The organism is Streptomyces sp. NPDC046197 (assembly GCF_040646295.1).
Lineage (GTDB): Bacteria > Actinomycetota > Actinomycetes > Streptomycetales > Streptomycetaceae > Streptomyces.
The window spans coordinates 190653-248323 of sequence record NZ_JBEYZY010000004.1 but is presented as its reverse complement, the minus strand read 5'-3'; the positions used below and the strand labels follow the sequence as shown (position 1 = coordinate 248323).

Genomic DNA, 57671 nt, shown 5'->3' with positions numbered 1-57671 from the left:
ATACGTTCGCAACAGGACTTGGTCCTTCCTTCACAGTGCTCTCAGCCCCTCGATCACCTCTCGCAGAATCCGCTCGTCGGGTAGCTGCGCGGGCGGCACCGGACGGCTGACGGTGACGCAGCCGAGCTCCAGGAGGTCTCCGAGGAGCACCCTGACCACTCCGACGGGCAGGTCGGCGTCCGTGGCGAGTTCGGCGACGGACTGCGTCTCCGCACGGCACAGGTCGATGAGGTTCCGGTGCTCCGGTCCGAGCGCGGAGTCGTCCTTTGCGTGGGGGGCGCGTGGGTCGAACGTGACGAGGGCGATGAGGTCGAAACGGACGCCGGTGGGGCCGGGCGTGGTGCGTCCCCCTGTCATGGCGTACGGGCGGACGAGGGGGCCGGCCTCGCCGTCGTACCACTGGCTGCCCGGCTGGTGCGGAGCGCCACCGAAATCATCAGTCATCTGCGCGGACCGCCCTCTCGCTTCATCCGGTGGTGGGCGGCCGCGCCGTGACGCGGGGCGGCGCGTAGAGGTGCTCACCCACCCGCTTGACCAGGCGTGCCATTTCGTACGCCACCAGGCCGATGTCGGCCGTGACGGCGGTGAGGACGGAGAGGCAGGAGCCGTCGCCCGCGGCAGCCACGAAGAGGAAGCCGTCGTCCATCTCCACCATCGTCTGGCGCACGCCACCGGCCCCGAAATGACGGCCCGCCCCCTTGGCCAGACTGTGGAACCCGGACGCCACGGCGGCCAGATGCTCGGCGTCGTCACGCTTGAGGTCGGACGACGCGCCGACGGCGAGCCCGTCGTTCGACAGTACGACCGCATGCCGCACCTCACGCACGCGCAGCACCAAGTCGTCCAGCAACCAGTCGAGTTCACCGGACCGCTGGGCGGCCCTCATGCGGGGGTCCTGGATCATGCGGGGTCCCTATGAATGTCGGCGGTCCGCGAGGACCGGGGGTGGCTGATGCGTGGATGCCGTTGACGGCTCATGCGCACTGATCATCGAGCCTCTCCTTCACTGATGTCGCTGCCTGCTGCCGGCTCCGGTGCGCCACCGCGGCCGGGCTGCCGACCGCCGCCGCGGGCCCAGCCGTCGCGGTATGCGGCCATGCGGTCCCTTACGAGCTCGGGTGTGCGCCGGTCGTCGTCGCGGGAAGCGCGGGGGTGCGCAGGATCCCCGGTGCGCCGTTCGCGCAGCTGCGGGGCCAGGCTCGCCTGCCGCATGCGCCGGGGGAGCTTGTCGGAGCCGTCGGGGTTCTCCGGGGGACGCTGCATGCGCAAGGTGGTGACTCCAGGGAGCGGGGTGTCGGTCGCGGTCTCGGGGGCGGCCTGCACGGCGGGGGCCAGTGCGGGGCGGTCGGCCGGTGCGGAGACGGAGTCCTGGTGCCGCCGGGTACCCGGCACACGCGCGTACCCGTGTTCCGCGCCCTGTTCCTGATCCGCCGTGGAACGGGGGGAACGTTCCTCCGCGCTGCTGTGCAACAGGGCCGTGGGCAGCAGAACGACCGCGGTGGTACCGCCGTAGGGCGAGGTCCGCAGGTGCACCTTGATGTCGTGGCGGGCGGCCAGCCTGCTGACCACGAAGAGGCCGAGCCGGTCGCTGTCGAACAGGTCGAGCGCCTCGGACTGCGTGATGCGGCGATTGGCGTCGGCGAGGGTTTCCTTTCCCATGCCCAGGCCTCGGTCCTCGACCTCGATGGCGTAGCCGTTGCCGACGGGCTCGCCGGTGACACGCACGCGCGTGTGCGGCGGTGAGAACTGGGCGGCGTTCTCCACGATCTCGGCGAGCAGGTGGGTGAGGTCGGCGACGGCCGCTCCAATGACGGAGGCGTCAGGGAGCTGTCGTACCTCCACGCGCGCGTAGTCCTCCACTTCGGAGACAGCCGCGCGGACCACGTTCGTCAGGGACACCGGCATCCGCCAGGCCCGGCCGGGTGCGGCTCCGGAGAGGATGATCAAGCTCTCCGCGTGACGCCGCATGCGGGTGGTGAGGTGGTCGAGCCGGAAGAGGTCACTCAGCTCGTTGGGGTCCTCCGACCGCCGTTCCATGCTGTCCAGCAGGCTCAGTTGGCGGTGCACGAGGACCTGGCTGCGTCGGGCGAGGTTGACGAAGACCCCGGAGATGCCGCCGGCGAGTTCGGCGCGTTCCGCGGCGGCTCGCAGTGCGGCGCGGTGGACGGTGCCGAGGGCCTCGGCGACCTGGCCGGTCTCGTCCTGAGCGGGCGGCCCGCTCGGGGCTTCGGCCCGGATGTCGATCTCCTCGCCCGCCCGCAGTCTGCGCATGGCCTCGGGGAGTTTGCGGTGGGCGATCTCCAGGGCGCTGTTGCGCAGACTCACCAGTTCGACGACGAGGCCGCGTCCGATGCGGACGGAGATGAGGAGGGAGGCGCAGACGGCGGCGAGGCCGAGGAGCACCGCGGCACCGGCCGGGGTGAGCAGACCGCGCGTGAATGGGTCGGCTCCGTTCGTGACGCTGCGGCCGGCGTCCGTCTCGATCGTGCGCATGCCGTCCTGCACGCGCGCGTGCACCCTGGCCCAGGTGGCTTCCGGCGCCGCGGCGATCGCCCGGTGGCCCTGACCGGTGGACAGCACCCTGTCCTCGACGGCGCCCAAGGTGACGTAGTCGCCGCTGTCGGCGAGGCGCTGCCACACGGCACGTCCGGAGCCACGCAGGTCGGCGACGGCGGTGCCGGTGAGGGCACGGCGTGTGTCGACGGCGCCGGTGAACAGGCGCAGCCGCTCTCCCTCCAGTCCGCCGGCCAGGCGAGCACCGGCCAGCACGACGTGTTCCTGGGCCAACGCCTCACCCGCGCGGGAGAACTCCAGCAGGACGCGTGCGTCGGATCCGAGGTCGGCGTCCTGGACACCGGTGAGCGCGCCGTCCACACCGAACGCCGCCGAGATCGCGTTCGTGTACTGTCCATACACCTCATCCCAGCCCACGCGCCGGTCCAGCACCGCTGTGCGCAGGGAGCGGAGATTCCCGGCGCCGGTCACGAACGCCCGGAGGCGCAGGGCGACCCCGGTGGGCAGTTCACCGCTGTCGGCAATGGTGTCGTGGTCGCCGAGCCGGAGCCGGGCCACGGCCCGGTCCATGCGTGCGGCGCGGTCCTTCAGGTCCTCGCTCCCCCCGGCCCCCGGGGCGAGGGCACAGCGCAGTGCGGCCTCCCGCTCGTCCTGCAGCGCGGCGACGGCATCGGCGACCGGGGCCCGCACCTCGGAGTCCACGCGCTGCAACTGTCGTAGCCGCGAGACGTCCTGGGCGGTGCTGACCGTGGCGTACGCCCACAGTGCCAGCAAAGAGACGACGGGCACCATGAGCAGACAGACGATCTTGGCCCGGATGGTGCGGGGACGCATCGCCCGGCGCCCCGCGCGCGTGGGCGCATCGTGCGGCGAGCCAGTGAAGGGCTTTTCGGATCCTTCGTCTGCGGGCGGTCCGGCGTGCGCCCGGCGGCCGCGTACCGGCGGCGGGGCCGACGTCTCGGCTGTGGGGGTCCTGCGGGGTGTTCGCATGGCTCCTCGCTCGGAAGGGTTCGGGGGCGTTCCGTCCACGCCGGGGCGGCCGTCCTTCTAGGGGACGGCGCTCTCGACCGGCCGCTGGGCCGAGGCGGACGCCTCGCGCTCCCGCGCCGTGGGCGACAGCGCGACGAAGGCCGAGGTCAGGAAGAGGTAGGACCCGAGGCCGACGGCGAGGGGGAAGATGAACTGCATCGCCGTGGCCCCGGGCAGGGCAGCGTCGGAGGGCGCGACGTGCACGCGCACCGCGAACATTCCGGTGTAGTGCATGCTGCTGACCGCCGCTCCCATGACGAGCGAGGCGACGGTGACAGCGACCGGTGACTTGATGTTGAGGCCGGCCCACAGGGCGGCGGTGGCCGCGACGACGGCTATGACCACGGAGAGGGCGACGAGCACGGGGTCGTAGCTCACGTCGCCGTGCAGACGTACTGCCGCCATGCCCAGGTAGTGCATGCTCGCCACACCCAGTCCGGTGGTGAGTCCGCCGAGGATGAGCGCGCGCCGACGGTCGCGGCCGTAGCCGACGGCAAAGACGCCCGCGCACACGACGACCACGGCGACCAGCAGGCTGAGGACGGTCAGGGGCACGTCATAGCGGATCTCGGTGCCGCTGACGCCGAAGCCGAGCATGGCCACGAAGTGCATGGTCCAGATCCCCGTGCCGATTGCCGACGCCGCGGTGACGAGCCAGTTCCGGCGCGAGCGGCCGGTGGCGCCGAGCGCGCGCACCGTGCAGCGCAGCCCCAGCGCCGCACCGATGCACGCCATCACGTACGACAGCAGGGGCGTCAGCCACCCGAAGGTTGCGTGGTCCAGGTGTCCCATGGCCCCGAAACGCTAGGGGGCACGGGTGCACCGAGGGGGCGCGTTTCGAAAGGTGTTGGAATATGACTCGGAGAGGTACCTGAGCGATCGCGCAGCGCCCGAGCGTGTGCGCAGGAGCGTTCATCCACGCCGGTAAGGAATCATGCGGAACATGAGCGACGACCACACACACGTACAGGAGTTCTTCACCGCTCGCGCGGCACACTGGGACAGCCGCTTTCCCGACGACGGCCCCGCCTACGCGGCCGCGGTCGCCGAGCTCGGCCTGCACGAGGGCGATCGCGTGCTGGACGCGGGCTGCGGCACCGGGCGGGCCCTCCCGGCGCTCCGTGCCGCCGTCGGGCCCTCGGGAGTGGTCGTCGGGGCCGACCTGACCCCGGCCATGCTGCAGGCCGCCGTACGGGCCGGCCGGGACCGCGACGGGCGGCTGCTGCTCGCCGACGTCGCTGCGCTGCCCCTCAAGTCGGAGTCGCTCGACGCCGTCTTTGCCGCCGGTCTCATCGCGCACCTGCCCCACCCCACCGAGAACCTGCGCGAGGTGGCGCGCGTGGTCCGCCCCGGCGGCACGCTGGCGCTCTTCCACCCGATCGGCCGGGCCGCGCTGGCCGCACGTCAAGGGCGCCGGATCACGGCGGACGACCTCCGCGCGGAGGGCAATCTGCGTTCGCTGCTGGCCGGTTCCGGGTGGCGCATGACGTCGTACGTCGACGAGGACGCCCGCTTCCTGGCGCTGGCCGTTCGGGGAGCCTGACCGGTACGGGCGCGGACGGAAGGCTGACGTGGTACCGACCCGGCCGGTCGGCAAGACCGCTGCGTCAGACCCGTCCGGCGACGGCCGCGGCGAACACGTCCGGGTTGTCGAACATGACGTTGTGACATCACCGACGAGAACCGCTGGTTCACCGTGCTCGCCTTCCTCAGGCACCTGGACGATCCCGGCGCCCAGGCAGCCGTGCTGCGACGCCGACTGGCCTTCCTGGAGACGCCCACGAGCTTCTTCTACGAACGTGACAGCCCGGTGCGTGCCGAGGAGGTCGACGATCCCTTCCGGCGCGGCATCCTCACCATCGCGCGCGCCACGTCGCAGGCCGAACTCGGCTGGCTGCGCACCACGATCGAGTCACTCGACGGGTCCGACCGCTGAGGTACCCGTGTGCCGCACAGGGCAGCCTCGGAGGCCGGGGACCGGCCGGGTGCCGAGGTCGGCCAGACGGTAGCCCTTCGGATAACTCTTGATCTCCCAGTTCTGCCGCGCGAAGTGCGGGGCCCGCCGCGGCGGCAGCAGGCGCGTGACGCGACCTCGGGTGCGGACCGCACGGCGCACGAGCGCTCGGGTGAGGGCGGCCGGGGGCTCGTAGCGGAAGGCACGCAGCAGAGGTTCGTCGAGCAGGGCGAGGGTCGCGGTACGCAGAAGAGGCGCGAGGGGGCGTGGGTACCAGGAGGCCATCAGGCCGAGCGTGGCGTCGGAAACCCGCCGGGCCTGCTCGTCCCAGCCGAAGTGGGCCTCCTCGTAGGCGTCGAGGTGGGCCTCGAAGTCCTCGTAGGACTCGGGGATGTCCGGGATGCCCATGTGCCGGCCGAATGTGCGGTAGTGGACGGCGGACGCGACGACCTCGTGCCGGGAGAGGCGGCGCCAGCCGTAGGCGTCGATCCACCGCCGAGGCACGACGACGAACGTACAGAGCACGTACCGCATGTCGTCGTCGCTGATGTCGTAGCTGCGGTGCATCTGGTTGATGCGACGGATCGCGGTGCGACCCTGCTCGCTACCGAAACCGTGTTCGACGACGGCGTCGAGGAGCAGCGAGGTGTCGTCGTAGCGCTTCTGCGTACGGTCCGTGAGCTCCGCGGTTTCGGCGAGCAGCCGGCCGATGCTCGGGACCGCGTACGTGCGGTACAGCGCCAGTTCCAAGGCGCGGGTGAGGTCCCATGGGAACTCGTACGCCGCGGTGAGCCGGTAGATCTTCGACGCGTCCGCCACCGGGTCCATCCGGCGGATCTGTTCCAGCCGCTCGAAACGCTTCACAGCGCCGTCCCCCTTCTGCCGCAAGAACTCCAACTCTACGTTGAGTAGCAGCAAATGAACGATCGGTGCCGGAAACCACAGGGGGAAGGTGGACCACATGTTCGGCTGGCTCCGCAAGTCCGTCGCCAGATTCGTCGTCTCCTTGCGTGCGGGAACGAGCAGCGGCCGGGACACCCGTGGGCACAACCTCTTCGAAGCCGCTGCCGTCTACGTGTCCGCCTGCGCGGAGGACGATCAGGAACGGATCGACGAGGCCACGACCTGGGTCTCGCCGGAGGCGCTGTCGTTCGGTGTGAGTGAACTGGCGTGCCGGGCCGTGATCGCCCTGGCCCGGGAGCGGGACGAGTCGCCGCAGACGGTGGCGCGGGCGCTGCTCGGGCTCCCGGCCGCCTGAAAGATGCGGCGGCCCGAAGGTCGTTTCGCCCCCGTCCAGGCGGAAAACTGCAGGTCCGAGTGCACACAGGAGTCGTGACAACCGCCTTCCACTCGCACTAGGGTGCGCGCCGTTGGACCAAACGATGGGGAGGCTGGGATGGCCGGGACGGATGAGGACGCCGTCGCCGCCGCGGACGATGCGCTCTACGTGCTCACGGCGGTACTGCTGACGCCGGCGCAGTTCCCGAGTGTGCTGGGCGACGACTATCCGGAGGCCTGCGCGGCGCTCGGGCTCGCGCCGCGCGCCGACGGATACGGTCTGGTGCTCGGTCAGGACGGTGACGGGGCACGATGGACGGTCGCCATCGACGACGTGTCGCTGGTGGCCGTCGCCATCGCGTCCTGGGACTGCGGCATGGAGTACGACCTGTCGCCCGACGAGCGCTCCGTCGTCACCGCCCTGCCGGGCTGGCCCCTCGCGGTCGCCGTCGCGGCCCCCGGCGTGCCCGCACCGCACGACCCGGGCCCGGAGGTCTCGGACGGGCCGCCGCTGTCGCCACCCGACACCAGCACCTGGGGTCCCGCACAGCGGCGCCTGGGCGCCGACGAGATCGCCCTGCAGTGGGCCGTCTGGCGAGAGCAGATCGACGACGACACCTTCTCGACGCCCGGCAAGGGGGCCGACGCGACCGACCGCTCTCCGGACGATGCCGACAGGGACACCGCACCGGGCCACGGCGGCATTCGGCGGGTGCTGGCGGAGGCTCGCGCGTATGTGGACTCGCCGCCGCCGCTCGGCCGCGTCAGGTCGTCCTTCGCCCCGGGCGACGCGCGAACCCTGCGGGCCGACGGTCCCGGCTGGTCGATGGTGGCGCGCACCGACGACATCGCCTTCGTGCTCCTCGACGAAGAACCCGGTGAAGTCCTGCCCGTCGGCCGCGGCCCCGAACTGCCCGGCCTGCTCCAGGCTCTCGACAAGCTGGCGGTACGCCCGAGCTGAATTCCGGGGCGTGTGCGAGGTGGCGGTCGTCGGCTGTCGGCTGTCGGCTGTCGGCTGTCGGCTGTCGGCTGTCGGCTGTCGGCTGTCGGCTGTCGGCTGTCGGCTGTCGGCTGCACCCGTATCCCATCCGAGCGGGGCGGGCGACACACCCAGCTCGGCGACAGGCGGTGCGCAGATCCTTGCTGGGCAAGGGACTTCACCTCCCTCACGTGTTGCGGCTCCCCATGCGGGATCGCCACTCGGTGTGGCGCCAAGCCATGGATGACGCGAAGGCGGGACCGCACGATGAGGCAGCTCCCGGGTCCACTACCCGTGCTGCTCCGCTTCCCCTCACGCCTGGAGGCCGTCGTGCGTCTGTACCGAGGTGTCCCGCTGCTCGCCGCCACGCTGGTGACGGCTGCTCTCACCTGGCCGCCTCCGGCCCGGGCCACGGCGGATGGCGACGGCCACTGCGCGCGCCAGGAGCTTGTGCGGGTGCCGGGCGCAGCGTTCCAGCAGAGCGCGTGTCTCACGGACCTGACCACTACGGGGCTGGCCGGAACCCCGTTCACCGACACGGCAGACCAGGCGGGGCTCACGGCTCGCGGGACCCCCGCTCCGTCCGGCGTGCCCGGCATGCAGATCGACGGCTACTTCCCGGACTCCTCGCACTTCAACACCACCCATGGCCGCCGGCACGACGCCCAGTTCGTGATCCGGCTGCCCGACCACTGGAACGGCGGGCTCGTGGTGACCGGAGCACCCGGCACCCGCAAGCAGTACGCCACGGACAGGGCGATCTCGGACCAGGCAGTGGCCCAGGGCTACGCCTACGCCGCCACCGACAAGGGGAACAACGGAGTCGACTTCTACCGCGACGGCACCCGGCCCGGTGATGCCGTGGCCGAGTGGAACACGCGGACGACCCAGCTCACGCGGGCCGCCAAACGTGCCGTCGCCCAGCGCTACGGCCGCGCCCCGCGCCGCACGTACATGACTGGCATCTCCAACGGCGGCTACCTCACGCGCTGGCAGCTGGAGAACCATCCGGAGCTGTACGACGGAGGCGTCGACTGGGAGGGTGCCCTGTGGACGCCCGATGGTCCCGGTCTTCTGACCTCGCTGCCCACGGCGGTCGCGCGGACTCTTGGGTCGGCGAGTGACGAGGACATGTACGCGGTCGGCTTCCCCCGCGGCTCGGAGTTTCTGTGGCCGTACCACGAGCAGGCCTACTGGGGCGTCACACAGAAGATCTACCGTGCCGAGTTCGACCCCGGATACGACCCGGGTTGTCCTGGGCCGTCCGCGGGGAGCACACCGGAGCAGATCCTGGCACCGTGTGCCTCCGACGCGGCCTACGACTACGCGTCCCGTCCGGCCTCCGTACGCCGTGCCGTGGCCCGTGTGGGGCTGACCGGTCGGATCGGCAGGCCCCTCATCACGCTGCACGGCGACGTGGACGCGCTGCTGCCGAAGGCCGCGGACTCGGACGTGTACGCACGCATGGTCGACGCGAGCGGGCGCGGCGGGCTGCACCGCTACTACACGATCCAGGGCGGCACCCACGTCGACGGGCTGTACGACACCTATCCGGACCGGCTGCGTCCGATCCTGCCGTGCTACCGGTCGGCTTTCGACGCGCTGGTGAGGTGGGTGGAGCGCGGCATCCAGCCGCCCGCGGACCGTACCGTCGGCAGGCCCGTGGGCGGCGATGTCACCGGCTCCTGCGCGCTGGGCGCTGACGCGCGGCAGCGGTAGTGCCTCAGCGGCCCAGCTCCTTGCGGGTGACGCGGCGCAGCCTGCGGCGCTGCGAGGGGTCGAGCGTGAGGTACGCGGCGGCCGGGACTCCCAGGACTACCAGGAGCGCGGCCCACCAGGGCAGCCAGATCAGCAGGATGAGCCCGACCACCACACCTCCTGCGGCGATCTTCGCGTTCTTCGACATCTGTCGCCTCCTTCGCGGCCACTGCCGCTCTCTGTCGTGAAAACGGGCTCGTGCTTCCGGCGGTTCCTGACCGCGACCCTGAGGCGTCCCTGAGCCGGGCCCCCTACTGGTCGTGCCGGGTCCGGCCTCCGTCCGCGTCCGGGCGGGGTGTCCCGGCCGGTCGGCGGGGCATCCCGGCTAGTCCATCCTGAGGGGCTGCCCGACTTCGTGCATGTGCCGCAGTGCCTGCTGGTAGGAGTCGAGGAGACCTGTCTCGGCATACGGAATGCCCAGGTCCCGGCAGTGCGCACGGACCAGGGGCTGGGCGAGCCGCAGATGGGGGCGGGGCATGCTGGGGAACAGGTGGTGCTCGATCTGGTAGTTGAGGCCGCCCAGGAACCAGTCCGTCAGGGCTCCGCCGTGAACGTTGCGTGAGGTCAGCACCTGGCGGCGCAGGTGTCCCCAGCGCTCGCCGTGCGGATCGGGCATCTCCATACCCTTGTGGTTGGGTGCGAAGGCCAGCCCCAGGTGCAGTCCGAACAGTGCCTGGTGGAGGGCGGCGAACGCCAGCGCCCTGCCGGGCGACAGGCAGGTGAGCAGCAGCGTCGTGTAGGCCGCGACATGGCCGATCAGCAGTGCCGCTTCCAGCGTCCTCTCCTTGGGAGGCCGTCGGCGCAGGTCCTGGAAGCTGTGCACCTTGAGGGCGATCGCCTCCAGGAGGGTGAGGGGGAAGAACAGCCAGGCCTGGTTTCGGGTGAGCCTGCGCCGGAAGCCCGTGCGGCTCCTGGCCTGCTCGCTCGTGAAGACCAGGACGTCCGCGGCGACGTCCGGGTCCTTGTCGATGTGATTGGGGTTGGCGTGGTGACGGTTGTGCTTGGCGTTCCACCACCCGTAGCTGAGGCCGAGCAGCAGATTGCCGTGCACCAGGCCGATCATCCGGCCGACGTCCTTGTTCCCGGTGATCTGGGCATGGCCCGCATCGTGACCTATGAATGCCGTGCGCGCGGAGAGCACGGCGAGCAGGGGGGCCAGGCAGAGCGTCCACCACGAGTTGCCGATCGCGACGACCCCGGTGACCGTGCCGGCCAGGGCGAGGGCGTTGAGGGCGATGCCCCGCGCGTACCAGGCGTTCCGCCGCTCCAGGAGTCCGTGGTCCTTGACCGAGTGCAGCAGGGGGGCGAATTCACTTCCGGCGGGTGAGGCGCCCGGGGGCTCGGGGATGCGCGCGGCAACGGGTGCGATGGGCAGGGGCATGGCTGGTCTCCGGCTCTCTGGGCAGCATCCTGACCTGAGGAAACGTACGAATCAGCGGACCGCGGCGGCCATGGCGCCATCCCCCGACTGCAGCCGGGGGTCACCCGGGGTATCGGCCGGGGGTTGACGACACCCCCGGGCGAACTGCCCAGGCCGGCCCACCTGCGACTGTCGCGCACCGTCTGACGGCAGGTCACGGCAGAGAGCCGTCCTCCAGGGACGGAATCAGCGATTCGAGGTCGCCGGGGATCCCGGTCGGCAGACTGCTCGGGAAGCCTGGGGGCAAGGACGGCAACTTGCTGGGGAGCCTGCTCGGCAGCCCGGTCGGGATGCTCAAGGAGGGGCGGGGCGAGCCGCTCGTCCGGGGACTGGCCTCGATGGGCGGCTTCCTGCCGGGTGAGCCGCCCCTCGAGGACGCCATCATCAACACGACGGCGACGGCACCGGCGGCCACGATCACGGTCATGAGGACCAGCAGCGGGGTGCTGCGCCTGTGCGACCCGGACGGAAGGCGGTCTCCGTACGCCGGCGGAAGATGTTCTCCGAGAGGTGGTCCGAAGCCACCGCCCGAAGGCGGCGTGCCATCCGGAGGTCCGGGCGGCCGAGGCGGTACGGGCGGGGCTGCCATACCGCTCAGCGTCACCGCGAAGAGGCCGGAACGCGACCCTCGCGCGAACGTTGACACGGACCCATGTCATGGACCGCATGATTCCGGAGCATTTCGCACGGGGTCCCTGCACACGCACGCGTCGGTCTCAGCCGGGCATGACACGTGGGCGCCAGTCACGCGCGCCCCATGGGCGCCTTCTCAGCCACGTGCGGCCCGTGGGCGCCTTCTCAGCCACGTGCGGCCCGTGCGTGCTTTTAAGCCGCGCGCGGCACGGAGACATCCTTTCTCAGCCGCGCGTGCCCAGCAGGTGGTCCATCGCCAGCTGGTCGAGGCGCTCGAAGGCCATCCCGCGCGCGGCAGCCGCCTCCACGTCGAAGTCCTCGAAGGCCGAGCGGTCCGCGAGCAGCGCCTGCAGGCCGTCCGCGGCGGTGGGCCGGGCCAGCTGGTCCAGCCGGGAGGCGCGCAGGGCGTCCTGCACCTGCGGGTCGGTGCGGAAGGCGGCCGAACGCTCCTTGAGGATGAGGTAGTTGCGCATGCAGCCCGCCGCCGACGCCCACACACCGTCCAGGTCCTCGGTCCGCGGCGGCTTGAAGTCGAAGTGGCGCGGCCCGTCGTAGCCGGCGCTCTCCAGCAGGTCGACCAGCCAGAAGGCGGCGCGCAGGTCACCGGCGCCGAAGCGCAGGTCCTGGTCGTACTTGATGCCGGACTGACCGTTGAGGTCGATGTGGAAGAGCTTGCCGGCCCACAGGGCCTGTGCGATGCCGTGCGGGAAATTGAGCCCGGCCATCTGCTCGTGGCCCACCTCGGGATTGACGCCGTACAGCTCCGGGCGCTCCAGGCGCTCGATGAACGCCAGCGCGTGGCCGACAGTGGGCAGCAGGATGTCGCCGCGGGGCTCGTTCGGCTTCGGCTCGATGGCGAAGCGCAGGTCGTAGCCCTGGGAGGTGACGTACTCGCCGAGAAGGTCGAACGCCTCCTTCATGCGGTCGAGGGCGGCCCCCACGTCCTTGGCGGCGCCCGACTCCGCCCCCTCCCGGCCGCCCCAGGCCACGTACGTCCTGGCGCCCAGCTCGACCGCCAGGTCGATGTTGCGGATCGTCTTGCGCAGCGCGTATCGGCGGACGTCGCGGTCGTTTGCGGTGAACGCGCCGTCCTTGAAGACGGGGTGCGTGAAGAGGTTGGTGGTGGCCATCGGAACGGTCATGCCGGTCGCGTCGAGTGCCTGGCGGAAGCGCTTGATGTGCGACTCGCGTTCGGTGTCGGAGGACCCGAAGGGGATCAGGTCGTCGTCGTGGAAGGTCACGCCGTGGGCACCGAGTTCGGCCAGACGCTGCACCGTTTCGACCGGGTCGAGGGCGCGACGCGTGGCGTCGCCGAACGGGTCCCGTCCCTGCCAGCCGACGGTCCACAGGCCGAAGGTGAACCTGTCCTCGGGGGTGGGCTGGTAGCTCATGCCGCGGCTCCTTGCTCGCTTGCGACTATTTCGTCATGGCGGTTTACAAATTAGTATGCGAACACATCCCTGGGAAGGGACAAGGTGGCCGCGACGGGCGCGGCATCCGCGTCGCCGCGCCCAGAACACCGTGAAAACACCAGGTCAGATCCCACGAGCCGCGGAAGAGGGAGAGCCCGATGTCAGCAGCCGAGGGTCCGCTTGTGGTCGGTGTGGACTCGTCCACCCAGTCCACCAAGGTGCTCGTCGTCGACGCGGCCACCGGGCAGGTCGTGGCGAGCGGCCAGGCACCGCACACCGTCTCCGCCGGGGCCGGGCGGGAGAGCGACCCGCGCCAGTGGTGGGACGCCCTGTGCGCGGCGCTCGACCAGTGCGGGGACGCGGCGCACGAGGCCGCCGCCGTGTCGATCGCCGGCCAGCAGCACGGACTCGTCACCCTGGACGGCCGGGGCGAACCGGTGCGGCCCGCCCTGCTGTGGAACGACGTGCGCTCGGCCGCGCAGGCACGCCGTCTCGTCGAGGAACTCGGCGGCCCGAAGGCATGGGCGGAGCGCACGGGCAGTGTGCCCGGCGCCTCCTTCACGATCGCGAAGTGGGCGTGGCTGGCCGAGAACGAACCGGACGCGGTCCGGGCGACGAGAGCCGTGCGTCTCCCTCACGACTACCTGACCGGACACCTGACGGGGCTGGGCACCACCGACCGCGGGGACGCCTCGGGAACGGGTTGGTGGGCGTCCGTGACGGAGGCGTACGACGAGGAGATCCTCGCCCATGTGGGGCTCGACCCGGCACTGCTGCCCCGCGTGGTGCGGCCCGGCGAGGTGGTGGGAACCGTACGCGACAGTCACGACCTGCCGTTCTCCAAGGGCACCCTGGTCGCGCCCGGAACCGGGGACAACGCCGCCGCCGCGCTCGGCCTCGGTCTGCGCTCGGGCACGCCGGTCCTGAGCCTCGGCACGTCGGGCACGGTGTACGCGGTGTCGCAGCACCGGCCCGGCGACCCGACCGGTACGGTGGCGGGCTTCGCCGATGCGCGCGGGGACTGGTTGCCACTGGCCTGCACCCTGAACTGCACGCTCGCCGTGGACCGCGTCGCAGGGCTGCTCGGCCTGGACCGGGAGGCCGTCGAACCCGGCACCACGGTCACCCTGCTCCCCTACCTCGACGGCGAACGCACCCCGAATCTGCCGAACGCCTCCGGGCTGCTGCACGGACTGCGTCACGACACGACCGCGGGGCAGCTGCTGCAGGCCGCGTACGACGGCGCCGTCCACGCACTGCTCGGGGCGCTCGATCTGGTCCTCGACCAGGACGCCGACCGCACCGCGCCCCTGCTGCTGATCGGCGGCGGAGCCCGGGGCAGAGCCTGGCAGCAGACGGTACGCCGGTTGTCGGGGCGGCCGGTCCAGGTGCCCGAGGCGAAGGAGCTGGTCGCTCTCGGCGCCGCGGCCCAGGCAGCGGGCGTGCTGACCGGGGAGGATCCGGCCGCGGTGGCGCGGCGCTGGAAGACCGCCGAGGGGCCCGTGCTGGACGCGGTGGAGCGGGACGAGGCGGCGCTGGCCAGGATCACCGGGGTACTCTCCGACGCGGCCCCCCTGCTGGAGCGGGGGACGCAGACCAACTGACATTCCGGCCGGCGCCGCCGACGGGACGTCGACGCGCACCCGGCGGACGGCCACCGACGGGTACCGCTGCAGGACCTGAGGGACGGCCCCCGCCGGCATCCACCGACGGCACCGACCGAGGACGGACGGAGGCATGACCGCACCACTGCACGAGGCCCGCACAGCCGGGTCCGGGCGCTCGCTGCCCGACACCCAGCAGGGCATACGCCGCCGCAACCTCGCCCGGGTCATGCACACCGTCAGTGCCGAGGGGCCGCTGTCCCGGGCCGCGGTCGCCTCGCACATCGGACTCACCCGTGCGGCGGTGTCGACCCTCGTCGACGAGCTCCTGCGCTCGGGGCTGCTGGAGGAACTGGGACCCGCGCGCCCTGGCCGCGTGGGTCGGCCGGGTTCCGCCCTCGCCGTCAGCGGGCACGGCCCGGCCGGAGTGGGCGCGGAGGTCGGCGTGGACCACCTCGCTGCCTGTGTGGTCGATCTGCGGGGTGAGGTCCGGGCCCGGGCCGTCCGCCACGGCACGAACCGGGGCCGCTCGCCCGAAGCGGTGACGGAGGAACTCACCGCGCTGATACGTGAGGTGGTCGCCGAGGCCGGGCAACAGGGCCTGCGTCCGGCGGGACTCGGTGTCGCCGTGCCCGGCCTGATCGCCCGAGACGGCCGTACGGTCGTCCGCGCCCCGAACCTCGACTGGCACGACATCGACCTCAGCGCGCTGCTGCCGCCCGAGTTTCCGCTGACCGTGGACAACGAGGCCAACCTCGGCGGACTCGCCGAGCTCTGGCTCGCCGAGGGCGTGCCGTCGGACTTCCTGCACGTGTCGGCCGAGATCGGCATCGGTGCGGCGGTCGTCGTGGACGGACGGTTGCTGCGTGGCACCCGCGGCTTCGCGGGCGAGCTGGGTCATGTGCCGGTCGAACCGGACGGACCGGCCTGCCCGTGTGGCGGGCGGGGCTGTCTGGAGCAGTACGCCGGCGAGGAGGCAGTGCTGCGCGCGGCCGGTCTGGAGCCGGGCGAGGACCGGGTCGGGCTGCTGGCCGCCCGTGCCGCCGAGGGCGACCGCGCCGTACGACGGGCCCTGCACGACGCCGGAGCGGCGCTCGGTGTCGCAGTGACCGGGGCGGTCAATCTGCTCGACCCCCGGACGGTGGTGCTCGGCGGTGCCCTGGCCGGGCTCGCGCCTTGGCTCCTGCCGTCACTGGAGGCCGAGTTGGCCCGGCGCACCGCCGGGCCCGCCTGCCCGGTGTCCGTCTCCCGGCTGGGCCCCGAGGGCCCGCTGCTGGGCGCCGCACACTCGGTGGTACGCGCGGTCCTCGACGATCCGGCGTCCGTGGCCGAAGGAGCCTGAGCCCGGACCCCGAGCTGCCGGGCTCCGACGCCTCATCTGTCCGACTGCGCCCTCGGCAACCTGCTTGACCGCCACGTCGGCAGCCTGTTTGACCCCCAAGTCGGCCCCTGCCCGACTCCGACGTCACAACCTGCCTGACGCCGGGCCTACTTCACTCGTTCGAGTGGCCGAGTTATCCACAATTCCCTGCGCGTCCACCGAACCTCGCCGCGTTCTTCTGCCCAACCGGCAAGCGCCGTAACGTAATTCCGCGAGCGCACGTCCGAGGCCGCGCCTCGACCTCGACCTCGGCCTCGACGAATCCCCTTCACCGGCCTTCGACAGAGCGGAGCTGTGCAGCGATGAGCGATCCTCAAATCCTGACCGTGCGTCCCGAGCCGGACGAGTACGCCTGGACGTTCGGCGGCGTGCCGCCCGTGGCGCGCATCGCACCGGGCACGGTCCTCGACCTGTACACGGAGGACTGCTTCGGCGGGCGGGTGCGGTCGGAGAAGGACCTGGTGTCGGAGGTATGCGAGTTCCCGTTCCTCAACCCGCAGACGGGTCCCTTCCACGTGGAGGGCGCGGAGCCGGGCGACACGGTCGCGGTGCACTTCGTGTCGATCGAACCGGCCAGCGACTGGGCGGCTTCGACGACCGTGCCCCTGTTCGGCGCGCTCACCTCGACGCACACGACGGCCACGCTGCAGCCTCCGCTGCCGGAGACCGTGTGGATCTGGCAACTGGACCGGACGCGACGTACCGCGCTGTTCCGGGCGCGCGACAGCGACATCGAGGTCGAGCTGCCTGTTGACCCGATGCACGGCACCGTCGGGGTTGCCCCGGCCGGTCTGGAGGTGCGGTCGGCGCTGGTGCCCGACGCCCACGGTGGAAACATGGACACGCCCGAGATGCGCGCCGGCGTCACCTGCTACCTCGGGGTGCACGTCGAGGGTGCGCTGCTGAGCCTGGGCGACGGACACGCCCGGCAGGGCGAGGGCGAGACCTGCGGAGTCGCCGTCGAATGCGCGATGCACACGGTGGTGATCGTCGAGCTGCTCAAGAAAGTGACCACGCCCTGGCCACGCCTCGAATCCGACACCCACATCATCTCCACCGGCTCGGCCCGCCCTCTTGAGGACGCGTTCCGGATATCGCAGCTGGACCTGGTCCAGTGGCTGGTCCGCGACTACGGGTTCAGCGAGCCGGACGCCTACCAGTTCGCGACCCAGGCCGTCGAATCACCGCTGGCCAACGTGTGCGACACCAACTACACGTGCGTGGCCAAGCTCCGCAAGGAGTGGCTGCCCGTGCGCGAGACTCACCGCGGACTGCACGCGCGCCTGTGCGAGACGGCGGCGGCGCTCCGGCGCTGAGTGCGTGCCGTCCGCCCGACGAACAGTCCCCCACACCCAGCCGACAGACCTTCCCCCACAGAAAGGCCACCGCCCATGGACCGGGCAAGACCACTACCCAGCAGAAGACGGCTCTTGAAGGGCGCCGCCCTCGCCGCCGTCCCGTACGCCTTACTCCCCAGCACCCCGGCCAGTGCAGGGTCCCAGGCCGTCGACTACCCGGATGTCGAATGGCGGCCGGCGAGCAGTTCCAACTACACGGCGTCCGACCGGCCCATGGCCTACTCCCTCGACCGTGTGATCATCCACGTCACACAGGAGACGTATGCCAGAACCATTTCGATCTTCCAGAACCCGGAGAAGAAGGTGTCCGCCCACTACGTCGTCCGTTCCGCCGACGGACACGTCGCGCAGTGCGTCAGGGAGGCGGACGTCGCGTGGCACGCGGGTAACTGGGACTACAACACGCACAGCATCGGCATCGAGCACGAAGGCTGGGTCGATCAGCCCGCGTACTTCACCGACGCCCTGTACGAGCAGTCGGCCAAGCTCACCGCGGCGATCTGCGACACCTACGGCATCCCCAAGGACCGCGCGCACATCATTGGGCACTTCGAGGTACCGGGCACGGACCACACCGACCCCGGGCCGAACTGGGACTGGGTCCGCTACATAAGACTGGTCAACTTCGCCTGACGGCAGCGATTCGCCCGGTCCCGGCCCAGCCGTTCGGACGAGCCCGGTCGAAGAGGTTGTCCGCGCGCACACCCGGAGTGACGATGTCCTCAGCCGCATCGCCGTCCGGGAGGCCGAGTTGACCGATCCTTGGGTGGCCCTGGAGCCGGGGGCCGACCCTGCCGAGCGTGTACGGGTGCTGCGCCGCGCACACGAGACCTTCACCGCGGTGGGCACGGTGCCACGCCCCGTACGCCCGGTGGTGGCCGACTCGTGGCGGCGTTCCGCCCGGGCCGGCGTCGGACCGGACGGCACCGCGAGTGTCGAACTGTCGGACGGTGACCTCGGCGCGTACCGGGCGGAGCATCCACTGGCACCGGTGATGCCGCTGTTCCGGGAGCTCCTCGGCACGTTCGCCGCGGACGGGGAGCATCTGCTCGCGGTGTGCGACGCGCACGGCAGACTGCTGTGGGTCGAGGGCCATCGGGCGACACGGCAGAAGGCCGGCCGGATGAACTTCGTTCCGGGCGCACGGTGGGCCGAGTCCGCCGTGGGTACCAACGCACCGGGCACGGCGGTCGCCGTCGACCGGCCGGTGCAGGTATTCGCGGCGGAGCACTTCATCCGGCGGGTCCAGCCGTGGACGTGCGCGGCGGCCCCGGTGCACGATCCGCGCACCGGGCGGGTGCTCGGCGCGGTGGACATCACCGGCGGGGACGGTCTGGCGCATCCGCACAGCCTCGGCTTCGTGCAGGCGGTGGCGCGGGCCGCCGAGACGCAGCTGGCGCTGCTCCCACCCCGTCGGCCCGCCGCCGACACACCCGAGCTGACGGCTCTGGGACGCGACGAGGCGCATCTGGTGGTCGGCGACCGCAGGATCAGGCTCAGCCGCCGGCACAGCGAGATCATGGTGCTGCTGGCCCGCCATCCGGAGGGGTTGACCGGCGACGAGCTGCTGTGCGCGCTGTACGAGGACGAGTCGGTCACGCCGGTGACCCTGCGGGCCGAACTGGCCCGGCTGCGCAGGCTGCTCGGTCCGGGCCTGCTGGCGTCGCGGCCGTACCGGCTCACCGGACCCGTCGCGTCGGACGTGGCCGTCGTGGAGCGGCGACTGCAGACGGGCGCGGTAGCGGCTGCCGCTGCGGCGTACGCGGGGCCGCTGCTGCCCGCTTCCCAGGCCCCGTCGGTGGTGCGGCTCCGGCAGCGCCTGGCCGACGGGCTGCGCAGCGCGCTGATCGCCCGTCGCGACCCCGACCTCCTGGCCGACTGGGCGCACGCGCCCTGGGGTGACGACGACCTCGAGGTCTGGCGGGCCCTCGCCGCCGTACGGCCGACGGCGTCGGTCCGGGCACGTCTGGCCGCGCTGGAGGCGGAACTCGCCGCGCCGGCCCCATGGTCCCGTCCCGCAGCCCGCTGACCGTGCCCGGCCGACTCACCCGCGCCCCGTCCGCGCAACGTCGTTGCAACGTGGCCCTCCCTAGCTTCATGCCGAGGGCTGCCCAACGGCGGGCAGTGCCACCGAGGGAGGCAGACCAGGATGACCCGTTACGCGGCGCCCGGCACCGAGGGCGCGATCGTCTCCTACCAGGCGCGCTACGACCACTTCATCGGCGGCGAGTACGTGCCACCGGCCCGAGGGCAGTACTTCGAGAACCCGTCGCCGGTGAACGGGCAGCCGTTCACGGAGATCGCGCGCGGCACGGCGGAGGACGTGGAGCGAGCGCTGGACGCGGCGCACGCGGCCGCTCCGGGCTGGGGCCGGACCTCGGTGACCGAGCGCTCCGACATCCTGCTGAAGATCGCCGATCGCATGCAGGAGCACCTGGAGCCGCTGGCGGTCGCCGAGAGCTGGGAGAACGGCAAGCCGGTCCGCGAGACGCTGGCCGCCGACATTCCGCTGGCCATCGACCACTTCCGCTACTTCGCGGGCGCGATCCGGGCGCAGGAGGGTTCGCTCGGCGAGATCGACGACGACACGGTGGCGTACCACTTCCACGAGCCGCTCGGGGTGGTCGCGCACATCATCCCCTGGAACTTCCCGATCCTCATGGCGACGTGGAAGCTGGCGCCGGCGCTCGCCGCGGGCAACGCGGTGGTCATCAAGCCGGCCGAGCAGACCCCGGCCTCCATCCACTACTGGATGAGCCTGATCGCGGACCTGCTGCCGCCGGGAGTGGTGAACATCGTCAACGGCTTCGGTGTGGAGGCGGGCAAGCCGCTGGCCTCCAGCCCGCGGGTGGCCAAGGTGGCGTTCACGGGCGAGACGACGACGGGGCGGCTGATCATGCAGTACGCCTCGGAGAACATCAAGCCGGTCACGCTGGAGCTTGGCGGCAAGTCGCCGAACATCTTCTTCGACGACGTCTCGGCGCACCGCGACGACTTCCTCGACAAGGCGCTCGAGGGCTTCACCATGTTCGCGCTCAACCAGGGCGAGGTGTGCACCTGTCCGTCCCGGGCGCTGGTCCAGCGCGGCCACTACGGGGAGTTCCTGGAGGCGGCGGTCGCCCGGACCGAGCTGATCAAGCCGGGACACCCGCTCGACACCGACACGATGATCGGCGCCCAGGCCTCCAACGACCAGCTGGAGAAGATCCTTTCCTATCTCGACATCGGCCGGCAGGAGGGCGCACGGGTCCTCACCGGCGGCGAACGGATCGAGCACGACGGTGAGTTGAAGGGCGGCTACTACGTCCAGCCGACCATCTTCGAGGGCGACAACCGCATGCGGATCTTCCAGGAGGAGATCTTCGGACCGGTGGTGTCGGTGACGTCCTTCGACGGCTTCGAGGACGCCGTCGAGATCGCCAACGACACGCTCTACGGGCTGGGCGCCGGTGTGTGGACCCGAGACATCAACACCGCCTACCGTGCGGGCCGCGCCATCCAGGCGGGCCGCGTCTGGACGAACTGCTACCACGCCTATCCGGCCCACGCCGCCTTCGGCGGCTACAAGCAGTCCGGGATCGGACGCGAAACCCACAAGATGATGCTGGAGCACTACCAGCAGACGAAGAACCTCCTGGTGTCGTACTCGCCGAAGAGGCTGGGCTTCTTCTAGACACCGAAGAATGGCGCCTGACCTGGGCCTTTGCCCGGCAGGCGCCTTCCGCTGGGCCCATTGGGAGCGGAGTCCGCCCGGTCTCGCTCCTGCATGCCGTAGGCAGCCGCATCAACGTCCTCAGCCGGAGTCTCGCCCTCCTGCCGGCCGCCGGCTGCTGACCATGTGCGCTCGTTGTTGCACCACGCCTGCAGATGGCCGCCGGTGAAATGTCCGGGGCGCACTTCGAAGTGGAGCGACATGAAAGGGAGCACGTCCAGGGGCGAGGAGCACCCGGCGCCGCCCGTCCGCGGCCGTCGGCAGGCGCGTCCGGCAAGCGCGGCGACCAACTGCCAGGCAGCATGTCAAAACGTTTATTTGAGCATGCGCACACCCGGATCGCACACCGATGCGGCACTGGAAACGGTCAGGACGAGAGGGGTGCACAACCCAAGCAATTCGAATTCTGCACATTACCCGACCTTCGTTAGGTCTCTTGTCTTGGCCTCACGCTCCGCAGCTAGCTATGTGCTGCGGCCGCTTCCTGGCCCGGGCTCCCGACGAGCCCGGGCCGTCGGTCAAGGGAAGTGGTCGGAAACCTGCATGTGAGGAGTGGTCATGAAGAAGGCTTACGAGGCACCGACGCTCGTCCGGGCTCGGCACTTTCCGGAAGGAGACCGGGCTGCTCGGGCGCGCCGGCAACGACCGGCTGATCCTGAGCAAGAACTGACGACCGGCGGTCCTTGACCCGACGTCATGACTGAACTGCACGAAAGTGCGGGGACGGGCTCCGGCGACGCGCACTTCGCGGTCTTCGCGGACCGTGCGGACGCGGCCGCCGTGGCCCGCTCCTTCGCCCGCCCTGGAAGCCGGACCCTCACGCATGCGTCGGGCCGGCCCTGGCTGGTCGGCCACTGGCACGACGACGAGGTCCTCGCGGCACACGCCGGCGGCGCTTCCGTCGCCGTGGTCGGCTGCTGCCCGATCGACGCCGACGAACTGCGGCGCCGGGCCGCATGGTTGCGTGATATCGCGGAACTCGACACACTGGCCCGCTCCCTGCCCGGCAGCTTCCATCTCGTCGGCGCCCTCGACGGACGCATCAGAGTGCAGGGCACGGCCTGCGGACTGCGACTCGTCTTCCACGCGGAGATCGACGGCGTGCGGGTGGCCGCGACCCGGGCCGACACCCTCGCCACCGTCCTGGGCCTCGACCCCGACGTGGAGGAACTGGCCGTAAGGCTGCTGTGGCCGACCCCGTATCCGCTGTTCGAGACGTCGATGTGGCGTGGGATCACCGCCGTTCCTCCACAGGACGCCATGGTCGTCGCCGCGGACGGACGCGCCGTACGGCACACCCGGTGGTGAACGCCGCCGGAGCCGGTCCGGCGGCTCGCCGAAGCGGCGCCGCTGATCCGGAAGGCATTGGAGGAGGCCGTCGACGCGCGTACCCGTCAGGGCGGCCTGGTGAGCTGCGACCTGTCCGGCGGCCTGGACTCGACCTCCGTCTGCTTCCTGGCCGACCGCTCCCCCGCCCGCGTGGTGGCCAGCACATGGCCGGGACGCGATCCGGCGGACACCGACCTGAACTGGGCCGAGCGGGCGATCGGGCACCTCCCGGACGTCGAGCACGTCGTCTGGGACGCCGACGCCTCGCCGCTCGTCTACGAGTACCTGCTCGGCATCGACGACCTTCTCGACGAGCCCACCATCGGCATCATGGACCGCTCCTGGGTCCTGCACCACCTGCCCCCTCTCGCCGCACGCGGCAGCCGGTTGCACCTGACCGGCATCGGCGGCGACCACGTGGCATGGTGCTCCGAGGCGTACTACCACCGGCTGCTGCGCACCCGTCCGCTGTTCGCCCTGCGTCAGGTGCGGGGGTTCCGGGCGCTGTGGCAGTGGCCGCTCGGCGGCACGGTCCGCGCTCTCGCCGACTCACGGCCGTACGGGAAGTGGCTCGCCGACGCTGCCGGCCACCTGCGTGGCCCCTCGCCCGTCGCGACGCGTCTCGGCTGGGGCATGGCCCCGCGCCTGTTCGACTGGGTGACTCCGGAAGCCGAACGGATGGCCCGCCCGGCGCTGCTCGATGCAGCGGCGACGGCCTCGCCGCTGCATCCGAACCGTGGACTGCACGAGGAGTTGCTCTCCGGCAGTGCCCTCTATCGCGAGCTGGCTGCGAGCCAGATGCTCCGGCCGGGCGGGGAGCCGGGAAGCGACGGTCGGGGGTGGACGGACGGTTGAACCGTGCCGTCCTGTCGGCCCCGCCGCGCGAGATCCGGACCATGCACGGGGCGCCGGCCGGGCGGTCGCGGCCGAGGCACGTTCACGCTGGTCGACGGCGGTGCGACGGCTGGACCAGCGTGAGACGAAGAACCTTCTCGTGTCGTACTCGGCGCAGAAGCTCGGGGTTTTCCAGAGCCTCAAGTCGGTTGTCTGCACGGCGGTTTGCCGCGCGCGGATTGTGGTTAGGGTGCTGACGGCTCCGTGCGGAGGCGTACAGGCCAGGAGCGGGTGTCCGCGGGGCGGTTGTGGCCGGTGGAGGGTGAACCGGAGGGTGAATCGGACACGACGGGGGGGCTCGCGTTGGATCACCTGGCAGACCTGGAAGTCGGCCCGGCGGTCACTACCGCAGGTCGACCGGACACGGTGAACGTGTGACCGGCCGACCGGCGCCCGCGGTGCTGCACCCGTCGCTGCGCCCGTGGCTCGGGCCGATCGCGGCCCTCGCCGCGCTGGTGGTCGTCGCGCTCGGGGTCCTGTACGCCGGCCACGGCGAGCCCGGCGTGGTGGACAGGTGGATCATCCGGCCAACGGCGGACAGTCTGCGGCAGCCGTGGCGGTACGTCGCTCTGGCCATGGACTTCTTGGGGGAGCCCGTGGGAGCGGCGACGCTGGTCGTGCCCGCCGTGACGGGCTGCCTGCTGCTTCGGCGTCCTCGCGCAGCGGTGCTCATCGTTGCCGGCGTCGGCATGACCGTGGGAACGGCGACGTTGCTCAAGCACCTGGTGGGACGCACCATCCACGGCGGGCACCTGTCCTACCCGAGCGGGCACACCGCCTTCCTCACCGCGCTCGCCCTCGTGATGGCGCTGCTCGCCACCGGCCGACTCGGCCTCGGCAGGACGGCCGGCACGTCACTCGTGCTCGCCGCGGCGCTGGTTGCCGGCGCCGCCATGGGCTGGGCGCAGGTCGCCCTGGGCGCGCACTATCCGACCGACGTCCTCGGCGGCTGGTGCACCGCGCTGGCGGTGATTCCGGCGACCGCGTGGCTGGTCGACGGGATCGCCGACCGGATGGCCGACGTCGGTCGGCGGGAGCGCCGCTGACGTCACGTCTCGTCACGCCAAGCGGCGGAACACGGGCTTCACGGGTCGCCCGGCCAGCCACGGGGTGGGGTCAGCGGCGTCCAGCGCCTTCCGGTACACCGCACATGCCTGGGCCACCACGTCGACGGTGCGGTCGATGTCCGCGTCGTCAAGTGCGCTGCTCACCACGAAAGACGGGGCCAGCACTCCGCCCGCGAGGAGCCGGCGCAAGAACAGGGTGCGGTACTGCTGCGACGGCTGCCGGTTCTCGTCGAGGGTGGCGAAGACCAGGTTGCTGGCCCGGCCTCGGACGACGATGTGGTCGCCGACGCCCATGCCGGCCGCGACGTCGCGGACACCGGCGGCCAACCGCTCGCCGAGGGTGTGCAGCCGCGGGGTGACGCCCTCTTCGACGTAGGTGGTGAGCACGGCCATCGCGGCTGCCAGGGAGTGCGTTTCCGCACCGTGCGTGGTGGACAGCAGGAACACCCGGTCGCCGGAGTGACGCAGCCCGCCCCGTTCCATCAGGTCGCGGCGCCCGGCCAGCGCGGAGACGGCGAATCCGTTGCCCAGCGCCTTGCCGAACGTGGAGAGGTCGGGGACGACGCCGTACAGGCCCTGGGCGCCCGCCTCGGACCAGCGGAAGCCGGTGATCATCTCGTCGAAGATCAGTACGCAGCCGTACCGGTCGGCCAGCTCGCGCAGGCCGGCGAGGTACCCGGCAGTGGGGTCTCCCCTGTTCGAACGAAGTTGAGAACTTGGGGAAGGCTCGCTGTGGGTGGCGGGTTCGAGGATCAGGCAGGCGACCTCGTCCTGGTACCGGATGAGCAGCTCCTCCGTGGCGGCCAGGTCCCCGTAGGGGAACGTCACGGTGAGCTCGTTGGTCGCCGCCGGAACACCGGCGGACATCGGCGTGGTGCCGATGAACCAGTCGTCGACGGAGAAGAACGGATGGTCGGCGCAGATGGCCACCCGCGGGCGCCCGGTGGCGGCGCGGGCCAGGCGCACCGCGGCGGTGGTGGCGTCCGAGCCGTTCTTCGCGAACTTCACCATCTCGGCGGTCGGCACCGTGGCCAGGAAGCGTTCCGCGGCCTCGACCTCCACGATGGACGGCCGGACGAAGTTGCTGCCGCGGTCGAGTTCCCGCCGCACCGCCTCGATCACGCGTGGATGGGCGTGGCCGAGGCTGACCGACCGCAGGCCGGAGCCGTACTCGATGTAGCGGTTGCCGTCGACGTCCCACACGTGGGCACCGCGGCCGTGGCTGATGACCGGGGCCAGGTTTTCGGGGTACTGGTCGTCGCCCTTGGCGTAGGTGTGCGCGCCCCCGGGGATCATGGCGTGCAGCCGCTCGTTCGCCAGCCGCGACCGGGGCAGGAGGAACTCGCCGGTGTCTTCGGTGTCCACGCCAACCTCAGCTCTCTTGTCGCTGCAGGACTTCGGCGAGGCTCGGCGCCTCCCGGTCCCGCTGGGACATCGATGTGACCGGCAGCGGCCAGGGAATGGCGAGCTCCGGGTCGTCAAAGGCGATCGTCACGTCCTCGGCCGGATCGTGCGGGCGGTCGATCCGGTACGAGGTGTCGGCGGTTTCGGTCAGCGCCTGGAAGCCGTGTGCGCACCCCGCCGGGATGTACAGGGTCGTCTGCGTCTCGTCGGACAGCTCGAAGAAGGCCCGGTTGCGGTAGGTCGGCGAGTCCGTCCGCAGGTCCACGACGACGTCGAAGATCCTCCCGTACGAGCACCGCACCAGCTTGGCCTCGCCCGAGCCGGAGCGCAGGTGCAGGCCGCGCAGCACGCCCCGGACCGAGCGGGACACGCTGTCCTGGACGAAGGCGTCCGGGTCGAGGCCCACCGAGCGGACCACGTCGGCGTCGAAGGTGCGGCAGAAGAAGCCGCGCTGGTCGGCGTACGGCGTCGGCTCGAACAGATACGCACCGAAGATCTCCGGGACTTCGGTCGCCTTCATGGAGCCTCCCGCATGGCGTGGGCGTGGTCGGCCGCCGGGAACAGGGCCGCGGTCAAAGCGGTGAACTGGTGCTGGAGTTGCCGGGCGGCGGCCAGGTTCCGCTCCGTGAGGGTCTGCCGCAGCTCGGCCGATCGCTTCTCCAGCGCCCGGAACTGCTCGAGCAGCCGGTCGGTGTCGACCTCGCGCGCCGGATGGCAGTACGCGCCCAGCCCCATCCGGTCCATGAGCGCGTCGCTCTTCGCCGCATAGCTGAGTGCGAGCACCGGCGTGCCGGTCTTCAGGGCGCAGATCAGGTTGTGGTACCGGATCGCCACCACGGTGTCGGCAGCCGCCATCTCGTTCATCAGGTCATGCAGTGAGGACGGCTCGGCAGCGGTGACCAGCGGTGAGTCCACCGTGTCGAGGATCGCGGCGACCACCGACGCATCGCACTCGTCACCGGTGAGCAGCCGGACCGGTCTGCCCTCCTCGACCAGCGCGCGGACGAACCGGATCGTCCCGTCGAGGTAGCGCCGGTATATCTCCTCGGCCCGGGCGCGGTCGTCGTTGCCGCCGTGGAAGTCCATGACGCCTACGCAGACCGCGCCCGGCGGACCCGAGGGCGCTTCCCCAAGCTCTCCGACAAGCTCCGAGCAGGGGATACCCCATTCCCGCGGCGTCGGCAGGGCGAACGCGAGGTCCGGGTAGACCTCGTCGCGCGCGGTGTCCACGCCCATCGCCCGCATCGCGTCACGGGACTGGGCGTCCCGGTACGACCGGTACGCGGCCAGCCGCGCCGACCAGCGCACCAGGGCCCGGGTGGGCCGGTTGCCGATCTCGGCGGCGCCGACGCTGACCAGCGCGACCCGGGTGCGCAGCAGCCGGCCGCTCGCGCAGAGCAGGAACAGCGCGTACGGGAAGCCCCACGGCCGCAGCGGCAGTGTGGCCTCCAGGACGCCCATGCCCGGCACGATCACCACGTCGTGCCGGCGCACCCAGGCGGCGGTGCGGAAGACGTCGACGAGCTTGCCCAGACCCTTCGCCGCGATCGCGCCCGCGCGTGACGCGGTCCGGTACTCCGCGCGGTTCCAGTGCAGCCGCGTGGCGGGGATCCCGAACCGGGTCGTCACGGACTCGGGCCCGCCGCACAGCGCGTCCACGACCGCCTCCGGGTGCTCGGCGCGGAGGTACCCGAGGACGGCCTCGAGCGACCCGTCGTTGCCGAGGTTGCCGGAGCCGAGTAGGCCGAACACCCCGACGCGCACCGGAGTTTCGTCCGCGGACGTCATGCCCGCCTCCCCTCGCGGCCGGCGACGAGGGCGTCGACGGAGACCGTGAGCAGGGCCGGGTCGAACGGGGCGCGGTCCTCGACCCGCTCGCCGGCGCCCGGCCGGACCCGGCTGGTCATCCACGCGGCCAGGTGGCGGTAGCACGCGCGCCGGTCGGCCGGGGACAACGGCGCCCGCCGGATCGCCGAGGCGAAGCCCCGGATGTACTCGGCGAGCAGCCGGGGTGTCGGGTGCAGCGGGCCTGCCCGGCGCGGGTCCAGGTTGACGCACCGCGAGCGCTTGGAGGGATTCGCCCGCTCGGCGCGGGTGGGGTGGTCGCGGCGGAAGTACAGCAGCTCCGGCACCTGGTGGAAGGAACCGTGCAGGGTGATCTCGGCGACGAACGTGCGGTCCGCGTGGTGGTAGCTGTCCATCGGTTTCACCCGGCGCAGCATGTCGGCCCGCATCACCCCGTAGAAGTCGTCGCCACCCGGCTCGAACAGCAGGCTGCGGAAGCGCTCCGGCGGGTGCGGCGAGTCGGTGGCGAGCCCGTACTCGTAGGGGACTTTCACCTGGCCGGCGCCGTCGATGACCGCCTGCCCGGTGTGCGCGAGGATCACGTCCGGCCGCTCGTCCAGCGCCTCCACGCAGCGCCGCAGCAGGTCACGGCCGTAAAGGTCGTCGTGCGAGGCCCACTTGAACAACTCGCCGCGGGACTCGGCGAACACACGGTTGTGGTTCGGCGTGGCGCCGATGTTCCGGGGCAGCCGGAGGTACCGGATGCGTGAGTCCTGCGCGGCGTACTTGCGGCAGATGTCCTGGGTCCCGTCGGTCGAGGCGTTGTCGGAGATGACCAGTTCGAAGTCCTCGTAGGTCTGGCCGAGCAGGGCGTCGAGCGACTCGGCCAGGTACTCCTCGCCGTTGTACACGGGCAGGCCGATGCTCAGCCTGGGTTGGGCGGTCATGAGGTCCTCACTTCGGGGATGGGGTTGTGGTGGTGCTCGCGCAGGGCTGACCGCAGCTGCAGCCACCACACGGCCGAGCCGCTGACGGTCGCGGCGGCGACGCCCCAGGCCGAGCCGACCGTGCCGGACACAGCCGCGCCGCCGAGCCCGCCGCCGACGTAGCAGGAGGAGGCGAACAGCTGGCAGCGCAGGCTGTGCCGGGCCGCGCCGAGCGCGCGCAGCCCGGCCGCCGCGCCGGTGCCGAATCCCGCGCCCGCGACGCCGAGGGTGACCGGGACGATGAGCTGTGCGGCGGAGTGCCAGACGCCGCCGAGCACCAGCTCGCCGAGCCGGTCCGGCATCAGCAGCAGCGCCCCGCCCCAGAGCAGCGCGGAGGCGGCCTGCCCGCCGCCCAGCAGGAGGCAGAACGTGCCCAGCCGGTGCGGGGCTCGCCGCAGCACCCGTGCCGCCTCGGGCACGGTGACCAGAGACAGCCCCATCAGCACGGCGAGGAACGGGCCGAGCAGGAGTTCGGCGCCCCGCACCGCACCCACCGCGCCGACCCCGACGATCGCGCCGAGCCCGTACGCCCGCAGCTGGCTCGCGCCGCTGAGGCTGACGTTCTCGACCAGGTACCGGTAGCCGAGATCGCGCTGCTCGCGAAGCCACCCGCGCGCCCCGGTCATCCGGGGCCGGATGCGGGACTGGAGGCAGCCGTACGCAGCGGCCACCGCGGCGGACACGCCCCAGGCGAGCACGAAACCGGCCACGCTGCCCACGCGGGCCGCCACCACCATGGCCGGGACGAGCGCGACGCCCCACACGACGTCGTTGACGAACGCCTTCCGCCCGGTGCCGGCGGCGAAGAACGCGAACCGCCACGCGTCCTGCAGCAGCAGCCCCGGCAGCATGACGCCGAGGCAGGCGAACGCGGGCCCCACGCGGCCGCCGAGAGCAAGGCCGGCCACCACGGACGCCGCGCCGAGGGCGGCGCCGACACCGAGCGCGGTACCCGACGACCGGGCCACCGCTCCGCGCCAGGACGCGTCCGACACGCCGCTGAAGCGCACCACGAGCGGGTCGGTGGCCAGTCCGCGGGAGACGTTGAGCACCACGCCGTAGGTCACCCAGGCCAGGCTGAACACGCCGAACGCGGTCACCCCCAGCGAGCGGGCCACGTAGATCCCCACCACGAAGTTGCTCATGCTGGAGGCCGCCTGGTCGGCCAGTCCCCAGGACAGCCGGCCGACGAGGGCCCGCTTGGCGGATCCGGCCGGTGGCGCCGTTGTCTGCGGATTCTCCCCCTCGGTGGTTATCGGCGTCATGCCTTGATCAGCCCGGCGCCGTGCAGAGCACCGGCCGCGGCGGCGACGGTGTCGAACGGGAGCTCGGACCGCTCGGCGACGTCCAGCAGACTGTGCTCGCCATCGGAGAGGTTGAGCACCCAGAGCATGGCCATCTGGGCCTGCTTGGTGTCGCTGCGGCCGCCGAGCGCGTCGTACAACCCGCGTCGGCCCAGCTGTGGTTCGCCGTAGGGGCTGAGGTTGAGGTACCGCCGGTTGCGGTCGAGCACGGCGAATGCCTCGCGGCAGACGGCGAGCGTGTCCGCCATCGCCTGAGGGGAGACGAAGTCCAGGTTGTCCGCCGAGGTGTGGTACTCGGGGTAGCCGGCGTACGGGGTCCGGGTGAGCGAGCCCACGCCGAGATCGAACCCGGGCGAGCAGAACTGCCGCTCGTCGTAGCCGTACGGAGTGAACCCGGTGATGTGGTGCGGGCGTTCGGATGCGGCCAGCACGTGCCGCATCACCCGGTCGATCTCCGCGTCGCCGCGCCTGCTCTGCTTGTACGTCAACTGGCCCGGGTCCCCGGCGCAGGCCAGCACGAGGCCGTGCTTGACCCTTCCCCCAGCTCTCGGCTCCTCCCCCGGCCTTCGGCCGGGAGGGACCCCCGGAGCAGGGGATGCCCCCTTCACCCGCTCCGCGTTGCGGGCCAGCCAGGTGATCGCCCCGATGGTGCCGGGCGCGAACAGGAACCGGTAGGTGTAGTACGGCGTCTGCTCCGCCAGCGCCCGGGCAAGGAACGTCGCCACCGCGATGCCGGCCAGGTTGTCGTTGGCCAGCGACGGGTGGCAGACGTGGCAGGAGACGATCACCTCGTCGGGGACCTGCCCGGGGACCACGTGCTCGGCGTAGGTGAGGTGGCCGTCCGCGAGTGTGGAGTCGATGCGCACCTCGTACTCGCCGTCCGGCAGCGCGTCCAAGGTCTCCTGGGCCAGGCAGAACCCCCATTCCGGCTTGTAGTAACTCGTGCGGTACGGCACCCAGGACGGGTGGTCCGGCAGGGTGTGCAGGTGTCCGCGCAGCTCGGCCAGAGGCATGGTCGCCGACACCGGCACGCTGTAGCCGAGCACGTGCAGGCTGGACGCGGCGAAGTCGACGACCCGGTGGCCGGCAGTGTCGGCGATGTACGCGTCCCGGATGTTCCACTCCTGCGGCACCGTCCAGTCGAGCACCTGTGTCCCGGTCGGCACCTCGTGCACCTGCAGCGGGACGTACTCGCCGACGATCTGCAGGGTGGCGCGCACACCGTCACCGGTGATGCTCCGGCACAGCGGGTACAAACGCTCGACCAGCGCGTACATCTCTTCGCCGGCGTTGGTCATCGGCGCCACCGCAGTGTGTCGTCGACGGTGCCGGCTTCGGACGCCGCGCGCAGCACGGCAAGGCGGGTGAAGCGCCGCTCGAAGTCCTCCCGGGTCAGCCCGTGTTTCCGGTAGGCGTCGGCGAGTTCGAGCGCGCCCTGCTTCACCGTCCACTCGCAGTCGAAGCCGGGCACCGCGGCGCGAAACCGGGAGAAGTCCACCCGGTACGACCGCGGATCGGCACCGGTCTCCCCGGTGATCACCACCTTCGCGCCGGACACCGCCTCGGCGACCTGCTCGGCGATCTCTGCGACCCTGACGTTGTTGATCTCACTGCCGATGTTGAACGCCCGGGCGTGCACCGCTTCGCGCGGCGCGGTCAGCGCGGCCGCGAAGGCCCGTGCGATGTCGGCGGCGTGCACCAGCGGGCGCCAGGGGGTGCCGTCGGAGAGCACCAACACCTCGCCGGACAGGAGCGCGTGGCCCACCAGGTTGTTCAGCACGATGTCGGCGCGCAGCCGGGGCGAGTAGCCGAAGGCGGTGGCGTTGCGCATGAACACCGGGGTGAAGTCGCCGTCGGCCAGCGCGTGCAGGTCGTCCTCCACCCGCACCTTCGACTCCGCGTACGGCGTCACCGGGCGCAGCGGGGCGTCCTCGGTCACCAAGTTCGACAAGTCGGGGTCGCCGGCGGCGCCGTAGACCGAGCAGGTCGACGCGTACAGGAAGCGCCGCACTCCGGCGTCGCGGGCCAGCCGGGCAAGGCGGACGGACGCGTGGTGGTTGATGTCGTAGGTGAGTTCCGGCGCCAGCGATCCCAGCGGGTCGTTGGACAGCGCGGCCAGGTGGATCACGGCGTCCACGCCCGCCACGTGTTCGGCCGTGATGTCGCGCAGATCCACCCGGTGCCCCGGCAAGTCCGCGGGTGCCGGGCCGAGGACGCAGTCGGCGAACAGGCCGGCGTCAAGGCCGGTGACCTCGTGCCCGGCGGCCGCGAGGACCGGGGCCATCACGGTGCCCAGATAGCCCTGGTGTCCGGTCAGTAGTACGCGCAAGGTTCAACCCCCCAGGTTGAGCGTGAGTTTGGTGACGGCGAACGCCTCGGCGTAGCGCGCGTGGCATTCGATGCCGCGGATCCGGGCAAGGCCGAGGAATGCCTCCCGGTCGTACCAGGGCCGGTGCCGCTGCGAGGGGTAGTGCTCCTGCAGCAGCCGCACCTTCCGTTCGGCGATCTCGGGCGACAGCGGCTGGTACGCCGCCGGTCGGCCGAGATCGCCGTCCCACTTGACGATCTCGTAGCCGAGCACGAGGTGGTCACGGAACGCGGTGGTCATCAGCTTCGCCAGGCCGCGGTGATCCTGGTGCGCGTCATCGGTGCGCGGCGCAAGGACCAGGTCCGGCTCGGCCTGCAGGCGTAGCTCCTCGACCGCGGCCTTGGCCTCCTCCCAGTGTGCGGGCAGCCGTCCGTCCGGCAGCTTGTGCACGGTCAGCCGCAGATCGGCGCCCAGGCAGAAAGCGGCGAGCGCGGCCTGCTCCTCCTGCTCCCGCTCGCTGCCACCGCCGGAGAGCACCAGCGCGTCGACGCGGATACCCGGCCGTGCGAGGCACAGCGTCAGCAGCGTGCCGCCGGCGCCGATGGCGATGTCGTCGCAGTGCGCGCCGACCGCGACGATCCGGTCCAGGCGCCCGGCGCTGAGCCGGATCATGCGGTCCTCACTCCGGCCTTCGCCCCCGCGCCGTCCCGTTCCCACACGGCCCACGGACGGTCGCCCCGGGCGTAGGCGTCGTCGAGCGCGGCCCGCTCCTTCACGGTGTCGGTCGGCTTCCAGAAGCCGCGGTGCTGACACGCCACCAGCCTCCCGCGCTTGGCCAGTTGGGCACATCCGTCAGCGACCAGGTCCCCGTTCTCCGGAATGTGGTCGAAGACCTCCTGGCGGAGCACGAAGTAGCCGCCGTTCTCCCACAGCGGCAGTTCGCTCACCGCGGTGATGCCCCCCACCAGGCCGTCCTCGCCCAGGTCCACGCAGTGGAACGAGGACTGCGGCGGTACCACCATCATCGACGCACCGGCGTCGCGCCGGGCGAAGTTCTCGATCATCTCCGGCAGCGGGGCGTCGGTGAGCACGTCGGCGTAGTTGGCGAGGAACATCTCGTCGCCGTCCAGGTGATGCCGCACCCTGCGCAGCCGCTCCCCGATCGGTGACTCGATGCCGGTCTGCGAGAACGTGATCGTCCAGTCGGCTATGTCGGTGGACAGCAGCTCGGTCCGCCCGCCCCGCAGCACGAAGTCGTTCGACGTCGTCTCCTCGTAGTTGAGGAAGAAGTTCTTGATGTGGTGAGCCCCGTAGCCGAGGCACAGGATGAACTCCGTGTGCCCGAAGTGCGCGTAGTAGCGCATGACGTGCCAGATCAGCGGTCGCGGCCCGACCATCGCCATCGGCTTGGGCACGTCGTCGGAGGCTCCGTTGCGCATCCGCATCCCATAACCGCCGCAGAACAGAACGACCTTCACGACTTGACCTCGACAATGCTCAGTTCCGGGATGGGAAACACCAGCCGGCCGCCCCAGTCGTGCACGAAGGACAGTTGCTCGACCAGTTCGGCCCGCAGGTTCCACGGGAGGACGAGGACGTAGTCCGGTCTGTCGGCGGCTATCTGCTCGGGCGGCAGGATCGGGATGCGGGTGCCCGGGGTGAACCTGCCGTGCTTGTACGGGTTGCGGTCGACCGTGTACGCGAGCAGGTCGGGCCGGATACCGCAGTGGTTGAGCAGGGTGTTGCCCTTGCCCGGGGCGCCGTAGCCGACGACCGTCTCGCCGCGCTCGGCCGCCTCGATGAGGAACCGCAGCAGATCTCTGCGCACCTTGGCCACCCGGGCGGAGAACTCGGTGTACCCGGACAGCTCCTGCAGCCCGGCGGCCTTCTCCCGGGCCAGCACATCGGCCACCTGCCGGGTCGGCTCGCCGGCCACCTCGGCCGGCCGGGCCCACAGCCGGATGGAGCCGCCGTGCGTGGGCAGCAACTCGACGTCCACGAGCGTGAGTCCGCCGCTCGCAAGGGCTCGGGTCGCGGCCGCGACCGTGTAGTACTGGAAGTGCTCGTGGTAGATCGTGTCGTACTGGTTCTCCTCGATCAGGGTCAGCAGGTGCTGCACCTCGATGGAGACCCAGCCGTCGTCGGCGACCAGGGCGCGCAGCCCCCGGGTGAACCCGACCACGTCGGGGATGTGCGCGTACACGTTGTTGGCCACGACCAGGTCCGCCGGGCCGTGCTCGGCGCGGACGTCGGCGCCGGTGGCCGGGTCCAGGAACTCCGTGAGCGTGGGCACACCCGCCTCCCGCGCCGCGGCGCCGACGTTCACCGAGGGCTCGATGCCGAGGCAGCGGATCCCGCGGTCCACCACGTGCCTCAGCAGGTACCCGTCGTTGCTCGCGACCTCGACCACGAAGGCGTCGGGGCCGAGACCCAGCCGCTGTACGGCGTCGGCGACGAACGTGCGCGCGTGCTCCACCCAGGAGGTCGAGTAGGAGGAGAAGTACGCGTACTGCGTGAACGTCTCCTCCGGCGTGATCAGCGGAGGGATCTGAGCGAGCCAGCAGTCGGTGCAGACCCGCAGGTGCAGCGGGTACGCCGGTTCCGGCTGGTCCAGTTGGTCCGCGGCGAGAAAGCTCTCACACGGCGGGGTCGCCCCAAGATCGACGACGCTCGCCAGCGCCGCCGAGCCGCAGAGTCGGCATCGTGTCATCTACTTTCCCCATCCCTGCTCGCGCGGGCCCCCCGCCGCGAGCCAGTGCTTCCGATTCCTGTCGGCGGCACGATGTCCCCGCCGCCGGACCGACCCGCGATCGCGGTGCGGTACCCCTCCACCAGGCGCTCAAGGCCGACGGCCGGGCTGAATCCCTGCTCGTAGCCGCGCCGGGCCGCCTGGCCCATCTCCCGGTTGCGGGCCGGCTCGGCCGCGATCCGGCGTATGCAGGACGCGAGTGAGGCGGGCTCGCCCGGCTGGTGCAACAGCCCGGTGACGCCGTCCTCGACGAGTTCGACGAAGGCGCCGTGACCAGCGGCGACGGTCGGGACCCCGGCCGCCATCGCCTCCACGACCACCAGGCCGAACGCCTCCAGCCACGTCGAGGGAGCCACCACGGCGACCGACCGCGCGACGGCCTTCCGGCACTCCGCCGGGTCCAACAGGCCGACGTAGCGCACATCGTCCCGGGCCGCCACCCAGGCGGTCACCTCCCGCTCCAGTGGCCCCGCGCCGGCGATCACGAGCGGGACGCCCACACCGCCGCTCGCCGCGATCTCGTCCCACGCGGCCATGAGCAGCCGCACGCCCTTGGCCTGCGCGAGCCGGCCGAGATAGAGCAGATGCTCTCCCCCGCCTACTCGGCAAGTGCCCGGGTCGGGCACGAAGTTGTGCTTCACCGCCAGCCGCTCGGCCGGCATGCCGGCCCGCACCAGGACGTCGCGCTGCGCCGCGGAGATGCAGAAGAACCGCTCCACGCCGGACCACCACCGCCGCCGGTTGACCGACAGGCTGACCGCGAGCGGCGCGGTCGCAAGGCGGGAGTTCCGGTAGCAGCCGTGCCGGACGGCGGGCAGCGGCGCCGCTCCGACGCACTCGGTGCAGGGTCGGCCGTCCCGCTGCAGCGTTCCCGGAGGGCAGACCTGGCTGTAGTTGTGCAGCGTGGCGACGGCGGGCACACCGGCGTCGGCGCAGGCGGCAAGCACCGCGGGCGACAGCAGCGGGAAGACGTTGTGGACGTGCACCACGTCCGGCCGCTCGGTGCGCAGCCGGGCGGCGAGCTCCGCGCGCACCGCCGGGTTCCACGGCACGAGGAACGGCACCGCGGCCTTGCCGAGGAGGGAACGGGCGGCGATGTCGTCGCTGCGCCGCTCGAACACCTCGACCCGGTGGCCGGCCGCGCGCAGCAGCTCCACCTCCTGGTCGACGACCCTGTTCTCCCCGCTCGGCTGCGCCGAGGCGTAGCGGTTGTGCACCACCAGGACGTGAACGCCGTGCATGCTCAGGTCACCTCCGATCTACGGGCCCAGCGCGGGATGTGTCGTCGAGGGACTTCGGGCGTCGAGAGGCGAGCGGCCTCGGCAGGTGCCGCCAGCAGCGAGGCGGCCAGGGCCAGATGCAGCAGATACGGCGAGGCGTCGCCAAGACCGGCCTCGGTGTACGACGCGATGGCGCAGTAGCTGATCAGGAAGATCGCGCAGGCCCTCTGCAGCGACGGTGGCCGCAGCAACGCGACGCCGCCCAGCACGATGATGATCAACGCGACGAGGGTGACGCCGATCAGACCCTGCTCGTTGTAGACGGCCAGCCAGCTGTTGTCGATCGGCAGCCCGCCGAACGACTTGTCGCCCAGGCCCACGCCGAACAACGTCTCCGAGGTCGACCGGGGCGCAGCCAGCAGGGCGTCCCAGACCTTGGCCCGACCGGTGAGGTTGGAGAAGTTCTCCTTGCTCTGTCCGCGCAGGAACCACGCCTGCAGCGCGGAGGCGAATCCCACCGCGGCCACCACGGCGCACAGCACCGCCCAGGTGAAGAACCGGCGGGCTGCGGCGCTGGTCAGGATGAGCGAGCCGATCGCCAACGCCAACCCGATGAACAGGCCGAGCGTGGCCGTCCGGGTATGGGTCAGCGCGAGCAGCACGAATGACGGCGCGACGACCACCGCGGCGCCGGCCCTGTCGGTCCGGCGGCCCAGAACGAGCAGCACGGTGAGCCCGATGATCACCGCTGCGTACTGCCCGATCTGCGGCGGGGTGAGCGGCCACAACGCGCCGACCAGACGTCCGCCGTAGAGATCGGGCAGGGCCGCGCCCGGTGAGACGACCAGGCCGGCGGCCACCGATCCGAGCACCGCGAAGTACATCCGGATGTGGTGCCGGACGAACGTCAGGCCGCCGTCCCACCAGCGGCTGAGCAGCCACAGCGTGCCGACGAAGAGAGTCAGCCGGAAGCAGCGGAACAGCGCGCCGAACCCGGACTCCAGGTTCGCACTGGAGATCACGCTCATCACCAGCAGCAGGGTGAGCAGGAACACGTAGGCGCTGGACCGGATGCGCAGCCGGGGATTGACCACGAGCGCCAGCGCGAACGCGGCGACCAGCGCGCCCATGGTGACCATCTGGATGAGGGAGCGGGGCAGCGGGACGATGGTCTTCGCCCCGGCGGAGCCGAGCGTGTTGAGGACCAGCAGCCCCCAGACGATCCCGACGATCCTCGGTGTGCCGGCAGGGCGCGGTTCGGCGCCGGGCTGCGTTCCCGCCGTGTCCGGTCCGCCCGGCAGCCCACCGCGCGTCAGGCCCCCATCCATCTCAACCACCGGCCTGTGGGTCGAGGGTGCTGCCCGCGTCCTGCTGGTACGGAGCGCCCTGCCACTGCCCGAAGTCGAGTATCCGGCTCGGGTCGTGGGCGACGAACGTCCATGGTCCGACGTAGACGTTGTCGTGCCAGCGGTTGTGCTGCTTCTCGGTGATCGCGTCGGCCACCTGTTCACCCTGGTACGGCGACCAGTCCGGATAGGTGCCGTAGTTGGCCAGCACCGCCATGCGGTCGCACTTCTCCGTGCACTTGACGACGGACTTGTCGAGCACGAAGCGGTTGCCGTGGATGTCCACCCGCTGGGTCTTCCACCGGCAGTCGGCGTGGAGCGGTGCCCTGGCGATCGCCGGCTTCGCGCAGCGGTCGGTGTCCCGCACCAGCAGGGTGCAGTCACCGGACGAGGTGTTGGCCGGGCTGTTGCAGAACCGGTCGGCGTTCTCCCACAGGGTGATCCCGGACCAGTTGTTCTCCAGCACGTTCCGGTAGATCTCGATCTTGTTGGTGCGGGCTCGGATCCGTGGTTCGCCACCGGACTCGGACACGTAGATGGTCGCGAACGGGAAGCTGTCGCCGCGGTCCGCTTCCCTGCGGCCCTCGACCCAGTTGTTCCGCCGGAACGTGTTGTCCCGGATGACCGCGTTGTAGCTGATCTCGTAGATCAGCGCGGCACCGTCGTTGGCCTCGAGCACGTTGTTCTCGATGCGGAAGTCGTTGTTGTTGGTGTCCGCCCACAACCCGGCTCCGCGGTTGTCGTGCACCCAGTTGCCGCGTACGTCGGCGCCGTTGACGGCCCAGAACTTGACGCCTCCGCTGCAGCCGCAGCCCTTCCGCCGCCGCTCCCAGTCGCCGGTGTTGTTGCCCACGATCTCGTTGCCCTCGACCACCAAGCCGCCGATACGGCCGGTGGGTTTGTATGCGTTCATACCGTACTGTCCGTTGCCGCGCAGGCAGCTGGCGCGGACCTGCTGGCCGTCACCGGCCATCAGCCCGGCGCCGGAGTTGTACTGGATCGCCGTGTGCTCGATCACCCACCCGTCGGCCGAGTCATGGTTGACCACGCCCTCGTCCTGCGGCGCGACGAAACCCTGCACGGTCAGGTGGCGGATGGTGACATCGCGGGCGGTACCGCCGAACGCGTACTGGTTGATCTTCCGGCCGTCGAGCACCGCACCCGGCGCGCCGAGGTAGCGGTCCCCCTTCTTGGGGATGACCTGGGCGTAGCGGTCTCGCTCGAGCCTGTGCTTGCCCGGTCGAAGCCAGAACGTGGTGTTCGAAGGGCTGCTCCTGGTCTTCGCTGCCAGGTCACCGACCACCGCTGGGTCGACCGTCACCGCGCCCGCCGGCGCCTTCGCCGGCCCGGCCGCGGGGTTGGCGCACACCCGGGCCACGGATCGGGACGCGGACGTGGACGCCGCAGCGGTCGGCTCCGCTGCCGGGGCTCCCGGCGTGCTCTCACAGCCGGTCACCGCCGGCAGGGCCAGCGCCAGCGGTGCCGCCGCCAACGCCCAGTGCCGCCTCTTGATCCCCACGCGCGCCCCTAGCCGCGGAACCTGAGCACGGTGGTGAACCCGTCCGCGCCGTCGGCGAAGCCGGTGCCGACCAGCGTTGCGGTGGGTTCCTTGCGTCCGAATCCGGCCGAGTACCAGCCCAGCGGCGGGTCGGTCTCACCGCGATGCGCCCGCCAGGACAGCTGCCCGGGCAAGTCGAGCACCGCGGAACGCCCCTCGCCGTCCCGGATCCAGGTGAGCACTGCCCGGTTCCCCACCAAGTCCGCGGTGATCGCCGGACCGAGGTGGAACGCGAGGTGCACGGCCCGGCGCGGGCCGCGCACCTCGTCGACCACCCGCAGCTCCTGGCTCGCGGCCGTCAGCTCCACCCGGCGGCGGTGCACGGAGCCCCGGTAGCCGTCGTGCTCGGCACACCAGCGGGCTGTCCCCCCGTCGGAGGCGCCGGATGTGTCCGCGACCAGGACGCGGCTGCGGGCATGCCGGGTCCACAGGAACGGGCCGCCGGAGACGGACTGGTCACTGCCATCGAGTTGCAGGGTGTTGTGGCCGAGGGTCGACCGGAAGTACTGCCGCCACTCGGGGTGGCCGTGGTAGCAGAACGTCCCCGGGTCGGCGAGCACGTCGACCCCGTCGTGCCGGACCTCCACGGACAGCGCGTCCGCGTGGGCATGCGCGGCGATGGACAGGAAGCCGTGCGGACCACCGTCGCAGCGGCACCAGATCTCTCCCGGACCGCGCAGGATGGTGAGCCCCGCGTCGGCGAAGTGGGCCGGAAGGCTTGCCGGGCGTGTCACCGCCGGTGCGGTTCCATTTTCCGAGTACGGCCGGAGGAGCGCGGCCAGCAGCGGGGTGCGCACATCGGTGCCGGTCACCGCCGGCCACCATTCGAGCCGGCCGAACACGGCGTCGCCGGTGGCCAGCAGCGAGGCCCAGCGGTCGGTGCCCGCCCCGTCCACGACCAGACCGTGCCCGTCGTCCGCGTCTCCCTGGCGCGGCGGCCGCAGCCGGCTGTCCACGATGGCCGCGAGCGTGTCGGTCATCCGCAGCAGCACCAGCCGGATCGACGCGGGGACCGGCACGCCGGCGGCATCCGCCTCGGCCGCCGCGGCCAGGCCGAGTTCCAGCACAAGTCCGTGATACTCGGTGGCCAGCTCTCGGTTGAGGCCGGAATCGAAGGTGTTGCTGCGTAAATGTCGCTCCAGCGACCGCAGCGCGTCGGCTCGCCAACGCGCCGAGGAGGGGAACCACCCGAACGCGCAGGCTGCGGCGAACTGCCCGACGGTCTCGGCGATGACGTGGTTGTTCGCCGAAGACCCTCGGCTGGGGAAGGCGGCCAGCCAGCGCTGGTGGTGCCAGATCTGGTTCAGCGCCACCGGGTTGCCCTCGAACAGCCCGGTCGCGCCCGGCCAGCCGTCGAGCAGTCGACGGATCCAGACCCAGGACAGCAGCCGGATGCCCAGCTCGATGCCGCTGATCCAGTGCACGCCGCGCAGCGGTGGGTTGGCCGCCCACCACGACCGCAGGTGCTCCGCCACGCGCTCGGCGTACCGCTCGTTCCCGGTGATCGCGTAGGCTGCGGCCAGCACGGTGAGGTACTGATGCCGGGACAACTCCCAGATCTGCTTGATGTCCCCGACCGCGTCCTCGTTCCGGTACGGCACGTCGAAGGCGTAGCCCCACGGAGCCCGGCGCCCGGTCTTCGGGTCGCACCACCAGTCCGGGTCGGCCAGGTCGTCGCGGACCACCCCGAAATACTCGGCGTGCCCGTACATCAGCCGGTCCGCCTCGGCGATGAGCCGTTTCGCGGCGTCCGGTGGCACAGCGGCGATCGTCCCTGCGGGCAGGACCGCGGTGAAGCGGGCCCCGGTCACGCTCGGGCAGTCCGGCCGCGCCGACCGCCACCGCCGCCTGCGCACCGCGTCGCCCACCCGGCCCGCTACCTCCTGCGGTCCCATCCGGGACAGCCGCCGCAGGTACCAGCCCGGACTCCCCGAGATCACAGTCATCGCGTCCTCGCCAACGTGACCGGAGCACCGCCGGCCAGGCCGGCCTGCACGGCGAGAGTGGCCGAGGTGGTGGCGACCAGCGACTCCAGCGGCACCGGCATCGGCCCGCCGGTCCGCACGGCCTTGATGAACGCGGCCAGCTCGGCGGACTGGCCCTTGTCCCGGGCCTTGGGCAGCCGCGAACTGACCCACCGCCTGCGGCGGCCGTCGTAAACAGCGGCACGAACGAAGTCGTCGAGCCGCAGCACCTTGCCCTCCGCGACCAGGTCCAGCGTCTCCTTGGGGAAGCCGGGCGCGCCGCTGGTGACGTAGCTGATGGTGGCGGTGGACCCGTCCGGGTAGCGCAGGACGACCTGCAGGTCCTCGTTGCCGGACGTGGCGACCGCGTACACCGAGACCGGGTCGGCCTCGAGCAGCCAGCTCGCGGTGTCGATGAAGTGTCCACCCTCGCCGGCGAACCGCGAGCCCTCGGTGCCTTGTTGGAGGTACCAGCTGCCGTGCTGCAGCCGGCCCGCGTTGACCAGGTAGCGGAGGCTCGCCGGACCGGTCCGGGCGCCGAACCGCTTCCTGGCCTCCTGCAGCAGCGGCGCGAACCGGCGGTTGAAGCCCACCTGCAGCCGGTCGTTGCCGGACTCCTCCACCGCCGCGAGCACGCCGGCCAGCTCGTCCTCGGTGAGCGCCAACGGCTTCTCCACGAACACCGCCTTGCCGGACAGCAGCGCCCTTTGGGTCAGTTCGGCGTGCGAGCTGTGGCGGGTGACCACGAACACCGCGTCGATGGACGGGTCGCCGAGCACGGCGTCGAGATCGGTGGTCGCCTCGGCGAAGCCGAACTTCCGCTGCGCGTTGGCCGCGGACAGCGCCGTCGTGGTGACGACTGTCGACAGCTTGACGCCATCGCGCTGTGCCAGGTGTGGCAGCAGCATCGACGTCGCGTAGTTTCCCGCGCCGACGAACGCAAGGCGCACCGGCGTCTTGGCGGCCCGGGCCGGCGCGGACACTCCGCCGCTGGGTCGCTTCACCGCGGGCACGGCCACCGCCGGGGCCCCCGCTTCCTCCGCTTCCCCCGCGTGCTCGGAGTACCGGAACAGCACAGCCACGGCCTTCAGGTCTCCGTCCTTCAGGCGCTGGTACGTCTCGACCGCGTCATCGAAGTCGGCGATGTGGGAGACCAGGGGCTCCACGTCGACGCTGCCGCGGGCGACGAGGTCGAGGAAGCACGCCAGGTTGCGGCGCTCGGTCCAGCGCACGTAGCCGATCGGGTAGTCCCGGCCCTCGAGCTCGTACTCCGGGTCGTAACGCCCGGGGCCGTAACTGCGGGAGAACCGGACGTCGAGCTCTTTCTCGTAGTAGGCGTTCCACGGCAGGTCCAGGCGGCACTTGCCGATGTCGACGACCCGGCCGCGGTCCCGGCTCAGCCGGGCGGCCAGCTCGACAGGCTGGTTGCTGCCGCCGGCGGCGGCCAGGTACACCTGGTCCACGCCGTGACCGCCGGTGAGTTCGGCGACGGAGTTCTCCACGGCCGCGGAGGCGGGATCGCCGCAGGCCGCCGCGCCCAGGCGCTCGGCGAGCTCGCAGCGCACCGGGTCGGGGTCGACCCCGATGACGCGAACTCCCGAAGCGGCCAGCAGCTGCACCACCAGCTGCCCGATCAGCCCGAGGCCGATGACCAGCGCCACGTCGCCGAGCTGCGGCTCGCCGCGGCGGACGCCCTGCAACGCGATCGACCCGACGGTGCCGAAGGCCGCGTGCCGCGGCGCGAGGCCGTCCGGCATCCGGGCGTAGAGGTTCTTCGGCACCCAGTTCAGCTCGGCGTGCAGCGCGTGCTCATTGCCTGCGCAGGCCACGAGGTCGCCGACCTTCACATCGTCGATCCCGGTGCCGACCTGCTCGACCACCCCGCACAGCGAGTAGCCCAGCGGCGTGTAGGAGTCCAGCTTGCCCATCACCTTGCGGTAGGTGGCGGGCACCCCGTTGGTGGCCACGCTCTGCATGACTTTGGCCACCTGGTCCGGCCGGGAGCGGGCCTTGCCCAGCATCGACATGCCGGCCTCGGACACCTTCATGAGCTCGGTCCCGGTGGATATCAGCGAGTAGGCGCTCCGGACCAGCACACCGTCCGGCTTGCACCCCGGCACCGGCACGTCGAGCAGAGCCAGCTCGCCACTCTTGTAGTTCTGTACGACCTGTTTCACCCGAAGTCCTCTTGTCTCTACGCCGTCAAGGGAAAGTCCTGGCCGGCCCCGGAGGTCGCGCCGCGATACCAGTACTCGAGGGTCAGTACGTGCCACAGATGCTTGGAGAAGTCCCGCTGCCCGGCGGCATCCTCGGCGACGAGCCGCGCCAGCGCGTCGCGGCGCAGGAACCCGGAACGGACGAGCAGGCCGTCGTTCACCACCTCGCGCACCAGCGGTGCCAGGTCCCGGCTCATCCAGGCACGCAGCGGGGCGCTGAACAGGCCCTTGGGCCGGTACACGATCTCCCGGGGCAGGACCGAGGTGGCCGCCTCCTTGAGGACGGCCTTGCCCTGTCGTCCGACGATCTTGCGCTCGCCGGGCACGGCGAATGCCGCCTTGACCACCTCGACGTCGACATACGGCACCCGTACCTCGGTCGAGGCGGCCATGCTCGACCGGTCCGTGTACGTGAGGTTCAGGCCTGGCAGGAACATCCGGGCGTCGGTCAGGCACATGCGGTTGACGAAGTCGTCGAGGTCGTTGTCCTGGTAGACGTCCGCATGTTCGTTCAGAACGTCCTCGACCGTCCCGGCCAGGCCCGGATCGAGAAGGGCGAGCAGCTCGTCCTGGTCGTACATGGTGTAGCTGCGCCGGAACGCGGTCTCCTCCGGCAGATCGGCGAAGGAGAGGAAACGCTTCGCGAAGCGCACCGACCGGTACCCCCGGCGGGACGTGGCGACCGGCAGCCGGTCCACGGCCCCGGACACCCCGCGGCGCAGTGGCCGCGGGACGCGCCGGTAGCGCAGCGCGAGCAGGTTGGCCAGGTGCTTGCGGTACCCGGCGAACAGCTCGTCGGCACCCATCCCCGAGAGCATCACCTTGACCCCGGCCTCCCGGGCGGCCGAGCAGATCAGGTACGTGTTGATCGCGGCGGGGTCGCCGATCGGCTCGTCCAGGTGGTACGTCATCTGCGGCAGCAGGTCGAGCACGTTCGGGGCGATCTCGATCTCGTGCAGGTCGACGCCGAACCGCTCCGCCACCTGCCGGGCATACCGCAGGTCGTCCGGCATCGCCTCGAACTTGGCGTCCTCGGCGCGGAAGCCGATCGTGTAAGCGGAGATCCCGGGTTGGTGGCGGGCCGCCAGCGCGGTCAGGTAGCTGGAGTCGAGGCCGCCGGAGAGGAAGGTAGCCACGGGTACGTCGGAGAGCAGGTGGCGCCGGGTCGACTCCTCGACGATGGCGGCGAAGTCCGGCTGCTCGCCGGCCCGGGCCCGCTCCCGGCCCTCGGCGGCGACGTCCTTCAGGTTCCAGAACCGGCCGCGCTCCACCCGGCCGTCGGGCCGGCACCTCAGCCAGCTCCCCGGCGCCAGCTTCTCCGCTTCGCGGAACGCGCAGCGCGAGTCCGGCACCCAGTAGTACAGCAGTGAGGCCACCAGCGCCGCATGGTCCACCCGCAGCGACCCGCCGGTCGCGGCGGCGAGCGCCTTGAGCTCGGAGGCGAACACCAGGCCCTCGCCGCGCCGGAGCAGGAACAGCGGCTTGATGCCGAGCTGGTCGCGGGCGAGCACCAGGTCACCGGTTCGCTCGTCGAAGACGCCGAACGCGAACATGCCGCGCAGTCGGGGCAGACAGTCCGTGCCCCAGCGCCGCCAGGCCTCAAGGAGTACCTCGGTGTCGGAGGTACCGCGGAAGCGCACCCCGGTGGCTGCCAGCTCGGCACGCAGCTCGGGCGCGTTGTACAGCTCGCCGTTGTACGTCAGGGCGAGGCCGTCCGAGACCATCGGCTGGCCGCCGGTCTCGGACAGGTCGATGATGGCCAGCCGGCGGTGCCCGAGCTGCACTTCGCCGTCACCGACGGGGTGGCCGTAGCGGCCCGTACCGTCCGGGCCGCGGTGGGCGAGGGTGCCGGTGAGCCGGTCGGTCACGACCTTTCCGTCCGGCCATCGGTAAGTGCCTGCGATGCCACACATGTCCTACCGCGCCTCCTGGTTGTTGTCCGGGACCCGTGCAGCCCGCATCGGCTGACGCTCCATGCGCCGTCGGCCCTCCCCCGCTGCCTGAACGGCGTGGGAGGTACCCCCACCGTTCTGCCGGACCGGCCGCTCGCTCCGGCCGCGCAGCGCGGTGTGCAGCCCGTCCCACAGCGTGCCGTCGGTCCGGTCACGCGGGTCGGGGTCGATCAGCACCACACCGATCACCGGAATGCGCTGGTCCGCGAGCTGCCGCGCCACTGTGTGCAGCCATGCGGCGCTGCCGTGCCCGGCACGCACGACAAGCACGGTCTGGGTGCCGAGATACTGGAGGTCGGTCCACGCCGTGCCGGGCGCCACCGAGCCGACGCCGATCCGGCGCTCCTGGGGCGACACGGCCGCGGCACGTTCGCCGCTGACCACGGTGGGGTCTCCTGGCTTCGGGCGGCGGCCTGCGAGCTGCGGGCCGGGGAGAGCGTCGATGACGGCCACTGGCCCCTCCGCCGCCAGTGCCCGGGCGAGGCTCAGGGCGATCACGCTCGTGCTGCGCGCACAGCCCAGTTCCAGCAGCGACAGCGGTTCCGCGGAGCCGCGCAGGGTGCGGGCCAGCGTCGCGGTGAGCCGTTCGCGTGCCGCCCGGGTCCGTCGGCGCTGCCACAGCCTGCCCGACCGGCGGGGCAGCTCCGCGATGACCGAGGCGCCGAGGTTCGCCGCGATGTCCCGGCGTAGCACGGGGCGGTCTGCCACCACCGCGCCGACCGCGGCCAGCGCGAGCCCGAGGACGAGCCCGAGGACGAGTCCGATCACGGCGCTGGTGACGGCGGCCTTGGGCAGGGAGTGCCGCACCGCGCGGGGGGCGTCCACGATCTGCGTGCCGACGATGAGCTGGGGCGTGCCGATGCGCGCCTCGTCGGCGCGCTGGCCGAAGTCGGCGATCCGCGAAGTGAGCTCGGCCCGGCGGGCGAAAAGCGACTCGATGCTCGCCGACGCTTTCGGGTCGCTGTCCCGCGATCGGCCGCCGATCGCCTTGTTGACCTCGGCGAGCGCGTCCTGCATGCGGTCACGCTGGTCGAACAGGGCCTTGGCCTCGGCATCCGCAGTGTCCCGTATCCGCTTCACATGGTCCGCGACGAACGCATCGGCCAGTGCCTTGGCCCGGGCCACCGCTTCCGCGTCGGTGTCACCTGTCACATCGATCTGGAGCACGTTGTTGGTCAATCCGGTGCCCCGGTAGTCCCGCATGAAGTCTTCCGGTTTTTCCGGGGACTTGAGGGACCGCAGGGCCTGGTCGGCGATCCGCGTGGTCCCCAGCAGCTGGACGTCGGTGCGGATCAGCGTTCCGGTGTCGTTCGGCTGGTCCGCCTGATGCGCGACCAGCACCTTGGTCACCGCGGTCGGCGGCGGCGGCAGCAGGACCGCCACCGCGGCGCCGATCAGCAGTCCAAGCAGCGCCATGGCGCACCAGAGACGGCGGCGCCTGCGGACCGCGACCACCAGCGCCTGCAGGTCGAGGAGCGGAATGGCGGCCGACGACTCCGAATTCGTGCTCGTGGTCACGCTGAACCTCCGGTCGCGTGGCCGCGAACCGCGGGCGCCGAAGTGGTCTCGTCCGGAGGACGGCCGGCCGTCCGCGTCGGACGGGTGAGGACCGTGCCGGCGACGACGATGCCGACGAGCTCATGCCTGCCGTCCGCACACGCCTCGGCGATGCCGGCGAGCTCCTCCGCGGTCCAGCTGCCCGCGCTGAGGACGACCAGGGCACCGGACTCTGTGTCGCGGTCCGGCACGATCGGCCGGTCCACCGAAACCTCCACCACCCGCAGCAGCGGATCGCTCTCGGCCTCGGCGACGAGCTGCCCGGCGGCCCGGCGGGCGATCTCGTCGCCTTCCGGTACGACGACCAGCAGCCGCCGGGGGGCCGGCAGCTGGTCCCGGAGGCCGGCGCACACCCGCCGGTAGCGGATCCGCCTGTCGGCCTCGTCGCCGGACCTCTGCGGGGTCGGTAGGTCCCACCGGGTGTCAACGCCGAGAAGTCGGCGGATCCGGACCCGTGGGCCACGGCTTTCCGGCCGGTGCGCGCGCCGTTCACCAGGCACGTCGACGGTGCCAAGGAGCGCCGAGCCCAGCGCCGCGGCGATCTCCGGTTCGGTGTGCAGCCGGCGACTCACCCGTGCGGCGGCGAGGTGGCCGATGACCGCGAGCAGGAAGAACAGCAGCGCCCCGGCGACGATGAGCTGCATCCTCGTCGGTGCTGCCGCGCCGGTAGGCCGGGGCGCCGGCCCCATGAAGACCATGCCGGCCTTGTTGGTCGCCGGGTCGGCCTGGTCCAGCTTCTTCATGGCCTCCTGCAGCGCGGTGCGCAGCTTCTCGAGCTCGGTGCGGGCCTGCACGCCCTCCACGGTCTGCCCCGGATCGGCCGCATCGGCCAGGTCGGTGATGCGGCGGTTGGTCTCCGCCACCTTCTTCCGCAGCGCCTCGGTCTCCGTGGCCGCTTCGGGGTCGGCACTGCCGCCTGCGATCCGCGCGGCGAAGGTGACGAATTGCTGAGCCACCTGGTCGGAGAGCCGCTGCGCGCGCTCTGGGGTGTCGGCCGTACCCGAGATCTCGATGATGTTCCCGTCGGCGGCCTTGGCGCTCACTTGATCCCGCAGTTCGGCGCCGCTGACGCCCTTCCAGCCGAGCGTGGCGGCCGCGCGGTCGACCACCGCCGAGCTGGTCGCGATGTCCACCTGAGTCAGCAGTTCGCGCTCCTCCCACTGCCCCGGCAGCAGTACCGATGCCGCCGCCGTGTACCGCGGCGGAAACAGCAGCACCGAGGTGCCGTAACCGACGAGCGCACCCACCACGGCGAGTACGGCGAGAAGCCGCCACCGCCGACGGAGAATCCGTCCGATCGTGACCAGGCGGATCGTGTCATCACTCAATTGCGCGGCCTCTTCCCCGTACGGACCGGCCCGCCTGCCGACATCGGAGCATGGTCCCGGCAGGCAGCGGCGTAGGCGGCGAGCAGCGACGCTTGCGAGTTCCGCCAGGAAAGCGGCCCGCTGATCCGCTCCTGGCCGATCTTGCCCATCCGGGCCCGCTTCTCCGGATCGTCAAGGAGCAGCGCGAGGAGCCCCGCGAACTCGGCCTCGTCGTTGGCGGGCGCGTAGACGGCGGCGTCACCGGCGGAGACGCGCGCCTCCCGGAGATCGAACGAGACGATCGGCCGCCCCATCGCCATGTACTCCAGGACCTTGTTCATGGTCGACACGTCGTTGAGCGGATTGCGCGGGTCGGGGGAAAGGCACACGTCCGCGGTGGACAGGTAGCGCACCAGGTCGGCGTCCGGAATGCGCCCGGTGAACTGCACCTGCGCGGAGAGACCGAGGCGCCGGGACAGCTCCACCATCGCGTCGAAGGCGTCGCCGGCGCCGACGAACACCGCATGCCAGTCGGTCCGTCCGAGCTCGTCGCGCAGCTTCGCAAGGGCCCGCAAGGCGTAGTCGACGCCGTCCTGAGGGCCCATGACGCCGAGGTAGCACAACAGATGAGGCTTGCCGTGCTTCAACTCCGGCTCCGGTGGCACCGGTTGGAACCGGTCGATCGCGGGCGCGCTGCGTACCACGAAGACGTCCTCCGGCCGCCGGCCGCCACGGCGCAGCGCGACGTCCCGGTAGCTCTCGTTCGTGGCGAGCACGATGTCGGCGGCCCGGTAGGTGCGCCGTTCCAGCGCGCACACGGCGCGGTAGAGCAGGTCTTCGCCGCGGTCGAACCGGGAGAGGTACAGCTCGGGTACCAGGTCGTGTTGGTCGAAGACGAACCGCGCGCCGCGCCGCTTCAGCCACAGTGCCGGCAGGAACAGCAGGTCGGGCGGGTTGCAGGCGTGGACCACGTCGACCGGGCCGACCTTGCGGGCCAGCCGGACCGTGTGCCACAACGCCGATCCGTATTCCCGCAGATAGCCGGCCGGCCCTCCGGTGGCCGCGCGCAACGGGTAGCGGTGAATCCGCACCCCGTCGATCACCGCCTCCGGCTCCGTGTCCCGCTTCTCCCCCCGGGGACAGATGACGTGCACCTCCCAGCCCGCGTCGCGCAGCGTCGTGCACTCCTGCCACACCCGCCGGTCGAACGGCACCGACAGGTTCTCCACCAGGATCAGCGCGCGCCGGTCCGGCCCGTCGCCGCTGGTTGCGTTACCAAGCAAGGCCCATGTACCCCGGTTCGGTCCGGCGCGCCTCGGCGTCGGGAAGGCGGATGAGGTCGACGATCAACGGTCCGTCCTCATGGGGCAGCGACGACAGCACGGCCGGATCCCTGGTCCCGACCAGGCACACCTCGGCGTGCTCGAGCACCTCGTCGACGGAGTCCGCGAGCAGCTGCGCGAGGTGCGGCAGCCGGCTCTCGATGTACTCGCGGTTCGCGCCGAGCAGCCGGGAGAGGCTCACATTGGCGTCGTAGATCTTGAGGTCGTAGCCCTTGCCGAAGAGCCTCTCTGCCAGCTCGACGAGCGGGCTCTCGCGGAGGTCGTCGGTGCCGGGTTTGAAGGACAGCCCGAACAGGCCCACCCGGCGCTTGCCGGTGCGCTCGACCAGGTCCACCGCGCGCTGCAGATGGTCGGAGTTGGAGGCCAGCACGTGGGAGAGGATGGGCACCGAGACGTCGGCCCGCTGCGCCGCGTGGACCAGGCTGCGCAGGTCCTTGGGCAGGCAGGAGCCACCGAAGGCGAAGCCGGGCCGCAGGTAGGCGGGGCTGATGTTCAGCTTGCGGTCGGCCAGGAACACGTCCATCACCTGGTGCGAGTCCACCCCGAGCGCCTGGCACACCGCGCCCAGCTCGTTCGCGAAGCCGATCTTGAGGCCGTGGAACGCGTTGTCCGCATATTTGATCGCCTCGGCCGTCGGGACAGGCACCCGGAACACCTCGCCGGGCAAGCCGTCGTACAGCGCCATCACCGCATCGCCGCTTGCCGGGTCGAGCTCGCCGATGACGGTCTTGGGCGGGTCGAAGAAGTCCCGCACGCTCGTGCCCTCGCGCAGGAACTCCGGGTTGACCGCGACCCCGATGTCCACCCCGGCCGTGCCGCCGACGTACTTCTCCAGAATCGGTACCAGCAGGTTCAGGCAGGTGCCCGGGAGCATGGTGCTGCGGAACACGACGGTGTGCCGGCTCCCCTGCTCGGCCCCCTCGGCCAGCGCGGCGCCGATCTGCTCGGTGACCCGCTCCAAGTACGTGGTGCACAGGCTGCCGTTGGGCTCCGACGGCGTGCCCACGCAGACCAGCGACACCTCGCTGCCCATGATCGCCTCGCGGACGTCGCCGGTGGCGCGCAACGCTCCGGTCCGCACGACCTCGGCGATGAGTTCGCCGATCCGCTCCTCGACCACCGGGGCCTTGCCGTCGTTGACCAGGTCGACCTTGACCCGGTTCACGTCCACCCCGATGACCTCGTGATCCATGCTGGCCAGGCACGCGGCCGACACGCAGCCCACGTAGCCGAGCCCGAAAACGCTGACCCTCATGACCCGTTCCTCCCCCGGGGCAGGCCCTCCCGGCCTGCGGTCCGCGCGCCGGCCGTACGACGACCGCCGCGCATCAGTAGGCCCCCTGCCCATGGACCACCGCACGCAGCGTCTTCCACAAGATCACTGTGTCCAGGGCGAGCGACCAGTCCTCCACGTACCGCAGGTCGAGCCGGACCGCCTCCTCCCATGGCAGGTCACTGCGTCCGCTGATCTGCCACAGGCCGGTGAGTCCGGGCTTGACCAGCAGCCGCCGCCGGATGTCCGGGCCGTACGCAGCGGACTCCTCCGGTAACGGAGGCCGCGGACCGACGAGCGACATCGATCCGATGAGCACGTTGAAAAGCTGCGGGAGCTCGTCGATCGAGTAGCGGCGCAGCACTGCTCCCACCCGGGTCACCCGCGGGTCCCGGCGGAGCTTGAACAGCAGGCCGGCGCCTTCGTTGCGGTCGGCCAGCGCGGCACGTGCCCGGTCGGCCCCGGCGACCATGGTGCGGAACTTGAGGATGGTGAACTCGCGGCCGTCCTTGCCGACCCTGCGCTGGCGGTAGAACGCCCCGCCCCGGCTGTCCACCATCACGAGCAGCGCGACGAACGTCATCAGCGGCGCGAACAGCATCAGCAGAATCGTTGCGCCTATTCGATCGACGACCCCTTTGACCGCCCGGCGGCCCCCGGTGAAGGTCGGCATGCTGACCCGCAGCAGCGGGATCCCGAGCACCGCGTCGACGTGCAGCCGCGGGCCGGCCACCTCCATCAGCACGGGGGCCACGACCATCTCGGCGTCGCTGCCTTCGAGGTTCCACGCCAGCCGCTGCAGCCGGTCCGGTGACCAGTGCGGGTCCGGTGTGACCGCGACGACACGGTAGCCGTCGCGGCGGACGTGGCCCGCGACGTCCACCAGTCGGCCCACGACCGGCACTCCGTCCAGTTCGTCACCGTCGAGCCCGAGACCGTCCGTCGTGCACACCGCATCCACCCGCCAGCCGAGGTGCGGGAACTTGCGGGTTCGGGTGATCAGGTCGCGCACGGTGGCCAGGCTCCCGGCAGCGAGCACCGGTCTCAGGCACCGCCCTTCCTTCCGCTGTTTGTGCAGCCAGAGGCGCAGCACATATCGCGCGGTCATGGTGACGAGCGCGATCGCGGGGATCGCGACGAAGATCCAGAGTTTGATGTTGCGCGAGGTGAGGGCGATCCCGCCGAGCGCCAGTACGACGGTCGCCGCGAACAGTGAGCGTCCGAGCCGGCGGAATTCCTCGGCGCCCTGGCCGAGCACGGCCGGAGCCCACGACCGGCTGACCGCAAGCGCCCCCAGCACCAGCAGCTCGGTGCCGAATGCGAGAATTCCCCACTTCTCGTGCCAGTTGGCCGCGTCCCGGGCCCCGAAGAAGTCGCCGATCGCCGCCACCACGAAGGCGGTGGCCACGGTATCGCTGGTGATCACGGCACGGCGGTACCGCTGCTCCCAGTCGATCGCGGGCTGGCTGATTGCCCCGTTCGTCAGACGCCCGCGCTCCGACGGAAACGGGCTGACTAATCCCCCTTGCCGCACAGAACCCCCCAGGTCCCCAGTGGTTTGACGTGTTCGCCCAACACTGTTTCTCGGGAGGCCCCCGCCCCCCGCGCCGCTCTGTTCCTCCCCGCGGGAGGCCCCCCCGCGCATGACATCCGGGCTATTTCAGAGCTACTTGAACAACCCACCCTGGCGGCAGCAGACTCGCATGTCCTGCCGGACTCCCGAGGTGCGCGGGAACCCGTCGAAACCTCGGGTGCTCCCCGCACCCAAGGCCCCCTCTCGGGCTCCAAGGATTGATCACCCACACGTCTGGCGCCAGGGACGCGGCTGCTGGCCGTCTGTATCGACGGACCCATAGGTCATCATTTGTCGCCTGGTGTCCCAGCATGTGAAGCACGGTCAATGTAGACCATCGCGGCCCGTATGAAGAGAGGGATGTGTGGAATTTGTGTCCGCGAATTGAAGCTGGGGCCACGGACAGGCGACCGCCTGCGGGTGCCTGGCCACGCAGGCGCGCCTTGTGACCTGTGATGACGGGAGTTCTCCGGGCTGCCGCACCGGCAACCCCGAGGCGTCCCGGTCCCGGCACTGCCAACTTGGCTGCGGTCAGGGCCTGTTCGGAGGATCTTGCCGGTGAGCACGGGGCGGCGGTTGCGGGTGTGGGCGGTCGACGGCACGTGGGAACGGATCTTCACCGCAGCCTTTGACCAGGGCCACGTGGATCTCGTACGCGGCGACGATGCCGCGCAGCAGGTCGGCGCCGGTGCGGCCGGTGTGCTGGGCCACCGCCAGCAGGGGCGGGATGTTGTCGCCGGGGTGGGAGTAGTCGGCCGCCAAGTAGGTGTCGTGGACGTCCAGCTCGCGGACGGCGGTGCCGTTGGCCCACGCGGCCCATTCCGGGGAAACCCGGGTGCGGGTGCCGAAGACCGACGCGCCGGGTGTGGGCGCGCGGTGGGCGGTGGCCTGGGCCCGGGCCACGGCGACCGGGCGGCGCAGCAGGGAGGCGACGGCGACCGAGGTGTTGTCGATCACCCGGTTGACGGCCATGGCCGCGCTCTCGGCATCCAACTCCTGGGTGCCGGTGGCCACCGCGGCGAGCTTCCAGGCGAGCTGGTCCTCGCGGGGCAATCGGTCTGCGCTGGGGTGGACACGGACGTGGTGCTCGATCACGGGACTCCTCGCACTGGCGGGTGGCATGCCTGAGGGCTGATGTGCATGAGCTTTCCCGGCGGTCGGCTGCGAGGCCACCGCTCCAGCATGCGGAATCCGTACATCGCGGAGCCGCGAATCCGCGAAAGCTGCGAATCCTGCGGATGCTATGTTCGCAATCGAGGCGGGCTGGGACGGAGAGGTGCGCACATGGCCCGGCGACCGGCGGAACGGAAGATCTACGCCCGTGCGAAGCTGCGTCGGCCGCGCCGCGAGCACGGCATGAACCAGGTCGACATGGCCCGCGCACTCGGCATCTCCACCAGCTACGCCAACCAGATCGAGCAGAGCCAACGCCCACTGACGGCTCCCGTGCTGCTGCGTATCGCCGAGGTTTTCGGTGTCGACACGGAGTTCTTCTCCGAGGCCGACGAGGACCGGCTGGCCGCCGGTCTGCGGGCAGCGCTCGCCGATGAGGCGTGCGGAGTGCCGCTTCCGGTCGATGAGGACGTCTTCGCGGCCGCCCGGGACCATCCGAAGGTGGCGCGCGCCCTGGTCGCCCTGCACCGCCGTTACCGCGACGCCGCCGAACAGGCCGCCGCCCTCGCCGCCCCGCGCGCGTCGCACGGACCATCACCCGCGGTGGCTTCGGCCATCACGCCCCGCGCGCCGAGTTCGCGGTGGCGCTCGGCTGCGAGCTGCGGCACGCGCACCGGCTCGTCCACGCCGAGGGGGGCGCGCTGGACGAGCCACGGGGCGTGACGCCCATCGGCCTGGGCTGCCGGATCTGCGAGCGCCGCGACTGCGCCCAGCGGGCCCGGCCACCGGCCGGCGGACGGCTGGCCATCGCCCCGGACCGGCGTACGTACGTGCCGTACCCCGTGGAGACCCACACCCTTTGACACCGCCGACACCGACGACACCCACCGCAGGAGCAGCCACGTGACCAGCCGCGTGACCTTCGTCTCGCCCGCCACGAGCCCGTCGCTGCGGCAGGCCCGTTTCTACGGGGGCGACTCGATCGACGACGTCGGGGCGGCCCACGCCCGCTCGGCAGCGGGCTCTCTGCCCGCGCCCGCCCGTGTGTTGGTCGCCCCGAGCGTGCGCTGCCTTCAGACGGCTGAGGCGCTCGGCCTGGACGGCGTGGAGATACCGGAGCTCAAGGGGCTGGATGTGGGCCGATGGAGCGGGCGCACCCTCGAGGAGGTGGGAGCCGCCGAGCCGGAAGCAGTGGGACGCTGGCTCACCGACCCCGGCTGGGCAGCACACGGCGGGGAGTCGGTGCGGGACGTGTGCGAGCGGATCGGGGGCTGGCTGGACACCGCACAGGACACAGAAGGACGTACGGTCGCGGTGGTCGAGCCGGAGATCGTGCGGGCCGCGGTCGTTCATGTCCTGGGCCTGCCCGCGGCTGCCTTCTGGCGGCTCGACGTACCGCCGTTGACGGCCACGGAACTCAGCGGACGAACCGGACGCTGGAACCTACGGCTTGGCAGGCCCCTGGCCGTCTCGCCCGACGGCTGGACGCGTTGAGACGGCGCGGGCGCAGCAGTGCGGGAAGCCACGGGCGCCGTGGCTCGGAAGGCCGCGGGCGCCTCAACCCTTGCGGGTGAGCCCGAGGGCCACGCCCCGGTGACGTGGCGCGGTCCTCGGGTCCGTCATGCTGCGCCGAGGATGCGGGCAGGCCGAGGTCGAGCAGGACCACGTCGGACCGGCGCGCGGCCACCAGGCGTGGCGCGGTGTCCGCGTCGGGGCGCGAGAGGGCCCCTCGGACGGTTCCGAGGGGCCCTCTCGTGTTCCGGGACTGTTCAGTTCGGGGCGGGAACCGTCCCTCTGGACAGGGCCGTTGCCTGCTTGGGGTTCAGCTGCCGCTCGGCCAACTCGCCGAAGAGCAGGCCGAATCCGCCCCACAGGACGGCCTGGACGGCCAGGGCGGACAGGCGGAACCGCCACAGCAGGGTGGCCGGGAAGTCCTTCGGGACCTCGTTGACGGCCGGCAGGAAGGCGTAGGCCAGGCCGATCACGGCGGCGAAGGCGGCCACCGCGACCACCGTCGCCCACCAGGTGCCGAGGCCGGGCGCCAGGCGCTTGCCCAGGATCGTGGCAGCGACCGCGAGCAGCACGCTGAGCAGCATCATCAGGAAGTACAGGGCGGTCCGCTTGCCGATGGTGTCGGAGTTGCCGACCGACGGCGGATTGGCCGGGTACTTCAGGAAGGGGACGACGTACACGGCGAGCAGCGCGCAGCCCGAGAGCAGGAGTGCCGTGGCACGCGGGCTGAAGCGGCCGACCCGGCCCAGCGCGAAGCAGTACGCGAGCGCGGCGATGCCGCCGAAGGCGACCCCGTAGACCAGGACGCCGGTGGCGAGACCGGCGGTGGACTGCAGGGAGCGGGAGACGACCTCCATCTCGTGCTCGTGGGAGTGGGCTTCCTCGAAGCTGATCGCCTTGTCGACGTTCGGCTCACCGAGAAGGTAGGCGGCGATCAGGGCGAGCACGCCGGCCGCAAGGCCGGCGAGCATGCCCCGCACGAGGAGCTTCCTTACCGTTGGGGAGTTCATGGGCGTGCGGCGTCCCTCACGTCAGTGACAGGGGAAGCCGAGCAGATGACGGGCGTCATGCACCCACTCGTGGACGTCCGTGCCGTTGAACACGGAGGTGGCGCCCTGCTCGGCGCCGACGAAGTACAGCAGGACCAGCATCAGGATGCCGAAGAAGACCGCCCAGGGAGCTATCGCCTTCAGCGGCAGCTTGGCGGGGATGGCAGGAGTGGTGGCTGTCGGCTGGGCGACGGTCTGCGCCATGGCAGAACCTCCTCCGGGAGCTCGCGTCCCATCTCGGTGGTGCACAGGACGACGGCCACGGGTCTGACTCACGACATGCCTCGGCAGCATCTCGCATACAGTGGCGCGACCGTGCCGGTTTCCCACCGGCTTCCGTCTCGCCGTCGTCGATATCGGACCGACGGTACCGCGTCAGAGGTACCCGGCCAAGACCGCGTCACCTGACGTGATCTTCCTCTCGCACGGGGAAGGCGGCCGTTATCGCCCCGGACGGTCCTGGTTCGCGCGGGTGGCGCCGAAGTGGGTTTCGTGACTCCAGATGTGGGTGCACGACGGGCACTGCAGGTGGAGCAGGCTGCCCGTGTTGGAGAGCAGGTAACGCCAGTGCCTGGAGCAGGTGCTCCCCTGCTCGCACGTGGCGCACCCGCGGTGGTCGGCGCACCGGGGACAGTCCACCCAAGCGCGCCGCCCGATGTCGGCCTGCGGGTCAAGCGGCAGCATGACCGCCCCCTCCGCTCGGGAGCACTCCGGCCGCGACCAGTTCGTCGTACAGACGCTGCTGCTCCGGGCTGAGGCCGGAGTACAGCATCTCGTAGGCCTCCTCTTCTCCCCGGAGTGCCGCGACGGGGTCCCAGTCCGGGCCGAGAGCGGCCATGACATGGGTGCGCCGCAGCATTTCGTGTGCGTTCAGGTCGAGGGCGAAGTCGACCGGTGCGGAGCTGCCGGGTCGGTCCGCCGCGGGCCTGCTCGCTGCGGCGGGTTCGTCCGGTTCGCCGGGAAGGACGGGGCCATGGGAGGACATGCGATCGAACGTAGGTAGGCCTTCCCCCCTGCGGCAAGGGCAGGTGGGGGAAGTCACAGCAGGTCGGCGGCGCCGACGGGACCCGTGGGGGCCGGGGACGAGCGCCGCCACGGGGCCCGTCCCCGGCACTTCACCCCTTGGAGGTCAGGAACCGGTCGAGGGTCCTGGTCAGCTCGGCCGGCTTCTCCACGGGAAGTTCGTGACCGGCGTCGATGATGCGCACTTCGGCGTCCGGGTAGGCCTTCGCCAGGCGCAGCATCTGCTGCACCGGCAGCTGGATGTCGTGGTAGCCGTGCACGAGGAGGGTGGGCACCTCGATCTCGCCCACCCGGTCGAGGACGTCGAAGGCACGCATCGCGGAGTAGCACGTCATGACGACCTCGCGCGGGGTGGCCGCGGAGGCGCGGATGTACTGCCGGATCTCCTCGCGGGGGTGGCCGGGGGCGAAGGCGCGCTGGATGTTGGCGGCGACGAACAGCTTGAAGGGGACCCGGGTCGACACCGCCATCAGCAGGCCCCTGCCCCGGCTGTAGGTCATCCGGCCGATGGAGTTCACCAGCACCAGCCGCTCGACTCGATCGGGGTGGTCGAGGGCGATCGTCTGCGCGATCATCCCGCCCATGGAGTGGCCGATCAGGACACACCGGTCGACCTTGAGGTGGTCCAGCAGGGTCACCACGTCGCGGGCCGGCTCCGCGATCGTCCGGGACCCCGCTCCGCCGCTCTCCCCGTGCCCGCGCAGGTCGAGCCGGATGACCCGGCGCTCGACGGAGAAGTGCTCCATCTGGTGGTCCCAGCGGTGCCGGTCGGCCGTCCAGCCGTGGATGAACACCAGGGGCACGCCG

The 57671-nt window shown here is 71.3% G+C and carries 46 protein-coding genes, 4 pseudogenes and 1 riboswitch (1 of these 51 only partly in view); of the genes and pseudogenes, 15 read left to right on the top strand and 35 right to left on the bottom strand.

Going from position 1 to position 57671, the window contains the following annotated elements:
- Positions 1–30 precede the first annotated feature (30 nt).
- The 4 genes from AB0A61_RS08150 to AB0A61_RS08135 form a co-directional block, all read right to left on the bottom strand.
- The gene (locus AB0A61_RS08150) at positions 31–444 is read right to left on the bottom strand and encodes a DUF742 domain-containing protein (protein ID WP_361287975.1); all 414 of its coding nucleotides are present in this window, start codon (positions 442–444) and stop codon (positions 31–33) included.
- A 22-nt stretch (positions 445–466) separates the two neighbouring features.
- The gene (locus AB0A61_RS08145) at positions 467–904 is read right to left on the bottom strand and encodes a roadblock/LC7 domain-containing protein (RefSeq protein ID WP_361287972.1); all 438 of its coding nucleotides are present in this window, start codon (positions 902–904) and stop codon (positions 467–469) included.
- Positions 905–987: 83 nt separating this feature from the next.
- The gene (locus tag AB0A61_RS08140) at positions 988–3504 is read right to left on the bottom strand and encodes a nitrate- and nitrite sensing domain-containing protein (RefSeq protein ID WP_361287969.1); all 2517 of its coding nucleotides are present in this window, start codon (positions 3502–3504) and stop codon (positions 988–990) included.
- Positions 3505–3561: 57 nt separating this feature from the next.
- The gene (locus tag AB0A61_RS08135; RefSeq protein ID WP_361287966.1) at positions 3562–4335 is read right to left on the bottom strand and encodes an MHYT domain-containing protein; all 774 of its coding nucleotides are present in this window, start codon (positions 4333–4335) and stop codon (positions 3562–3564) included.
- 151 nt (positions 4336–4486) lie between these two features.
- On the opposite strand from AB0A61_RS08135, the gene AB0A61_RS08130 reads away from it, so the two are divergent.
- Together AB0A61_RS08130 and AB0A61_RS08125 are read left to right on the top strand one after the other, a co-directional pair.
- Positions 4487–5086 carry a class I SAM-dependent methyltransferase gene (locus AB0A61_RS08130; RefSeq protein WP_361287963.1) on the top strand — a complete coding sequence of 200 codons (600 nt, stop codon included), beginning with the start codon at positions 4487–4489 and terminating at the stop codon, positions 5084–5086.
- Positions 5087–5209: 123 nt separating this feature from the next.
- A pseudogene (locus tag AB0A61_RS08125) lies at positions 5210–5479 on the top strand (PadR family transcriptional regulator); the annotation flags it as partial.
- Here the strand turns inward: AB0A61_RS08125 and AB0A61_RS08120 are convergent.
- Positions 5456–6361, bottom strand: a complete 906-nt coding sequence (locus AB0A61_RS08120; protein ID WP_361287960.1) for an oxygenase MpaB family protein — start codon at positions 6359–6361, stop codon at positions 5456–5458. The pseudogene AB0A61_RS08125 and the gene AB0A61_RS08120 overlap by 24 nt on opposite strands.
- 97 nt (positions 6362–6458) lie before the next feature.
- On the opposite strand from AB0A61_RS08120, the gene AB0A61_RS08115 reads away from it, so the two are divergent.
- The 3 genes from AB0A61_RS08115 to AB0A61_RS08105 all read left to right on the top strand — a co-directional run bounded on the left by AB0A61_RS08115 (position 6459) and on the right by AB0A61_RS08105 (position 9473).
- The gene (locus AB0A61_RS08115; protein ID WP_361287957.1) at positions 6459–6755 is read left to right on the top strand and encodes a hypothetical protein; all 297 of its coding nucleotides are present in this window, start codon (positions 6459–6461) and stop codon (positions 6753–6755) included.
- Between the two features lie 138 nt (positions 6756–6893).
- Complete coding sequence (locus AB0A61_RS08110; RefSeq protein WP_361287954.1) at positions 6894–7736, top strand: hypothetical protein; 843 nt, start codon at positions 6894–6896, stop codon at positions 7734–7736.
- A 348-nt stretch (positions 7737–8084) separates the two neighbouring features.
- Complete coding sequence (locus AB0A61_RS08105; protein ID WP_361287951.1) at positions 8085–9473, top strand: tannase/feruloyl esterase family alpha/beta hydrolase; 1389 nt, start codon at positions 8085–8087, stop codon at positions 9471–9473.
- Between the two features lie 4 nt (positions 9474–9477).
- Here the strand turns inward: AB0A61_RS08105 and AB0A61_RS08100 are convergent, their stop codons facing one another.
- The 3 genes from AB0A61_RS08100 to xylA all read right to left on the bottom strand — a co-directional run bounded on the left by AB0A61_RS08100 (position 9478) and on the right by xylA (position 12956).
- Entirely contained in the window at positions 9478–9660 is a 183-nt protein-coding gene (locus tag AB0A61_RS08100) for a hypothetical protein (RefSeq protein ID WP_361287949.1), read from the bottom strand.
- Positions 9661–9837: 177 nt separating this feature from the next.
- On the bottom strand, positions 9838–10893 hold the full coding sequence (locus AB0A61_RS08095; protein WP_361287946.1) for an acyl-CoA desaturase: 1056 nt from the start codon (positions 10891–10893) through the stop codon (positions 9838–9840).
- Positions 10894–11789: 896 nt separating this feature from the next.
- Positions 11790–12956 (bottom strand): xylose isomerase, encoded by a 1167-nt coding sequence (gene xylA, locus AB0A61_RS08090; RefSeq protein WP_361287944.1) that lies wholly within the window; start codon positions 12954–12956, stop codon positions 11790–11792.
- A gap of 179 nt (positions 12957–13135) precedes the next feature.
- Between xylA and xylB the strand changes: the two genes are divergently transcribed.
- The 8 genes and pseudogenes from xylB to AB0A61_RS08050 all read left to right on the top strand — a co-directional run bounded on the left by xylB (position 13136) and on the right by AB0A61_RS08050 (position 24301).
- Complete coding sequence (gene xylB / locus AB0A61_RS08085; RefSeq protein WP_361287941.1) at positions 13136–14581, top strand: xylulokinase; 1446 nt, start codon at positions 13136–13138, stop codon at positions 14579–14581.
- Positions 14582–14714: 133 nt separating this feature from the next.
- Entirely contained in the window at positions 14715–15923 is a 1209-nt protein-coding gene (locus AB0A61_RS08080) for an ROK family transcriptional regulator (RefSeq protein WP_361287938.1), read from the top strand.
- A gap of 341 nt (positions 15924–16264) precedes the next feature.
- Positions 16265–17278, top strand: a complete 1014-nt coding sequence (locus tag AB0A61_RS08075) for an acetamidase/formamidase family protein (RefSeq protein ID WP_361287935.1) — start codon at positions 16265–16267, stop codon at positions 17276–17278.
- A 75-nt stretch (positions 17279–17353) separates the two neighbouring features.
- Complete coding sequence (locus tag AB0A61_RS08070) at positions 17354–17953, top strand: N-acetylmuramoyl-L-alanine amidase (RefSeq protein WP_361287934.1); 600 nt, start codon at positions 17354–17356, stop codon at positions 17951–17953.
- Between the two features lie 118 nt (positions 17954–18071).
- Complete coding sequence (locus AB0A61_RS08065) at positions 18072–19349, top strand: GAF domain-containing protein (RefSeq protein ID WP_361287931.1); 1278 nt, start codon at positions 18072–18074, stop codon at positions 19347–19349.
- 120 nt (positions 19350–19469) lie between these two features.
- Positions 19470–20993 carry an aldehyde dehydrogenase family protein gene (locus AB0A61_RS08060; protein WP_361287928.1) on the top strand — a complete coding sequence of 508 codons (1524 nt, stop codon included), beginning with the start codon at positions 19470–19472 and terminating at the stop codon, positions 20991–20993.
- Positions 20994–21728: 735 nt separating this feature from the next.
- Positions 21729–23216: pseudogene (locus AB0A61_RS08055) on the top strand (asparagine synthase-related protein).
- Positions 23217–23629: 413 nt separating this feature from the next.
- On the top strand, positions 23630–24301 hold the full coding sequence (locus tag AB0A61_RS08050) for a phosphatase PAP2 family protein (protein ID WP_361287925.1): 672 nt from the start codon (positions 23630–23632) through the stop codon (positions 24299–24301).
- A gap of 12 nt (positions 24302–24313) precedes the next feature.
- Here the strand turns inward: AB0A61_RS08050 and AB0A61_RS08045 are convergent, their stop codons facing one another.
- The 22 genes and pseudogenes from AB0A61_RS08045 to AB0A61_RS07940 all read right to left on the bottom strand — a co-directional run.
- A complete protein-coding gene (locus AB0A61_RS08045) occupies positions 24314–25687 on the bottom strand; it encodes a glutamate-1-semialdehyde 2,1-aminomutase (RefSeq protein ID WP_361287922.1) in 1374 nt (457 codons plus the stop codon).
- 7 nt (positions 25688–25694) lie between these two features.
- A complete protein-coding gene (rfbC, locus tag AB0A61_RS08040) occupies positions 25695–26246 on the bottom strand; it encodes a dTDP-4-dehydrorhamnose 3,5-epimerase (RefSeq protein ID WP_361287919.1) in 552 nt (183 codons plus the stop codon).
- The gene (locus tag AB0A61_RS08035) at positions 26243–27514 is read right to left on the bottom strand and encodes a polysaccharide pyruvyl transferase family protein (RefSeq protein WP_361287916.1); all 1272 of its coding nucleotides are present in this window, start codon (positions 27512–27514) and stop codon (positions 26243–26245) included. Before AB0A61_RS08035 ends, rfbC begins: the two co-directional genes overlap by 4 nt.
- Positions 27511–28458: a glycosyltransferase family 2 protein gene (locus AB0A61_RS08030; RefSeq protein ID WP_361287913.1), complete on the bottom strand. Its 948-nt coding sequence runs from the start codon at positions 28456–28458 to the stop codon at positions 27511–27513. The genes AB0A61_RS08035 and AB0A61_RS08030 overlap by 4 nt, the downstream gene beginning before the upstream one ends.
- Positions 28455–29762, bottom strand: coding sequence for a hypothetical protein (locus tag AB0A61_RS08025; RefSeq protein ID WP_361287910.1), 1308 nt, complete (start codon positions 29760–29762; stop codon positions 28455–28457). Before AB0A61_RS08025 ends, AB0A61_RS08030 begins: the two co-directional genes overlap by 4 nt.
- The gene (locus tag AB0A61_RS08020; protein ID WP_361287907.1) at positions 29759–31108 is read right to left on the bottom strand and encodes a DUF4910 domain-containing protein; all 1350 of its coding nucleotides are present in this window, start codon (positions 31106–31108) and stop codon (positions 29759–29761) included. The genes AB0A61_RS08025 and AB0A61_RS08020 overlap by 4 nt, the downstream gene beginning before the upstream one ends.
- Positions 31096–32130 carry an NAD-dependent epimerase/dehydratase family protein gene (locus tag AB0A61_RS08015; protein ID WP_361287905.1) on the bottom strand — a complete coding sequence of 345 codons (1035 nt, stop codon included), beginning with the start codon at positions 32128–32130 and terminating at the stop codon, positions 31096–31098. Before AB0A61_RS08015 ends, AB0A61_RS08020 begins: the two co-directional genes overlap by 13 nt.
- 3 nt (positions 32131–32133) lie before the next feature.
- Positions 32134–32781 carry a PIG-L deacetylase family protein gene (locus AB0A61_RS08010; protein ID WP_361287902.1) on the bottom strand — a complete coding sequence of 216 codons (648 nt, stop codon included), beginning with the start codon at positions 32779–32781 and terminating at the stop codon, positions 32134–32136.
- On the bottom strand, positions 32778–33587 hold the full coding sequence (locus tag AB0A61_RS08005) for a glucose-1-phosphate cytidylyltransferase (protein ID WP_361287899.1): 810 nt from the start codon (positions 33585–33587) through the stop codon (positions 32778–32780). Before AB0A61_RS08005 ends, AB0A61_RS08010 begins: the two co-directional genes overlap by 4 nt.
- The gene (locus tag AB0A61_RS08000) at positions 33584–34819 is read right to left on the bottom strand and encodes a class I SAM-dependent methyltransferase (protein ID WP_361287896.1); all 1236 of its coding nucleotides are present in this window, start codon (positions 34817–34819) and stop codon (positions 33584–33586) included. The genes AB0A61_RS08005 and AB0A61_RS08000 overlap by 4 nt, the downstream gene beginning before the upstream one ends.
- Entirely contained in the window at positions 34816–36099 is a 1284-nt protein-coding gene (locus tag AB0A61_RS07995) for a glycosyltransferase (protein WP_361287893.1), read from the bottom strand. The genes AB0A61_RS08000 and AB0A61_RS07995 overlap by 4 nt, the downstream gene beginning before the upstream one ends.
- A 2-nt stretch (positions 36100–36101) precedes the next feature.
- Positions 36102–37406 (bottom strand): O-antigen ligase domain-containing protein, encoded by a 1305-nt coding sequence (locus AB0A61_RS07990; protein WP_361287890.1) that lies wholly within the window; start codon positions 37404–37406, stop codon positions 36102–36104.
- A gap of 1 nt (position 37407) precedes the next feature.
- Positions 37408–38943, bottom strand: a complete 1536-nt coding sequence (locus AB0A61_RS07985; RefSeq protein ID WP_361287887.1) for a right-handed parallel beta-helix repeat-containing protein — start codon at positions 38941–38943, stop codon at positions 37408–37410.
- Positions 38944–38951: 8 nt separating this feature from the next.
- Positions 38952–40928 (bottom strand): alginate lyase family protein, encoded by a 1977-nt coding sequence (locus tag AB0A61_RS07980; protein ID WP_361287884.1) that lies wholly within the window; start codon positions 40926–40928, stop codon positions 38952–38954.
- Positions 40925–43123: a bi-domain-containing oxidoreductase gene (locus tag AB0A61_RS07975; protein WP_361287881.1), complete on the bottom strand. Its 2199-nt coding sequence runs from the start codon at positions 43121–43123 to the stop codon at positions 40925–40927. Before AB0A61_RS07975 ends, AB0A61_RS07980 begins: the two co-directional genes overlap by 4 nt.
- A gap of 17 nt (positions 43124–43140) precedes the next feature.
- Entirely contained in the window at positions 43141–45075 is a 1935-nt protein-coding gene (asnB, locus tag AB0A61_RS07970; RefSeq protein ID WP_361287878.1) for an asparagine synthase (glutamine-hydrolyzing), read from the bottom strand.
- 3 nt (positions 45076–45078) lie between these two features.
- On the bottom strand, positions 45079–46632 hold the full coding sequence (locus tag AB0A61_RS07965; protein ID WP_361287875.1) for a Wzz/FepE/Etk N-terminal domain-containing protein: 1554 nt from the start codon (positions 46630–46632) through the stop codon (positions 45079–45081).
- Positions 46629–47999, bottom strand: a complete 1371-nt coding sequence (locus tag AB0A61_RS07960; RefSeq protein WP_361287872.1) for a Wzz/FepE/Etk N-terminal domain-containing protein — start codon at positions 47997–47999, stop codon at positions 46629–46631. Before AB0A61_RS07960 ends, AB0A61_RS07965 begins: the two co-directional genes overlap by 4 nt.
- Positions 47996–49261 carry a glycosyltransferase family 4 protein gene (locus AB0A61_RS07955; protein ID WP_361287869.1) on the bottom strand — a complete coding sequence of 422 codons (1266 nt, stop codon included), beginning with the start codon at positions 49259–49261 and terminating at the stop codon, positions 47996–47998. Before AB0A61_RS07955 ends, AB0A61_RS07960 begins: the two co-directional genes overlap by 4 nt.
- Positions 49251–50576 (bottom strand): nucleotide sugar dehydrogenase, encoded by a 1326-nt coding sequence (locus tag AB0A61_RS07950; protein WP_361287866.1) that lies wholly within the window; start codon positions 50574–50576, stop codon positions 49251–49253. Before AB0A61_RS07950 ends, AB0A61_RS07955 begins: the two co-directional genes overlap by 11 nt.
- 73 nt (positions 50577–50649) lie before the next feature.
- Positions 50650–52128 (bottom strand): sugar transferase, encoded by a 1479-nt coding sequence (locus tag AB0A61_RS07945; protein ID WP_361287863.1) that lies wholly within the window; start codon positions 52126–52128, stop codon positions 50650–50652.
- Between the two features lie 663 nt (positions 52129–52791).
- A pseudogene (locus tag AB0A61_RS07940) lies at positions 52792–53262 on the bottom strand (MmgE/PrpD family protein); the annotation flags it as partial.
- A 189-nt stretch (positions 53263–53451) separates the two neighbouring features.
- On the opposite strand from AB0A61_RS07940, the pseudogene AB0A61_RS07935 reads away from it, so the two are divergent.
- Together AB0A61_RS07935 and AB0A61_RS07930 are read left to right on the top strand one after the other, a co-directional pair.
- A pseudogene (locus tag AB0A61_RS07935) lies at positions 53452–54143 on the top strand (short-chain fatty acyl-CoA regulator family protein).
- A gap of 40 nt (positions 54144–54183) precedes the next feature.
- Positions 54184–54774 carry a histidine phosphatase family protein gene (locus AB0A61_RS07930; RefSeq protein WP_361287860.1) on the top strand — a complete coding sequence of 197 codons (591 nt, stop codon included), beginning with the start codon at positions 54184–54186 and terminating at the stop codon, positions 54772–54774.
- A gap of 275 nt (positions 54775–55049) precedes the next feature.
- Here AB0A61_RS07930 and AB0A61_RS07925 read toward each other — a convergent pair whose 3' ends face one another.
- The 5 genes from AB0A61_RS07925 to AB0A61_RS07905 form a co-directional block, all read right to left on the bottom strand.
- Positions 55050–55802, bottom strand: a complete 753-nt coding sequence (locus AB0A61_RS07925; protein WP_361287857.1) for a CbtA family protein — start codon at positions 55800–55802, stop codon at positions 55050–55052.
- A gap of 21 nt (positions 55803–55823) precedes the next feature.
- On the bottom strand, positions 55824–56045 hold the full coding sequence (locus AB0A61_RS07920; protein ID WP_208030505.1) for a CbtB-domain containing protein: 222 nt from the start codon (positions 56043–56045) through the stop codon (positions 55824–55826).
- A gap of 35 nt (positions 56046–56080) precedes the next feature.
- Positions 56081–56222, bottom strand: a riboswitch (cobalamin riboswitch).
- Positions 56223–56282: 60 nt separating this feature from the next.
- Positions 56283–56525: a hypothetical protein gene (locus AB0A61_RS07915; protein WP_361287854.1), complete on the bottom strand. Its 243-nt coding sequence runs from the start codon at positions 56523–56525 to the stop codon at positions 56283–56285.
- On the bottom strand, positions 56512–56826 hold the full coding sequence (locus tag AB0A61_RS07910) for a DUF6400 family protein (RefSeq protein WP_361287851.1): 315 nt from the start codon (positions 56824–56826) through the stop codon (positions 56512–56514). The genes AB0A61_RS07915 and AB0A61_RS07910 overlap by 14 nt, the downstream gene beginning before the upstream one ends.
- A 130-nt stretch (positions 56827–56956) precedes the next feature.
- Positions 56957–57671, bottom strand: the 3' portion of a protein-coding gene (locus tag AB0A61_RS07905) for an alpha/beta fold hydrolase (protein WP_361287848.1). The gene runs 65 nt beyond the window's last position; 715 of the gene's 780 nt are visible here — the last part of the coding sequence; the start codon falls outside the window, past its right edge — the gene reads right to left on this strand; the stop codon is at positions 56957–56959.

Bases quoted from the DNA above. Each gene is read 5' to 3' on its own strand.
- AB0A61_RS07915 (WP_361287854.1), bottom strand. From the start codon at position 56,525: ATGCTGCCGCTTGACCCGCAGGCCGACATCGGGCGGCGCGCTTGGGTG.
- AB0A61_RS08035 (WP_361287916.1), bottom strand. From the start codon at position 27,514: ATGACGTCCGCGGACGAAACTCCGGTGCGCGTCGGGGTGTTCGGCCTA.
- AB0A61_RS08135 (WP_361287966.1), bottom strand. From the start codon at position 4,335: ATGGGACACCTGGACCACGCAACCTTCGGGTGGCTGACGCCCCTGCTG.
- AB0A61_RS08115 (WP_361287957.1), top strand. From the start codon at position 6,459: ATGTTCGGCTGGCTCCGCAAGTCCGTCGCCAGATTCGTCGTCTCCTTG.
- AB0A61_RS08060 (WP_361287928.1), top strand. From the start codon at position 19,470: ATGACCCGTTACGCGGCGCCCGGCACCGAGGGCGCGATCGTCTCCTAC.
- asnB (WP_361287878.1), bottom strand. From the start codon at position 45,075: ATGTGTGGCATCGCAGGCACTTACCGATGGCCGGACGGAAAGGTCGTG.
- AB0A61_RS08130 (WP_361287963.1), top strand. From the start codon at position 4,487: ATGAGCGACGACCACACACACGTACAGGAGTTCTTCACCGCTCGCGCG.
- AB0A61_RS07980 (WP_361287884.1), bottom strand. From the start codon at position 40,928: ATGACTGTGATCTCGGGGAGTCCGGGCTGGTACCTGCGGCGGCTGTCC.
- AB0A61_RS08030 (WP_361287913.1), bottom strand. From the start codon at position 28,458: ATGACCGCCCAACCCAGGCTGAGCATCGGCCTGCCCGTGTACAACGGC.
- AB0A61_RS08080 (WP_361287938.1), top strand. From the start codon at position 14,715: ATGACCGCACCACTGCACGAGGCCCGCACAGCCGGGTCCGGGCGCTCG.
- AB0A61_RS08070 (WP_361287934.1), top strand. From the start codon at position 17,354: ATGGACCGGGCAAGACCACTACCCAGCAGAAGACGGCTCTTGAAGGGC.
- AB0A61_RS08000 (WP_361287896.1), bottom strand. From the start codon at position 34,819: ATGACACGATGCCGACTCTGCGGCTCGGCGGCGCTGGCGAGCGTCGTC.
- rfbC (WP_361287919.1), bottom strand. From the start codon at position 26,246: ATGAAGGCGACCGAAGTCCCGGAGATCTTCGGTGCGTATCTGTTCGAG.
- AB0A61_RS07920 (WP_208030505.1), bottom strand. From the start codon at position 56,045: ATGGCGCAGACCGTCGCCCAGCCGACAGCCACCACTCCTGCCATCCCC.
- AB0A61_RS08075 (WP_361287935.1), top strand. From the start codon at position 16,265: ATGAGCGATCCTCAAATCCTGACCGTGCGTCCCGAGCCGGACGAGTAC.
- AB0A61_RS07995 (WP_361287893.1), bottom strand. From the start codon at position 36,099: ATGCACGGCGTTCACGTCCTGGTGGTGCACAACCGCTACGCCTCGGCG.
- AB0A61_RS08010 (WP_361287902.1), bottom strand. From the start codon at position 32,781: ATGATCCGGCTCAGCGCCGGGCGCCTGGACCGGATCGTCGCGGTCGGC.
- xylA (WP_361287944.1), bottom strand. From the start codon at position 12,956: ATGAGCTACCAGCCCACCCCCGAGGACAGGTTCACCTTCGGCCTGTGG.
- AB0A61_RS08095 (WP_361287946.1), bottom strand. From the start codon at position 10,893: ATGCCCCTGCCCATCGCACCCGTTGCCGCGCGCATCCCCGAGCCCCCG.
- AB0A61_RS07925 (WP_361287857.1), bottom strand. From the start codon at position 55,802: ATGAACTCCCCAACGGTAAGGAAGCTCCTCGTGCGGGGCATGCTCGCC.
- AB0A61_RS08110 (WP_361287954.1), top strand. From the start codon at position 6,894: ATGGCCGGGACGGATGAGGACGCCGTCGCCGCCGCGGACGATGCGCTC.
- AB0A61_RS08150 (WP_361287975.1), bottom strand. From the start codon at position 444: ATGACTGATGATTTCGGTGGCGCTCCGCACCAGCCGGGCAGCCAGTGG.
- AB0A61_RS08140 (WP_361287969.1), bottom strand. From the start codon at position 3,504: ATGCGAACACCCCGCAGGACCCCCACAGCCGAGACGTCGGCCCCGCCG.
- AB0A61_RS07990 (WP_361287890.1), bottom strand. From the start codon at position 37,406: ATGGATGGGGGCCTGACGCGCGGTGGGCTGCCGGGCGGACCGGACACG.
- xylB (WP_361287941.1), top strand. From the start codon at position 13,136: ATGTCAGCAGCCGAGGGTCCGCTTGTGGTCGGTGTGGACTCGTCCACC.
- AB0A61_RS07950 (WP_361287866.1), bottom strand. From the start codon at position 50,576: ATGAGGGTCAGCGTTTTCGGGCTCGGCTACGTGGGCTGCGTGTCGGCC.
- AB0A61_RS08025 (WP_361287910.1), bottom strand. From the start codon at position 29,762: ATGACGCCGATAACCACCGAGGGGGAGAATCCGCAGACAACGGCGCCA.
- AB0A61_RS08145 (WP_361287972.1), bottom strand. From the start codon at position 904: ATGATCCAGGACCCCCGCATGAGGGCCGCCCAGCGGTCCGGTGAACTC.
- AB0A61_RS07910 (WP_361287851.1), bottom strand. From the start codon at position 56,826: ATGTCCTCCCATGGCCCCGTCCTTCCCGGCGAACCGGACGAACCCGCC.
- AB0A61_RS08100 (WP_361287949.1), bottom strand. From the start codon at position 9,660: ATGTCGAAGAACGCGAAGATCGCCGCAGGAGGTGTGGTGGTCGGGCTC.